The organism is Streptomyces sp. NPDC055254, from assembly GCF_053606025.1.
Genome location: NZ_JBSGQV010000038.1, coordinates 16,922 through 68,987, shown reverse-complemented (window position 1 = coordinate 68,987; position 52,066 = coordinate 16,922). Strand labels below are relative to the sequence as shown.

47 protein-coding genes and 1 pseudogene are annotated in these 52,066 nt (G+C 72.0%); 13 read left to right on the top strand and 35 right to left on the bottom strand.

Going from position 1 to position 52,066, the window contains the following annotated elements:
- Window positions 1–171: 171 nt before the first annotated feature.
- From ACWFQ8_RS27295 to sigE, 5 genes are all read right to left on the bottom strand, one after another.
- Entirely contained in the window at window positions 172–891 is a 720-nt protein-coding gene (locus tag ACWFQ8_RS27295) for a hypothetical protein (protein ID WP_453788929.1), read from the bottom strand.
- A 112-nt stretch (window positions 892–1,003) separates the two neighbouring features.
- Window positions 1,004–1,441: a sec-independent translocase gene (locus tag ACWFQ8_RS27290; protein ID WP_453788928.1), complete on the bottom strand. Its 438-nt coding sequence runs from the start codon at window positions 1,439–1,441 to the stop codon at window positions 1,004–1,006.
- Between the two features lie 117 nt (window positions 1,442–1,558).
- Window positions 1,559–2,974: a S1C family serine protease gene (locus ACWFQ8_RS27285; protein ID WP_453788927.1), complete on the bottom strand. Its 1,416-nt coding sequence runs from the start codon at window positions 2,972–2,974 to the stop codon at window positions 1,559–1,561.
- A 54-nt stretch (window positions 2,975–3,028) separates the two neighbouring features.
- Window positions 3,029–3,706, bottom strand: a complete 678-nt coding sequence (locus ACWFQ8_RS27280) for a zf-HC2 domain-containing protein (RefSeq protein ID WP_453788926.1) — start codon at window positions 3,704–3,706, stop codon at window positions 3,029–3,031.
- A complete protein-coding gene (gene sigE, locus ACWFQ8_RS27275) occupies window positions 3,703–4,482 on the bottom strand; it encodes an RNA polymerase sigma factor SigE (RefSeq protein WP_453788925.1) in 780 nt (259 codons plus the stop codon). Before sigE ends, ACWFQ8_RS27280 begins: the two co-directional genes overlap by 4 nt.
- A gap of 142 nt (window positions 4,483–4,624) precedes the next feature.
- Here sigE and ACWFQ8_RS27270 point away from each other — a divergent pair, with 142 nt between their 5' ends.
- Window positions 4,625–5,287, top strand: a complete 663-nt coding sequence (locus ACWFQ8_RS27270) for an O-methyltransferase (protein ID WP_453788924.1) — start codon at window positions 4,625–4,627, stop codon at window positions 5,285–5,287.
- 103 nt (window positions 5,288–5,390) lie between these two features.
- Here the strand turns inward: ACWFQ8_RS27270 and ACWFQ8_RS27265 are convergent, their stop codons facing one another.
- Window positions 5,391–5,558: a DUF3117 domain-containing protein gene (locus ACWFQ8_RS27265; protein ID WP_003966491.1), complete on the bottom strand. Its 168-nt coding sequence runs from the start codon at window positions 5,556–5,558 to the stop codon at window positions 5,391–5,393.
- Between the two features lie 331 nt (window positions 5,559–5,889).
- Here ACWFQ8_RS27265 and chcB point away from each other — a divergent pair, with 331 nt between their 5' ends.
- Window positions 5,890–6,693, top strand: coding sequence for a 2-cyclohexenylcarbonyl CoA isomerase (gene chcB / locus ACWFQ8_RS27260; RefSeq protein ID WP_453788923.1), 804 nt, complete (start codon window positions 5,890–5,892; stop codon window positions 6,691–6,693).
- 45 nt (window positions 6,694–6,738) lie between these two features.
- Here chcB and ACWFQ8_RS27255 read toward each other — a convergent pair whose 3' ends face one another.
- Both ACWFQ8_RS27255 and ACWFQ8_RS27250 read right to left on the bottom strand, forming a co-directional pair.
- Complete coding sequence (locus tag ACWFQ8_RS27255; RefSeq protein WP_453788922.1) at window positions 6,739–7,317, bottom strand: DNA-3-methyladenine glycosylase I; 579 nt, start codon at window positions 7,315–7,317, stop codon at window positions 6,739–6,741.
- Window positions 7,314–7,718 carry a DivIVA domain-containing protein gene (locus ACWFQ8_RS27250; RefSeq protein ID WP_453788921.1) on the bottom strand — a complete coding sequence of 135 codons (405 nt, stop codon included), beginning with the start codon at window positions 7,716–7,718 and terminating at the stop codon, window positions 7,314–7,316. Before ACWFQ8_RS27250 ends, ACWFQ8_RS27255 begins: the two co-directional genes overlap by 4 nt.
- Before the next feature lie 76 nt (window positions 7,719–7,794).
- Between ACWFQ8_RS27250 and folP the strand changes: the two genes are divergently transcribed.
- On the top strand, window positions 7,795–8,655 hold the full coding sequence (gene folP / locus ACWFQ8_RS27245) for a dihydropteroate synthase (RefSeq protein ID WP_453788920.1): 861 nt from the start codon (window positions 7,795–7,797) through the stop codon (window positions 8,653–8,655).
- A gap of 49 nt (window positions 8,656–8,704) precedes the next feature.
- On the opposite strand, the gene ACWFQ8_RS27240 is transcribed toward folP, so the two are convergent.
- A complete protein-coding gene (locus ACWFQ8_RS27240) occupies window positions 8,705–9,472 on the bottom strand; it encodes an LOG family protein (protein WP_453788919.1) in 768 nt (255 codons plus the stop codon).
- A gap of 64 nt (window positions 9,473–9,536) precedes the next feature.
- Window positions 9,537–10,616 (bottom strand): succinyl-diaminopimelate desuccinylase, encoded by a 1,080-nt coding sequence (gene dapE / locus ACWFQ8_RS27235; protein ID WP_453788918.1) that lies wholly within the window; start codon window positions 10,614–10,616, stop codon window positions 9,537–9,539.
- Window positions 10,617–10,703: 87 nt separating this feature from the next.
- On the opposite strand from dapE, the gene ACWFQ8_RS27230 reads away from it, so the two are divergent.
- Both ACWFQ8_RS27230 and ACWFQ8_RS27225 read left to right on the top strand, forming a co-directional pair.
- The gene (locus ACWFQ8_RS27230) at window positions 10,704–11,642 is read left to right on the top strand and encodes a hypothetical protein (protein WP_453788917.1); all 939 of its coding nucleotides are present in this window, start codon (window positions 10,704–10,706) and stop codon (window positions 11,640–11,642) included.
- 258 nt (window positions 11,643–11,900) lie between these two features.
- On the top strand, window positions 11,901–12,278 hold the full coding sequence (locus ACWFQ8_RS27225) for an ATP-binding protein (RefSeq protein ID WP_453788916.1): 378 nt from the start codon (window positions 11,901–11,903) through the stop codon (window positions 12,276–12,278).
- A gap of 85 nt (window positions 12,279–12,363) precedes the next feature.
- On the opposite strand, the gene dapC is transcribed toward ACWFQ8_RS27225, so the two are convergent.
- A complete protein-coding gene (dapC, locus tag ACWFQ8_RS27220) occupies window positions 12,364–13,458 on the bottom strand; it encodes a succinyldiaminopimelate transaminase (RefSeq protein WP_453788915.1) in 1,095 nt (364 codons plus the stop codon).
- Between the two features lie 97 nt (window positions 13,459–13,555).
- Entirely contained in the window at window positions 13,556–13,885 is a 330-nt protein-coding gene (gene fdxA, locus ACWFQ8_RS27215) for a ferredoxin (protein WP_030713714.1), read from the bottom strand.
- Between the two features lie 116 nt (window positions 13,886–14,001).
- Between fdxA and ACWFQ8_RS27210 the strand changes: the two genes are divergently transcribed.
- Window positions 14,002–14,988 carry a GNAT family N-acetyltransferase gene (locus ACWFQ8_RS27210; RefSeq protein ID WP_453788914.1) on the top strand — a complete coding sequence of 329 codons (987 nt, stop codon included), beginning with the start codon at window positions 14,002–14,004 and terminating at the stop codon, window positions 14,986–14,988.
- Window positions 14,985–15,779 carry a transglutaminase-like domain-containing protein gene (locus tag ACWFQ8_RS27205; protein WP_453788913.1) on the top strand — a complete coding sequence of 265 codons (795 nt, stop codon included), beginning with the start codon at window positions 14,985–14,987 and terminating at the stop codon, window positions 15,777–15,779. The genes ACWFQ8_RS27210 and ACWFQ8_RS27205 overlap by 4 nt, the downstream gene beginning before the upstream one ends.
- Window positions 15,780–15,901: 122 nt before the next feature.
- Here the strand turns inward: ACWFQ8_RS27205 and ACWFQ8_RS27200 are convergent, their stop codons facing one another.
- The 17 genes and pseudogenes from ACWFQ8_RS27200 to ACWFQ8_RS27120 form a co-directional block, all read right to left on the bottom strand.
- Window positions 15,902–18,121 carry a hypothetical protein gene (locus tag ACWFQ8_RS27200; RefSeq protein ID WP_453788912.1) on the bottom strand — a complete coding sequence of 740 codons (2,220 nt, stop codon included), beginning with the start codon at window positions 18,119–18,121 and terminating at the stop codon, window positions 15,902–15,904.
- Window positions 18,122–18,327: 206 nt separating this feature from the next.
- The gene (locus ACWFQ8_RS27195; RefSeq protein ID WP_453788911.1) at window positions 18,328–18,711 is read right to left on the bottom strand and encodes a DUF6113 family protein; all 384 of its coding nucleotides are present in this window, start codon (window positions 18,709–18,711) and stop codon (window positions 18,328–18,330) included.
- Window positions 18,708–19,601 (bottom strand): N-acetyl-1-D-myo-inositol-2-amino-2-deoxy-alpha-D-glucopyranoside deacetylase, encoded by an 894-nt coding sequence (gene mshB, locus ACWFQ8_RS27190; protein WP_453788910.1) that lies wholly within the window; start codon window positions 19,599–19,601, stop codon window positions 18,708–18,710. The genes ACWFQ8_RS27195 and mshB overlap by 4 nt, the downstream gene beginning before the upstream one ends.
- Before the next feature lie 24 nt (window positions 19,602–19,625).
- Window positions 19,626–19,820 carry a hypothetical protein gene (locus ACWFQ8_RS27185; RefSeq protein WP_267718192.1) on the bottom strand — a complete coding sequence of 65 codons (195 nt, stop codon included), beginning with the start codon at window positions 19,818–19,820 and terminating at the stop codon, window positions 19,626–19,628.
- Window positions 19,821–20,162: 342 nt separating this feature from the next.
- Complete coding sequence (locus ACWFQ8_RS27180; RefSeq protein WP_453788909.1) at window positions 20,163–21,206, bottom strand: ABC transporter ATP-binding protein; 1,044 nt, start codon at window positions 21,204–21,206, stop codon at window positions 20,163–20,165.
- Complete coding sequence (locus ACWFQ8_RS27175) at window positions 21,199–22,173, bottom strand: ABC transporter ATP-binding protein (RefSeq protein WP_453788908.1); 975 nt, start codon at window positions 22,171–22,173, stop codon at window positions 21,199–21,201. The genes ACWFQ8_RS27180 and ACWFQ8_RS27175 overlap by 8 nt, the downstream gene beginning before the upstream one ends.
- Before the next feature lie 12 nt (window positions 22,174–22,185).
- Window positions 22,186–23,221 (bottom strand): annotated as a pseudogene (locus tag ACWFQ8_RS27170) (ABC transporter permease).
- Window positions 23,214–24,137: an ABC transporter permease gene (locus ACWFQ8_RS27165; protein ID WP_453788907.1), complete on the bottom strand. Its 924-nt coding sequence runs from the start codon at window positions 24,135–24,137 to the stop codon at window positions 23,214–23,216. The pseudogene ACWFQ8_RS27170 and the gene ACWFQ8_RS27165 overlap by 8 nt, the downstream one beginning before the upstream one ends.
- A gap of 30 nt (window positions 24,138–24,167) precedes the next feature.
- A complete protein-coding gene (locus ACWFQ8_RS27160) occupies window positions 24,168–25,796 on the bottom strand; it encodes a peptide ABC transporter substrate-binding protein (RefSeq protein ID WP_453788906.1) in 1,629 nt (542 codons plus the stop codon).
- Between the two features lie 108 nt (window positions 25,797–25,904).
- Window positions 25,905–26,882: a GNAT family N-acetyltransferase gene (locus tag ACWFQ8_RS27155; RefSeq protein WP_453788905.1), complete on the bottom strand. Its 978-nt coding sequence runs from the start codon at window positions 26,880–26,882 to the stop codon at window positions 25,905–25,907.
- Between the two features lie 155 nt (window positions 26,883–27,037).
- Window positions 27,038–28,090: an ABC transporter ATP-binding protein gene (locus ACWFQ8_RS27150; protein ID WP_453788904.1), complete on the bottom strand. Its 1,053-nt coding sequence runs from the start codon at window positions 28,088–28,090 to the stop codon at window positions 27,038–27,040.
- A complete protein-coding gene (locus ACWFQ8_RS27145; protein ID WP_453788903.1) occupies window positions 28,083–29,138 on the bottom strand; it encodes an ABC transporter ATP-binding protein in 1,056 nt (351 codons plus the stop codon). Before ACWFQ8_RS27145 ends, ACWFQ8_RS27150 begins: the two co-directional genes overlap by 8 nt.
- A gap of 13 nt (window positions 29,139–29,151) precedes the next feature.
- Entirely contained in the window at window positions 29,152–30,108 is a 957-nt protein-coding gene (locus ACWFQ8_RS27140; RefSeq protein WP_453788902.1) for an ABC transporter permease, read from the bottom strand.
- The gene (locus ACWFQ8_RS27135) at window positions 30,101–31,048 is read right to left on the bottom strand and encodes an ABC transporter permease (RefSeq protein WP_453788901.1); all 948 of its coding nucleotides are present in this window, start codon (window positions 31,046–31,048) and stop codon (window positions 30,101–30,103) included. The genes ACWFQ8_RS27140 and ACWFQ8_RS27135 overlap by 8 nt, the downstream gene beginning before the upstream one ends.
- Window positions 31,049–31,144: 96 nt before the next feature.
- On the bottom strand, window positions 31,145–32,764 hold the full coding sequence (locus ACWFQ8_RS27130; protein ID WP_453788900.1) for a peptide ABC transporter substrate-binding protein: 1,620 nt from the start codon (window positions 32,762–32,764) through the stop codon (window positions 31,145–31,147).
- 462 nt (window positions 32,765–33,226) lie between these two features.
- On the bottom strand, window positions 33,227–35,131 hold the full coding sequence (gene typA / locus ACWFQ8_RS27125; RefSeq protein WP_453788899.1) for a translational GTPase TypA: 1,905 nt from the start codon (window positions 35,129–35,131) through the stop codon (window positions 33,227–33,229).
- 336 nt (window positions 35,132–35,467) lie between these two features.
- A complete protein-coding gene (locus ACWFQ8_RS27120) occupies window positions 35,468–37,903 on the bottom strand; it encodes an ABC transporter family substrate-binding protein (protein ID WP_453788898.1) in 2,436 nt (811 codons plus the stop codon).
- 345 nt (window positions 37,904–38,248) lie between these two features.
- Here ACWFQ8_RS27120 and ACWFQ8_RS27115 point away from each other — a divergent pair, with 345 nt between their 5' ends.
- From ACWFQ8_RS27115 to ACWFQ8_RS27090, 6 genes are all read left to right on the top strand, one after another.
- A complete protein-coding gene (locus ACWFQ8_RS27115) occupies window positions 38,249–38,476 on the top strand; it encodes a hypothetical protein (protein WP_453788897.1) in 228 nt (75 codons plus the stop codon).
- A gap of 105 nt (window positions 38,477–38,581) precedes the next feature.
- Window positions 38,582–39,406, top strand: coding sequence for a hypothetical protein (locus ACWFQ8_RS27110; protein WP_453788896.1), 825 nt, complete (start codon window positions 38,582–38,584; stop codon window positions 39,404–39,406).
- Between the two features lies 1 nt (window position 39,407).
- Window positions 39,408–41,333, top strand: coding sequence for a fumarate reductase/succinate dehydrogenase flavoprotein subunit (locus ACWFQ8_RS27105; protein ID WP_453788895.1), 1,926 nt, complete (start codon window positions 39,408–39,410; stop codon window positions 41,331–41,333).
- On the top strand, window positions 41,330–42,109 hold the full coding sequence (locus ACWFQ8_RS27100) for a succinate dehydrogenase/fumarate reductase iron-sulfur subunit (protein ID WP_453788894.1): 780 nt from the start codon (window positions 41,330–41,332) through the stop codon (window positions 42,107–42,109). The genes ACWFQ8_RS27105 and ACWFQ8_RS27100 overlap by 4 nt, the downstream gene beginning before the upstream one ends.
- 188 nt (window positions 42,110–42,297) lie before the next feature.
- On the top strand, window positions 42,298–44,358 hold the full coding sequence (locus ACWFQ8_RS27095) for a TPM domain-containing protein (protein WP_453788930.1): 2,061 nt from the start codon (window positions 42,298–42,300) through the stop codon (window positions 44,356–44,358).
- Between the two features lie 55 nt (window positions 44,359–44,413).
- Window positions 44,414–45,142, top strand: coding sequence for a PspA/IM30 family protein (locus ACWFQ8_RS27090; RefSeq protein WP_453788893.1), 729 nt, complete (start codon window positions 44,414–44,416; stop codon window positions 45,140–45,142).
- A 107-nt stretch (window positions 45,143–45,249) separates the two neighbouring features.
- Here ACWFQ8_RS27090 and ACWFQ8_RS27085 read toward each other — a convergent pair whose 3' ends face one another.
- The 6 genes from ACWFQ8_RS27085 to ACWFQ8_RS27060 form a co-directional block, all read right to left on the bottom strand.
- The gene (locus ACWFQ8_RS27085; RefSeq protein WP_453788892.1) at window positions 45,250–47,871 is read right to left on the bottom strand and encodes a SpoIIE family protein phosphatase; all 2,622 of its coding nucleotides are present in this window, start codon (window positions 47,869–47,871) and stop codon (window positions 45,250–45,252) included.
- A gap of 176 nt (window positions 47,872–48,047) precedes the next feature.
- On the bottom strand, window positions 48,048–48,476 hold the full coding sequence (locus tag ACWFQ8_RS27080; protein WP_453788891.1) for an ATP-binding protein: 429 nt from the start codon (window positions 48,474–48,476) through the stop codon (window positions 48,048–48,050).
- Window positions 48,477–48,629: 153 nt separating this feature from the next.
- On the bottom strand, window positions 48,630–49,034 hold the full coding sequence (locus tag ACWFQ8_RS27075; protein WP_453788890.1) for a (deoxy)nucleoside triphosphate pyrophosphohydrolase: 405 nt from the start codon (window positions 49,032–49,034) through the stop codon (window positions 48,630–48,632).
- 39 nt (window positions 49,035–49,073) lie between these two features.
- A complete protein-coding gene (locus ACWFQ8_RS27070; protein ID WP_453788889.1) occupies window positions 49,074–49,259 on the bottom strand; it encodes an SPOR domain-containing protein in 186 nt (61 codons plus the stop codon).
- Window positions 49,260–49,809: 550 nt separating this feature from the next.
- Window positions 49,810–50,562, bottom strand: a complete 753-nt coding sequence (locus tag ACWFQ8_RS27065) for a GntR family transcriptional regulator (protein ID WP_453788888.1) — start codon at window positions 50,560–50,562, stop codon at window positions 49,810–49,812.
- Window positions 50,563–50,699: 137 nt separating this feature from the next.
- Window positions 50,700–51,893 (bottom strand): DUF4190 domain-containing protein, encoded by a 1,194-nt coding sequence (locus tag ACWFQ8_RS27060; protein ID WP_453788887.1) that lies wholly within the window; start codon window positions 51,891–51,893, stop codon window positions 50,700–50,702.
- Window positions 51,894–52,066: the final 173 nt, after the last annotated feature.

Sequence of the window (52,066 nt, the reverse complement as noted above, 5' to 3'; positions counted from 1 at the left end):
CGTCGGGGGAGGTCGTCGGGGGAGGCACGCAGGAGCCTCACCCAGTCGTATCACCGGCCGCCCGGGCCCGGCGGGCGCCGCCCCCGCGGCGGGGGGGGCGGCCCCCGCGGGCGGGGGGGCCCCTTCCGCGTGTCCGGGCCGCGGCGCCGTCGCCGCCCCCGCCGCGGGGGTCTACTCGTACGCGGCGAAGTCCGCGATGGCCGAGAAGCCGAGCCCGTAGGCGCTCATCCCGCGCCCGTACGCGCCCAGGTGGACGCCGCTGCTCGTCGAGCCCGCCAGCACCCAGCCGAACTCCGACTCGCGGTAGTGGAAGGTGGTCGGCTCCCCGTCGACCGGCAGCGAGAGGGTGGACCAGTCCTCGCCGCCGAGGTCGTCGGCGAGCTCCCAGGCGGCCTCGGTCTGCTGGTCGAGCCAGTCGTCTCGCAGCGTGTGGTCCATCTGCCCCGGCCAGCTGTACGCCAGCAGCCCGGAGCCGGCCAGCCAGGCGGCCGAGGAGACCGAAGTGGCCTCCAGGACGCCGGTGCCGTCGCCGCTGCGGCGCAGCGGGTTGCTCGCGACGGTGACGACCACCGCGAAGCGCTCCTTCTCGCCGGTGGCGATCTCGCCGCGCGCCGAAGGCTCGTCGCCGTGGCCGGTGGAGCCGTGCTCCACCGTTCCGTCGGCGGCGGTAGCGACCTGCATGAGCCAGCGGGGGCCCGTGAAGGCCCCGTCCAGCCCGTACCAGGGGAAGTCGGCCCTCAGGTAGCCGTCAGCCGTGCGGCGGGCCGCCGGGACGGGCGCACCCGCCTCCGGTGGCTGCGCCTCGCCGACCTGGGGGTTCTGTTCGTCCTGAGCGGGTGCGGGTGCCTCGGCGGTCTGCGCACCTACCCGGCTGCTGCTCGTCGTCTCCATCTGGCGGCCTTTCGTTCCGTGGGGTCCGGAACGGCCGACCCCCCTCGGGCGTCCTGGGTCCGGACAGATGGAGGATAGCCATCCGACCCCGGATCGCCGGGCAGGCTGGGGCTCAGGTGGCGTCGGCGTCGAAGCGCGCCCGCTGGTCGGCGGCCGGGGCGGCGGGCTTCTTGAGCAGGTCCGCGCCGATGCCGGCGGGCGCGACGGCGTCGGCCGGGGCGGCGTCCGCCTCCTTGCTGTTGACGGCGTCGGTGACGTCGTTCAGCTCCTTGCGGAGATCGAAACCGGTGCGGATCTCCTTGAGGTCCTCGTTCTCGCTCAGCTGCTTGCGGATGAACGTCTTCGGATTCAGGTCCTCGAACTCGAAGTCCTTGAATTCGGGGCCGAGTTCGGAGCGGATGTCCTGCTTCGCACTGTCCGAGAACGCGCGGATCTTCCGGATGACGCCCGTGACGTCCTGAATGACCTTGGGGAGCTTCTCCGGGCCGAAGATGAGGATGGCGAGCACCACGATCGTGACCAGTTCGAGTGCGCCTATGTCGTTGAACACCTTGCCGCTCCTCGGCTCTCTTCACATCGGGCCCGGACACACGGTACCCGGCGATCCCCGGGCGGCCATACCCGCGTACCTGCCCCGGATCGGTTTCACCCGGACGTCATGCCCCGCTCACGAGCCGTTCGCCGATCCGAGGACCACCTCCAGGGTGCGTTCGCGGCCCGCGCGCAGCACCGTGAGGGTCAGCGGATCGCCCGGCCGGTGGGCCCGGATCTTGATGATCAGCTCGTCACTGCCCCGGACACGCTGCCCGTCCACCTTGGTGATCACGTCTCCGGCCTTGATCCCGGCGCGGGCGGCCGGCCCGTCGGCGACCACGGACGGCTTGCCGTCCGCGCTCTCGTCCCCGACCCGGGCCCCGTCGCCCGTGTACTGCATGTCGAGGGTGACGCCGATGACGGGGTGGGTGGCCCGGCCGGTGCGGATGAGCTCCTCGGCGACCCGTTTGCCCTGGTTGACGGGGATCGCGAAGCCGAGTCCGATCGAGCCGCCCTGCCGGGCGCCGTCGCCGCCGTCCTCGCCCTTGTCGGCGCCCTTGATCGCGCTGTTGATGCCGATCACGTGGCCCCGGGAGTCGAGGAGGGGGCCGCCGGAGTTGCCCGGGTTGATCGGGGCGTCGGTCTGGAGCGCGTCGACGTAGCTGATGTCGCTGCCGTCCCCCTTGTCGCCGCCCGCCGTGACGGGTCGGCCGGTGGCGCTGATGATGCCGGCGGTGACGGTGTTGGACAGGTCGAACGGGGCGCCGATGGCCACCACCGGGTCGCCCACGCGGACGTTCTCGGAGTTCCCGAGGGTGAGCGGGCGGAGCCCCCGCACCCCGCTGACCTTGACGACGGCGAGGTCGTAGCCGGAGTCGCGGCCCACCAGCTCGGCGGTGACGCTCTCGCCGGTACTGAACGTGACCGCTATCTCCTTCGCGTCGGCGACGACGTGGTGGTTGGTGAGGATGTGGCCCTGGGGGTCCAGTACGAAGCCCGTGCCCGTGCCGCTGCCGGAGGCGCCCCGCACGTGCAGGGTGACCACCCCGGGCAGCGCGGCGGCCGCGATCCCGGCCACGCTCCCGGGTGCCCGGCCCGGGTCGGCGACGCCGGCTTGGGGCAGCTCCAGCCGGGTGCCCGCCTCGCGCTCCGCGAGCACGCCGAGGTAGCCACCGGTCCCGCCGGCCAGCAGGGCGCTGCCCGCGCAGAGCGCGGCGGCCTGCCAGAGGCGGATGCCGGCCCGCCCGCGGCCCCGGTCGACGACCTGGAGCGGCTGCTCGCCCCACGGGTCGTACCGGACCCCGCCGGTCTGCGCGTACGGCTGCTCGGGCGCCTGCCCGGTGATCCGCCCGTACGCCTGCTCGTACGTCCGCTCGTGCTCGGGGCCGGGATCCGCCTCGTGGCGCGGCTCGCGGTCGGGGACCGGGTCCCGGGGCTCGCCGCCGCCGTCGGGCCGGGGGGACGGCACCCCGTCCCGGCGGGCGTCCGCCGGGCCCTGGGGCCGGCTCCACCACGACGGAGCCGGATCGGTCTGCTGCCTGTCGGCCATGGGCGCTCCCCGCCTGCGTGTGCGCGTGTGCCGCAGATTCAACCAGGTCCCGGCTCAGCGCAGCAGGGAGACCGGGCGGGCCGGGCCCGTCGGGGAGGGGTGAAGCGGGGGAAGCGGGTTCGACCGGGTCGACAGCAGGGAGGGGACCGCGGCGGGCGTGGGCAGCCGGTCGCGGCCGATCGCGTCGGCCGCGGGCACGGCCGAGCCCGGTCGGGAGGCGGGGGCCGGCGCGTACTCGCCCCGCGCGTTCGGCTCCACCGTCTCCAGCGGCAGCGCACCGCCCAGCGCGAGCGCGGCCAGCGACACCGCTCCGGCCGCGACGAAGGCGAAGCGGCGCCGGGGACGGCCCACCTCGTGGATCCGGAAGCCCTCCTGGCGCTGCCCGCCTGCGATGGGCAGGGCGTACCCGAACGACGCGAAGGGGTCGGCTCCCGCGCCGCCGTGCGGGCCCGTCGGGCCCTGCGGACCCGTGGAGCCGGGCGGGCCGTCGAGGCCGCCGCCGGGCAGCCCCTGGAGTCTCGCCAGGAGGCCGGCGGACAGCGGTGGCGGCGCGCTCTCCACGAACATGGTCTTCAGCCGGCGCTGCGCGTCGGCCTCGGCCTTGCACTTGGCGCAGGTGGCCAGGTGCGCCAGGACCCGCTCGCGCGCGTCGTGCTTCAACTCCCCGTCCACCAGGGCGGCGAGGCGGTCGCCCAGGTGCTGTTCCGCGGGGGACGGACTGACTCCGCTCACTCGGCTCCGCCCTCTCCCCCGACGCCGGGCGCGCCCACCGCCGCCCCCGCCAGCGCGCGCTGCTCCGCGCGGGCCTCGGGGGACCGGTGCTTGAGCGCCTTGCGCAGGTGCGAGCGGCCGCGGTGGATCCGGCTGCGCACGGTACCGAGCTTCACGCCGAGGGTGGCGGCGATCTCCTCGTAGGAGAGGCCCTCGATGTCGCACAGCACCACGGCCGCGCGGAACTCGGGCGCGAGGGTGTCCAGCGCCTGCTGGACGTCCGCGTCGAAGTGGGTGTCGTGCAGGACCTGCTGCGGGGACGGCTCACGGCTCGGCAGCCGCTCGGCGGCGTCGTCGGCGAGGGCGTCGAAGCGGATCCGCTGCTTGCGGCGGACCATGTCCAGGAAGAGGTTCGTGGTGATCCGGTGCAGCCAGCCCTCGAAGGTGCCGGGGGTGTACGTGGACAGGGAGCGGAAGACACGGACGAAGACTTCCTGGGTGAGGTCCTCGGCGTCGTGCTGGTTGCCCGTCAGGCGGTAGGCGAGGCGGTACACCCGCGCGCTGTGCGTGCTGACGATCTCCTCCCACGAGGGAGGGGTCCACGCCTGCGAGCCCGCATCGGCGGCGAAGGTCGCGGTGGTTGCGGTGTCGGCGGTGTGGAAGCGGTCAGCAGTGTCGGTCACGGATTTCGGCTCACCCGCCGACCAGAAGAGGCGTCTGAACACGCCCCCACGATCCACAGGCGCAGCCGCACCTCCCCTGTCGGCTCTGGTGGTGTCCAGTGGAGTCCCTACCATAGCCACCCCCTCCGTCAGCTCCGGATAAGCGTTTTTGCAGTAACTTTGCACGACCGGGTCCCCGACCGGGCACCGGACGCCCTTCCCCTCTCAACGCCCGGTCCCATCTGCGGGTTCCCGACGTCAACGGATACAGTCACCGTTGCGCCAACTATGGGGACAGGAGAGGGTCATTACCGGCAACCGGCAGACGAGCTGGGCGTTCGCCGACGCGTTTGTCGCCGAGGACGACGCTCTGCGATGGGCCCGCGACCGGTCCAGGGAAGCGGGCCTGCGCTCCGTCTCCCCCGGCACCGGGGCCGCGCTGCGCCTGCTGGCCGCCACCGCGGACGCCAAGGCGGTCGCCGAGATCGGTACCGGAACCGGCGTCTCCGGCATCCACCTCCTGCACGGGATGCGTCCCGACGGGGTCCTGACCACGGTCGATCCCGAACAGGACCGCCAGGCCTTCGCCCGCCAGGCCTTCCGCGCCGCGGGCTTCGCCGGCAACCGCGCCCGCTTCATCCCGGGCCGGGCGCTCGACGTGCTCCCCCGGCTCGCCGACGGCGGGTACGACCTCGTCTTCTGCGACGGGGACCCGTCCGAGTCCCTCGACTACCTCGCCGAATCGTTGCGCCTGCTGCGTCCCGGCGGGCTGGTGTGCTTCGAGGGCGTCTTCTCCGACGGCCGCACGGTCGACTCCGCGGCCCAGCCGGTCGAGGTGCTGCGGGTACGCGAGCTGCTGCGCAGCGTCCGGGAGAGCCCGGCCCTGGAGGCCGCGCTGCTCCCGGTGGGCGACGGCCTTCTCTGCGCCGTACGCCGCTGAGCGCCGAGCGGGCAGCGGACGGGCGGGCAGACAGCGCTGCCCCGACCGCTGAGAGCGGTCGGGGCAGCGCGGAGAACTCAGAAGGTGGAGTGCGATCAGCGGGTTAGCCGACAACCTTCTTCAGGGCGTCACCCAGGGCGTCCGCCTCGTCGGGGGTCAGCTCGACGACAAGCCGACCGCCGCCCTCGAGCGGTACGCGCATGACGATGCCCCGCCCCTCCTTGGTGACCTCGAGCGGGCCGTCGCCCGTCCGCGGCTTCATGGCCGCCATGCTCGTTCCCCTTCCTGAAACCAGCTCATCGTCAGCCGACGGCCCCGTTCAGGCGCCTAATACCCGGCATCGAACACATTGCTTCCCGGCCATTATCCCGCATGTCAGGACCCGATGACCAACATCGGCTGTGAACGCTTCGGCAACGCGCTCGACCAAAACCACTCATTTCGGGGACCCGCCTGCGATACTGCGCCGCTGCCCCGCCGGAACGGCTTCCGCTTTCTTTGACGCACATCACATGTGCGGGCCCCGTCCGGTCCGCCATGCTGACCTTGCACCGGGCGGTACCGACCGGTAGCCAAGCCCGCGACGAAGGGGGACCCCCGCCATGGCCGACAGTGTGCTCTACGAAGTGACCGACGGACTCGCGACCATCACGATCAACCGTCCGGACGCCATGAACGCCATGAACACCGAGGCGAAGGTCGCGCTCCGCGACGCCGTCCTGGCGGCCGCCGACGACACCTCCGTACGGGCCGTCCTGCTCACCGCGGCGGGCAACCGCGCCTTCTGCGTCGGGCAGGACCTCAAGGAGCACATCGGCAACCTCGCGGCCGACCGCGAGACCGGTTCCTCGCTGACGATGAGCACGGTGTCCGAGCACTACAACCCGATCGTCCGGGCCCTGACGGAGATGCCCAAGCCCGTCGTGGCCGGGGTGAACGGCGTCGCCGCCGGGGCCGGCTTCGGCTTCGCGCTGGCGGCGGACTTCCGGGTCGTCGCCGACACCGCGTCCTTCACCACCTCGTTCGCCGGGGTGGCGCTCACCGCCGACTCGGGGGTCTCGTGGACCCTCCCGCGCCTGATCGGCGCCTCGCGCGCCTCGGACCTGCTGCTCTTCCCGCGTTCGGTCAAGGCGCAGGAGGCGTACGACCTGGGCATCGCCAACCGCCTGGTCCCCTCCGACTCCCTGCACGCCGAGGCCGAGGCCGTCGCCCGCGCGCTGGCCGCCGGACCGACGGTCGCGTACGCCGCGCTCAAGGAGTCCCTCGCGTACGGGGCCTCCCACTCGCTCGCGCGGGCGCTGGAGCGCGAGGACGCCCTCCAGACCCGCGCCGGGGCCTCCGAGGACCACGGCATCGCCGTCCGCGCCTTCCTCGCGAAGGAGCCCCCGCGGTACCTGGGCCGCTGACCCGCGCCGGCGCGGTCCCCGCGCGGCGCCCGCGGCCCGGCCGGCTCAGTCCGGGTCGCGGGAGACGCAGGCGACGAGGTGGTCGTTGACCAGCCCGCAGGCCTGCATCAGGGCGTAGGCCGTGGTGGGGCCGACGAAGCGGATGCCCGCCTTCTTCAACGCCTTGGCGAGGGCCGCGGACTCTTCGGTCACCGCCGGGACCTGGTCGGTCGTGTGCGGCGCCCGGGCGGGCTCCTCAGGGGCGTGGGACCAGATCAGGGTGTCCAGCTCCCCCGGCTCCCATCCGGCCAGCACCCGGGCGTTGGCCAGGGTCGCCTCGATCTTGGCACGGTTGCGGATGATCCCCGCGTCGGCGAGCAGCCGCTCGACGTCGCGCTCGTCGAACTCCGCCACCTCCGCGATCCTGAACGCGGAGAACGCCGTACGGAAACCCTCCCGCCGGCGCAGGATCGTCAGCCAGGACAGCCCGGACTGGAAGGCCTCCAGGCACAGCCGCTCGTACAGGGCGTCGTCACCGTGGACCGGACGGCCCCATTCCGTGTCGTGGTAGGCGGTGTAGTCCTCCGTCGACAGGGCCCACGGGCAGCGCGGCAGCCCGTCCGCGCCCGCGACCGGGCCGGTCATCCCTCACCGCGCTTGACGAGGTCGACGTGGCCGTCCGCCGCGTCGCCGTCCCCGTCCGCCGGGGCCTGTGCGGGCGCGGCCTCCCGCGGGCCCGCCCCGGGGGCCGCGTCCGGGCCGGCCCCGGTCAGCTGCGCGATGCGGGCGTCCCGCTCGGCCAGCTCCGCCGCCAGCCGCTCCAGGACGTCGTCCACCTCGGCCATCCGGTAGCCGCGCGGCGCGACCGGCAGCCGCAGCGCGTCGATGTCCGCCCGTACGACGGGCCGGGTCTCCGGCAGCGCGTCGGCCACCCGGTCCGGCTCCGCTTCCGGCAGGACGGCCTCCGAGCCGCCGCCGACCACCGCGAGGGTGACCGCTGCCACGACCACGACCAGCGCGATCATCAAGAAGAAGAACACGATCAACTCCCCTGAGAGACTCCGGCCACCAGGTTAAGGTCGCAGGCGAGGCGCAAGGGCCGCCGAAGGAGGAAAGAGCAGGATGCTGCGACTGGGCAGGCGCGAGTTCGACACCCACGAGCCGGTGATCATGGCCATCGTGAACCGGACGCCGGACTCCTTCTACGACCAGGGCGCGACGTTCCGCGACGAGCCGGCGCTGGACCGGGTCGAGCAGGCGGTGGCCGAGGGCGCCGCGATCATCGACATCGGCGGGGTCAAGGCGGGGCCGGGCGAGCACGTGGACGCGGCCGAGGAGGCCCGCCGCACGGTCGGCTTCGTGGCCGAGGTCCGCCGGCGCCACCCCGACGTGGTGATCAGCGTGGACACCTGGCGGCACGAGGTCGGCGAGGCGGTCTGCGAGGCCGGCGCCGACGTCCTGAACGACGCCTGGGGCGGGGTGGACCCCAAGCTCGCGGAGGTCGCCGCACGCTACGGCGCGGGCCTGGTCTGCACCCACGCGGGCGGGGTCGAGCCGCGCACCCGGCCGCACCGGATCGCGTACGAGGACGTCATGGAGGACATCCTGCGGGTCACCGTCGGCCTGGCGGAGCGGGCGGCGGCCCTCGGCGTCCGCCGCGACGCGATCATGATCGACCCGGGCCACGACTTCGGGAAGAACACCCGCCACTCCCTGGAGGCCACCCGCCGGCTGCCGGAGATGGCCGCCACGGGCTGGCCGGTCCTGGTCTCGCTGTCCAACAAGGACTTCGTCGGCGAGACCCTCGACAAGCCGGTCAAGGAGCGGCTGCTGGGCACCCTCGCCACGACGGCCGTCTCGGCCTGGCTGGGCGCGCAGGTCTACCGCGTCCACGAGGTCGCGGAGACCCGGCAGATCCTGGACATGGTGGCCTCGATCCGGGGCCACCGGCCGCCCGCCGTCGCCCGGCGCGGCCTGGCCTGAGCCACCGGCCCCCGGCGGTCGGCCGCCGGGGGCCCGCGCTGCTACGCGCCTACTTGCCGACTTCCTTCGTCACCAGCGCGATGGCCTCGTCCACGCTGTCCGTGACGTGGAACAGGTACAGGTCCTTCTCCGAGGCCTTGCCCTGGGCGATCACCGTGTTCCGCAGCCATTCGATCAGCCCGCTCCAGTACTCCGTGCCGAACAGCACGATCGGGAAGCGGGTGATCTTCTGGGTCTGGACCAGGGTGAGGGCCTCGAAGAGCTCGTCCAGGGTGCCGAGGCCGCCCGGGAGGACGACGAAGCCCTGGCTGTACTTCACGAACATCGTCTTGCGGACGAAGAAGTACCGGAAGTTCAGGCCCAGGTCGACGTGCTGGTTGAGGCCCTGCTCGAAGGGGAGCTCGATGCCGAGGCCGACCGAGATGCCGTTGCCCTCGCGGGCTCCCTTGTTGGCCGCCTCCATCGCTCCCGGACCGCCGCCGGTGATCACGGCGAAGCCGGCGTCGACGAGCGCCCGTCCGATCCGTACGCCCGCCTCGTACTCCGGCGAGCCCGCCGGGGTGCGGGCCGAGCCGAAGACGCTGATCGCGGGCGGCAGCTCGGCGAGCGTGCCGAAGCCCTCGATGAACTCCGACTGGATGCGCAGGACCCGCCAGGGATCGGTGTGCACCCACTCGGAGGGCCCCGCCGAATCCAGCAGCCGCTGGTCCGTGGTACTGCCCGCCTGCACCTGGCTCCGCCTCCTCAGCACCGGCCCGAGCTGCTGCTCCTCGGGCCGACGACGAGCGTCCCCGTCGGGATTGGCGCGGTTGCCCATGATGTGCTCCCTCCTGCTGATCGTTGGATCAGGGTAGGCGCACGAAGGTGGCGAGAAGCGGAATTCAGGAGGTCAGCCAGGCGCGGAGTCGCTCCTCGCAGTGCAGGATCGCCTTCGTCTCGACGCGCTCGTCCACCTTGTGGGCCAGCAGGGCGTCACCCGGGCCGTAGTTGACCGCCGGGACGCCCAGGGCGCTGAACCGGGAGACGTCGGTCCAGCCGAACTTCGGCATGGCGCGCCCGCCGACCGCGGCCATGAACGCCGCGGCGGCCGGATGCGAGAGGCCGGGGAGGGCGCCGCCGGAGGAGTCGTCGACGACGAACTCGGCGATGTCGCAGTCCGCGAAGACCTCGCGGACGTGGGCCAGTGCCTCGTCCTCGCTGCGGTCGGGGGCGTAGCGGAAGTTGACCGTCACCGTGCATGCGTCGGGGATGACGTTGTTGGCGACGCCGCCCTCGATCCGGACCGCGTTGAGGCCCTCGCGGTATTCCAGGCCGTCGATGACGGGCCGGCGGGGCTCGTACGCGGCCAGCCTGGCCAGGATCGGGCCCGCGGTGTGGATGGCGTTGGAGCCCATCCAGCCGCGCGCGGAGTGGGCGCGCTCGCCGGCCGTGCGCAGCAGCACCCGCAGAGTGCCCTGGCAGCCGCCCTCGACCTCGGCGTTCGACGGTTCCAGCAGCACGGCGAAGTCGCCGGTGAGCCAGTCGGGGTGGGCCTCGGCGACCTTGCCCAGGCCGTTGCGGTCGGAGGCGACCTCCTCCTGGTCGTAGAAGACGAAGGTGAGGTCGCGGTTGGGTTCGGGCACGGTCGCCGCGATGCGCAGTTGTACGGCGACTCCGGACTTCATGTCGGTCGTGCCGCAACCCCACAGGACGTCGTTCTCGTCGAGACGGGACGGGACGTTGTCGGCGATCGGCACGGTGTCGAGGTGGCCGGCGAGGACGACGCGCTCGGCCCGGCCCAGGTGCGTACGGGCCACGACGTTGTTGCCGAAGCGGTCCACGCTGAGGTGCGGCAGGGCGCGCAGCGCGTCTTCCACGAGGTCGGCGAGGACCTTCTCGTCGCCGCTCACGGACGGGATGTCGACGAGCCGGGCGGTCAGCTCGGCGGCGTCCAGGGTGAGGTCCAGCTCGGATTCGGACATGCTCCTGACCCTAACGCCCCGGGCCGGGAGGGGGCCCGGTACGTCCGGCCGCTGGACGCGCCATATGCCTCAAGTACGGTGGGCCGCGTGTCCGAGACCCGTCATCCCCGTTCCCGTCGCCGCAGGCCGCTGCGCGCGGCCGTCGGCCTGCTCGTCCTGATGGCGGTGGCCGGCTATTTCGTCGTCCAACGCGCCTCGAACGGCGGCGGTGCCCCGTACTGCACGGCGAGCGCGGCCGTCGGGGCGGGGGCCGGGTCCGACGGCGCCCGGCAGTCCTACGAGATGACCACGGAGCAGGCGGCGAACGCGGCGACGATAGCGGCCGTCGGGATCGCCAAGGGGCTGCCGGACCGCGCGGTGACCATCGCGCTGGCGACGGCCATGCAGGAGTCCTCGCTGCGCAACATCGACCACGGCGACCGGGACTCGCTGGGCCTGTTCCAGCAGCGGCCCTCGCAGGGCTGGGGCACCCCGGAGCAGATCATGGACCCGGTCTACTCGGCCGGGATCTTCTACGACCACCTCGTCGACGTCCCGGGGTACTCGCGGCTCCCGCTGACCGTGGCCGCCCAGAAGGTGCAGCGCAGCGGCTATCCGCAGGCGTACGCGAAGCACGAGCCGGACGCGTCGGTCCTGACGGCGGCCTTCGGCGAGAGCGGGTCGCTCTCCTGCTCCGGCCCGGCCCCGGCGCCCGGCGACCCGGCGAAGGTGCGCACGGAGCTGGCGCGAGCCTTCGGCAAGGACGCCCTGGCCGGCGAACCGGACGGGGAGTCCGGCGCGGCCGAGGTCAGTGTCCGGCCGAAGCAGGGAGAGGGGCCGGGCGCGGCCCGGCGCGGCCGGGCCATGGCGCACTGGGCGGTGGCCCGGGCGCAGGAGCTTGGCATCGCCCGGGTCTCGTACGGGGGTCAGGGCTGGATCGGCGGGCAGGCCAGGGGGCAGTGGCGGCCCGGGGCCGCCGGCGGCGGGACGACCGCCGGCGCGGCCGAGGCGCCCGGGAACGAGATCCGGATCGTCATAGCCCGCTGATCCCGCCCGGCCGGGCGGGGGCGCTCGGCGGGTGGTTCGACCGCACGTACGGGACGTCACTCCTGCGGGGGTCGCCCGGTTGGCCGCTCGCGGGGGTCGCTCCGGGACGGAAGGCCTGGTGGGCGGGGGTGCCGTGGACTTGTCGCGGAAGCCGATTAAACGATGCGTTACCGATCCTTTACCTACTGCCTCCGCAACTCCTCCCACCCCGTGAGCGGTTGTACACGGCGTACTCAGCCGCTACCGCTTAGGAGCAACATGTCCCTCCCCCTGACCCGTCGGATCGCCCGTGCCGCGCTGCTCCTGGCAGCCGGGACAGCGCCCGTGGTCGGTGCGGCCGGCGTGGCCGGCGCCGCGGGCCTGGACGCCCCCGACACCACGGCCGCGACCGCCGTGGCGACGGACGCCGCGGCCACCGCCGTCGAGGCCGTTCCGGCCTCCGACCTGGCCGGCACCGCGGGTGGCCTGCTCGGCGGGCTGCCCGCCACGCAGGACCTGCCCGCCACGCAGGACCTGCCCGCCACGCAGGACCTGCCCGCCACGCAGGACCTGCCCGCCGCCGGGAACCTGCCGACCGGCGGTCTGCCGCTGGCCGGGGGCCTGCCGGGCGGCCTGCCCGGCGGCCTGGCGGGCTGACGGCCGCCGCGACGAAACCGAAGGGGCCGGGAGCACGAACTCCCGGCCCCTTCGGGCTGTTCGAAGCCGCACCCGAGGAGACGGCCTAGCCGAGGCGCTTGACCGCCGCTTCGACGCGCTCGTCGGTGGCGGTGAAGGCGACGCGCACGAACCGGGCCCCCGCCTCGCCGTAGAAGTCGCCCGGCGCGACCAGGATGCCCAGGCCCGCCAGGTGGCCGACCGTGTCCCAGCAGGGCTCGTCCCGGGTCACCCACAGGTACAGGCTCGCCTCGCTGTGCTCGACCCGGAAGCCGTGCGCCTCCAGCGCCGTGCGCAGCGCCGCACGGCGGGCGGCGTAGCGGACCCGCTGCTCCTCGACGTGCCGGTCGTCGCCGAGGGCGGCCGCGGTGGCCGCCTGGACGGGAGCGGGGGTCATCATGCCGCCGTGCTTGCGGATCTCCAGCAGCTCGCGCAGCACGTCCGCGTCACCGGCGACGAACGCCGCCCGGTAGCCCGCCAGATTGGACCGCTTGGAGAGGGAGTGGACGGCGACGACGCCCTCGTACGAGCCCCCGCACACCTCGTCGTCGAGGACCGAGACGGGTTCCGCCTCCCAGCCGAGCTCCAGGTAGCACTCGTCGCTGAAGAGCAGGATGCCGTGCTCGCGCGCCCAGGCCACGATCCGGATCAGCTCCTCCTTGGGGAGGACCTTCCCGGTCGGGTTGGACGGGGAGTTGAGCCACAGCAGCTTGACGCCCGCCGGGTCGAGCTCGGTGGGGTCGTCGTAGACCACGGCCTGCGCCCCGCACAGCCGCGCGCCGACCTCGTACGTCGGGTAGGCGAGCCGGGGGTAGGCGACCTTGTCGCCCGCGCCGAGGCCCAGCTGGGTCGGCAGCCACGCCACCAGCTCCTTGGAACCGACGACGGGCAGGACGTTGCGGTGCCCGGCGGCGCTCGCGCCCAGCCGTCCGCGCACCCAGCCCGTGATCGCGTCCCGCAGGGCGGCCGTACCCCACACCGTCGGGTAGCCCGGGGAGTCCGCGGCGCCGACCAGAGCCCGCTGGATCAGCTCCGGCACCGGGTCCACGGGGGTGCCGACCGACAGGTCGACGATGCCGTCCTCGTGGGCCGCCGCCGTCGCCCTGTACGGCTCCAGCTTGTCCCAGGGAAAGGCGGGAAGACGGTCGGATACTGCGGCCACGGGGTCTCTGCTCTCTCTGGATCGGGGTCGGTAAACGCCTCGGTCCCGTGCGGCGGACAGGCCGTACGGGACCGAGGGGCGCGTCTGCCGGGAAAGGTCAGTGCTCGCCGTTGATACCGGCGGGCAGCGCCGCGATGAAGGGGTGGTCGCGCTCGATCAGGCCGAGCTTGGAGGCACCACCGGGCGAACCGAGCTCGTCGAAGAACTCGACGTTCGCCTTGTAGTAGTCCTTCCACTCCTCCGGAGTGTCGTCCTCGTAGAAGATGGCCTCGACCGGGCAGACCGGCTCACACGCACCACAGTCGACGCACTCGTCCGGGTGGATGTACAAGGACCGCTGGCCCTCGTAGATGCAGTCGACGGGGCACTCTTCGATGCATGCCTTGTCCTTGACGTCGACACAAGGCTCCGCGATGACGTAGGTCACGCTCTCGTTCCTCCTCGGTAGGGCTGTCCATTCGCGCGGGAGCGCGGCGTCGTCGATGCCCGCACCTAGTATCTCCGTTCCCGGGCACGATCCGAACAGGAGGGGCGGACAGAGCTGTGGAAATCATTGCCGGAGGACTGCTGGAGATCAGGATTACACCGGCTGACGTGGGCGAACGGGTCTCCGTACGACGGGTGGAGCACGGGCCGGGCGGATCACCCGCGTTCACGGACACCCTCGGTGTTCTCACATCCTGGAACGAGGGTGTGCTGCTGATCACAAGAAGGGACGGCCAGGCCGTCCGCATCGCGGAATCGTCGCTGGTCGCGGGCAAGGTCGTGCCCCCGGCGCCGGCCCGCAGACGGGGGCCGGCAGCCTCCTTCGAGGAGCTGACGAGGGTCGCCGCACGGTCCTGGCAGCCCCTGGAGAGCGAACCCCTGGGCGAGTGGGTGCTGCGGGCTTCCGGCGGGTTCACCCGGCGCGCCAACTCCGTTCTGCCCCTCGGCGCACCGGGCATACCGCTCGACGACGCACTCGCGCGAGTGACCGACTGGTACGCGGAACGAGACCTTCCGGCCTACGTGCAGGCCGCCACGGGAGCCGCCGGCACCCAGGAGATGCTCTGCGCGGAGCTGGAACGGCGCGGTTGGGCGGCCGAGGTGTCCGCGGAGGTGCGGATCGGCGCGCTGGCGCCGGTGGGCGACGTGGACGCGCCGGCCGCCGGAGCCGTACGTCTGACCCGTGCCCCGGACGAGGAGTGGCTGGCGCGCTACGGCAAGGTCACCGACCCGGACCTGGCCCGGCGGATGCTGGTGGAGGGGCCGTCGGTGTGGTTCGCGGCGCTGCCCGGCGGCCGGGCCGTCGGCCGGTGCGTGGTGGACGGCCGGTGGGCCGGGTTCGCGGCCGTGACGGTGGATCCCGCGCACCGCCGGGAAGGTCTGGCGACGGCGGTCATGGCGGCGCTGGCGCGGCGCGCCCTGGACGAGGGCGCGTCGGCGGCCTGGCTCCAGGTGGAGACGGACAACACGGGGGCGCACGCCCTCTACGACGGGCTCGGTTTCGCCACGCACCACACCTACCACCACTACCGGGCGGCGAAGTGAGTACGGCGGACCGGCGCGGGCAGTTCGCCGCGGAGGCCCGGTCGGAGCGCCCGGACCTGGCGCTGCTGTGCCTGCTGATGGCGGCGGAGGCGGACCCGGAACTGGACGAGCAGGTCATGGATCGGGCCCAGATCGAGCTGGACCGGCTGGCGGGGATGCTGCCGTACGGGCTGCGCGGCGGCCGGGCCTGGGCCTCGGCGGTGACGGAGCTGCTGGGCGGGCGGCTCGGTTTCCACGGCACCCCGGCGGACTACGACCGGCTGTCGTCCTCGCTGCTGCACGAGGTGCTGCGGCGGCGGCGGGGACTGCCGATCCTGCTGTCGGTGGTGTGGCTGGAGGTCGCCCGGCGGGCGGGAGCGCCGGTGTACGGGCTGGGCCTGCCGGGGCACTTCGTGGTGGGCTTCGGAGATCCGGAGGAAGGCGTCGTGGTGGACCCCTTCGCGGGCGGCGCGTCCCTCGGCGCCGGACTCGCGGAGCCGGCGTCGGGGCCCCGCACCCCGGCGAGGACGCTGGACATCGTGCTGCGGATCCTGACCAACGTCCGGGCCTGGGCGTCGTCGCGACCCGAGCAGTCCTCGGTGGCCCTGTGGGCGCTGGACCTGTCGCTGCTGCTGCCCTCGCACCCCGCGTCGCTGCGGTACGAGCGGGCGCGGCTGCTGATCGAGCGGGGCGCCTTCCGGGAGGGCGCGACGGAGCTGGAGGCGTACGCGACGGTCGTGGACGCGGTGGACGCCGACTCCGCGGCCCGCATCCGAGGCGAGGCCGTCTCCGCCCGCGCCCTGCTCAACTGACGGGGTCCGCGCCCGCGGATACACCTACGGGCACGGCCCCCGCCCGGACTCGGAGTCCGGACGGGGGCCGCGCGCCGTGCGGGAGCCTCCGCGGCTCCGGGGGGGGCGGCGATCGGCGCCGGTCAGCCGGCGTCGGTGTCGACCACCACGGTGCGCTCGGCGGTCGTCTTGCCGCGCAGGGCCTTGGTGAGGGCGCCCGCGATGTCCTGCGGGGTGACCGCCGTCCTGGCACCCGTGCCCCGGGTGATCAGGATGCCGTCGAAGTGGTTCCCGTAGGTCTGCTTGAGCGCCTCCAGGTCGTACTTCTCGACGAGGTGGCCGTCGACGACCTGCATGCTGAGGATCTTGGGCAGGGACTTGGCCCCGAAGGCCATGGACTTCCCGCCCACCTTGACGACCGCGTTCGCGGACATCGCCGGTTCGGCGAACTCCTTCATCGCCCGGTCGAGTTCGGCCTGGTCGACGACCGGCGCCTTGGTGGTCACGGGCAGTTCGGTGACGGCGGCGGTTCCGGTGGCGACCGTGTCGCGGAAGGCCTGGATCACCTTGGCGACGGAGCCGTCCACGTCGAGCGTGGTACCCGGAGTGCCGGGGACGGCCACGGCCTTGCCGGTGTCGAACGTGATCGTGCCCTCGGTGACCGAGCCGGCCGTGCCCGCCAGTTCCTGGAGCGCGACCGCGAGCTTCTCCTCGTCGACCGGCATCACCGGGTCGGCCGCGCGCTCGTTGCCCAGCAGCGAGCCGATGACGGTCACCGGGTTGTAGTCGCTCCCGGTCGCGTTGCGGACGGTCGTCTGGCCGTCCAGGGTCAGACCGGCCTTCTCGGGCTTCAACTCGACCTGCTTGCCGCCGACGCTGAGCTGGAGCGGGGCGGTCGCGCGGGTGCCGAAGGCCGTCTGGAGCTTGGCCACGGCGTCGTCACGGCTGCCGCTGATGTCCACGCCGAGCACGGTGGTGCCCTTGGGTACGTCGGAGTGGTTCAGCAGCAGGCCGGCTCCGTAAGCCACGCCGATCAGCGCCACGAGCGCGCCGCCGAGCAGGGCCGCCTTGGAGCGGCCCTTCTTCTTGGCCGGGCGGGCCGGCTGGGCGGACTGCGCGGAGCGCGCCGCGGGCGCCGGTGCGGACTCCTGCCGCGGGGGCGCGGGGTGCCCGGCGCCCGGCGCGGGGACGCGCCCGGTCGCCGGCCCGGGACCCGCGGGACCGGGCCGGGCACCCGGGCGGGGGGCGGCCGGGACCGAGGGGTCCACGGCCGGGCCGGGCCAGCCGGGCGGCTCCGCGGAGCGGACGCCTGCGACGGGGCCCGCACCCGGACCCACCACGGGACCGGGGCCGAAGCCGGGGCCGGCCGTCGGACCGGAGGGGCCGCCGGCGTTCGGGTCCGGCAGGACGCCGAACGCCGTGGTGTCGGGGTCGGCGCCGCCCGGGGCGGGGAACGCCCCGGTGGTGGCGGGGTCGCCGGCGCCCTGGGCGCCGGCGTGGGCGGAGAAGCCCGGCGGCGGCCAACCGAGGCCGGGGCCGGTGGGGGCGGGAGCCATGGCGTCCTGGACCGGTCCCGGACCAGCCGGAGGCATCGGGCCGCGCGGCGGCGCGGAACCCGCACCGGGAGCCCCGGGCGCACCGCCGGGGCCGCCGGGGAAGGACCCGGCGGGCGCACCCGGACCACCGGGGAACGGACCGGCCTGCGGCGCAGTGGGCGCGCCCGGCATCCCGGCCGCACCGCCGGGGCCGCCGGGGAACGGCCCGGCCTGCGGTGAGGCGGGCGCACCCGGACCTCCGGGCGCACCGCCGGGGCCCCCCGGGAAGGGCCCGGCCTGCGGCGGGGTGGGCGCGCCGGGGAACGGCGCGATCGGCGGCGCGGGGTCCGGAGCCTGCGGCGGGGCGGCCGCCTTGCGGGGGGCGAACCAGTTGCTGGCCGACTCCTCGCCCTCGCCCTGGCCCGGGGCACGGGCCGGCTCGGGCTCGGCCTCGATCCGGGTCGGCCGGGGCCGCGGGGCGAGCGGGGGCTCGGGCGCCGGCTGCGGGGCCGGACCGGGTCGCGCCTGCGGACCGGCGGTCGTCGCCGTGCCGGAGGTGTCCCCCATGGCCTTGCGGACGACTACCGGCGGGATCGGCCGCGAACCCGGGATGTTGATCCGGATCCGCGTCGTCAGGGTGGTCTCGGTCTTGGGCCCGTCGGATTCGGGCGTGGACGGCTTCGAGGTCACAGAGTTCTCCTCCGGGGCGGTCGCCGCGGCGTCCGTGGACGGAGACCGGCCGATTCCGTACGGCGGCGTACCCGAGGGGTAAGCGGCTCCACCGTGCCCCTGGGGCCCGGAGGACGAACTGTCAGTTTCACGACTCAAGGCAGGTTCTCCCGGTTGGCTCCGCCGCCCGTCATACCGTGCGCGGGCAGCTCGGCGGCCCGTCCACCATACTGGCCGCCGCCCGCGCGCAACTGACCGCGGGGAATCCGCGGTTCCCCGGACCCCCCGCCGAGCCCCCGCCGCGCGCCCTCGCGCCCCCGCCGGAACGCCCGGGGCAGACCCCCGCTACGGAGTCCGACGCCACGTCACTTGGCGGGCCGCGCGGCCGAAACCGGCCGTTCCTGCGGGCCGCGCAGCGTGGCACACATCACAGCCAGCACGGTTCCACCCAAAAGGTATGCGTACATGCCGATTCCGGACGAACCGAGGAGGAAGTCCCCCTCGGGGCGCGGAACGCTGAGCATCACGTAGGCGAGGAACCAGCCCGCCGCGGCCGCGCCCACCCCGAGCCCGGTGCCCAGCGCGATCCGACCCCCCAGGAAGAGCCCGAGGAGCGCCGGCAGCGCGAGCAGCAGCCCGGCCGGGAACCACAGGTCCACCACCAGCCAGCCGGCCGCTCCGGTGAGGGCGCCGAGCACCAACAGGCCCAGGCAGGCGGCGATCCGGGCCGGGGTCGCCGTCCCGCTCACGCGTCCACCCCCGCGAAGAGGTCGTGCTCGCGCTCGCCCGCCGGGACGCCGGGACGGCCCTCGGCGAGCTCGTAGTACTCGCGGGCGAACAGCGGTTGGGCCAGGTCGTTGGAGAGGGCGAAGAAGGGCCCGTCCACGGCGATCTGGGTGGCGTGTGCGCGCATCGCGGCGGCCTTGGCCGCCACGAAGGGCTCCGCGTCGATCTCGGCCGTGATCCGCTCGTCGGCGACGACTCCCGGTACGTCCTCGGGCGAGGCGAGCCCCGGGAACGGTGGCTTCCCCCCGGCGGTGCGCAGCGCGGCGAAGCCGTCCTCGACCACCGAGCGGGGGACGCGGTTCCAGTAGATCTTCCCGATCGTGTGCGGGGCGCCGAGGTCGCGCCGGTAGGCGCCCTCGGAGGCCAGTTCCGCGGCGCGCATGGCGACGCGGTGCGCCTGGATGTGGTCCGGGTGACCGTACCCGCCGTTCGGGTCGTAGGTGACGAGCACCTGGGGGCGCACCTCGCGGATCACGTCCACCAGGTACGCGGCCGCCTCGTCCACGTCGGCCGCCCAGAAGGCCTCCGGGCGGTCGTTCTGCGGGGCGCCCATCATCCCGGAGTCCCGGAAGCGGCCGGGGCCGCCGAGGAACCGGTGGTCGGTGACGCCCAGTTCACCCATGGCGGCCGCGAGCTCGCCGACCCGGTACGCGCCCAGGCCGTCGTCGCGGTCGGCCGCCAGGTGGGCGAGGGCGGCCGGGATGACCTCGCCCTCCTCGCCGAGGGTGCAGGTCACCAGGGTGACGTGGGCGCCCTCGGCCGCGTACTTGGCCATGGTGACGCCGTTGTTGATCGACTCGTCGTCCGGGTGCGCGTGCACGAGGAGCAGTCGGCGGGCGGGGAGACCGTTCATGGGGCCAAGCCTACGAGGCGGCGCCTAGAACTTGAGGCCACTGATCATGCTGGCGACGTTCGACGTCAACTGATTGAGCGTCGGCGCGATGGTGGAACTCGCTAGGTAGAAACCGAGGAGCACGCAGACCACCGCGTGTCCCGCCTTCAGCCCCGACCTTCGGACCAGCAGGAAGACGACGATCGCCAGCAGCACCACGGCCGAGATCGAGAGTGCCACGGCGTTTCACCTCCACGTCGAGCGGAATCGGTACGCGCGTTCGCGCCCGGCGGGAGTCATACCCACCGTCCGCTACGGATCATAACTATCCGTGCCAGCGCATCGATCGAATTCCGGCAGCACACGGGGCGCACGCCGCGCATGAGCAGGGTCACACGGGAGGCCGACCGGACAGGCTCTACGCCTCCCCGACCGGCCGTCGGCACCCGCACGGCCGCTCGGCCTTCAGGCCGCACGCCGTAGATCTCGGGGCAGAAACGGGCAAGTTGCGCCCCTGTAAACCGAGTTCGGACAGGCCGGCCACATCCGGACCCGTCCCACGGGGTGGCCGGAAAAAGCCGGTCAGAGGGCGGCCGGCGGCGGCGCGGTCTGTGGCACCACCTGCTTCTCGGCCGCGAAGTGACAGGCCGACGGATGGGCCGCCGGGCCCGAGGGGAAGACCGCCGGCACCGCGAGCAGCGGTACCTGCTCCGCGCACCGCGCCTCGGCCTTCCAGCAGCGGGTGCGGAAGCGGCAGCCCGACGGCGGGTCGGCCGGGGACGGGACGTCACCGGTGAGGATGATCCGCTCGCGGCCCTCCCGGGCGGACGGGTCGGGGACGGGCACGGCCGACAGCAGCGCCTGCGTGTACGGGTGGGTCGGGTGGTCGTAGATCTGGGTGTCCGTGCCGATCTCGACGATCCGGCCCAGGTACATCACGCCGACCCGGTCGGAGATGTGGCGGACGATCGACAGGTCGTGGGCGATGAAGACGTAGGACAGGTCGAACTCGTCCTGGAGCTTCTCCATCAGGTTGATGACCTGGGCCTGCACCGACACGTCGAGCGCCGAGACCGGCTCGTCCGCGACGATGACCTCGGGGCGCAGGGCCAGGCCGCGGGCGATGCCGATGCGCTGGCGCTGGCCGCCGGAGAACTGGTGCGGGTACCGGTTGATGTACTCCGGGTTGAGGCCGACCACGTCCAGCAGCTCCTGGACCTTGCGCCGGCGGTCGCCCTTGGGAGCCACCTCGGGGTGGATCTCGTACGGCTCGCCGATGATGTCGCCGACCGTCATGCGCGGGTTCAGCGAGGTGTACGGGTCCTGGAACACCATCTGGATGTTGCGGCGAACGGCCTTGAGGGCCCTGGCCGACAGTTTGGCGAGGTCCTCGCCCTTGTAGCGGATCGCGCCCGCCGTCGGCCGCTCCAGGTTGACCAGCAACTTGGCCACGGTGGACTTCCCGCAGCCGGACTCGCCGACGATGCCCAGCGTCTCCCCGGCACCCAGGCCGAAGGAGACGCCGTCGACGGCCTTGACCGCGCCGATCTGCTTGCGCAGGACGACTCCCCGGGTCAACGGGTAGTGCTTGACGAGGTCCTGCACTTCGAGAAGGGACTCAGGCATGGAGGCACTCCTTCCAGAAGAAGCAGGCGCTGGTGCGGGCCTCGGCGACCCGCTCCAGGGGTGGGACCTCGGCGCGGCAGGCGGCGCCCGCCATCGGGCAGCGCGGGTTGAAGGCGCAGCCGGGCGGGATGGCGAGCAGGTTGGGCGGCAGACCCTTGATCGCGTACAGCTCCTGGCCCTTCTGGTCCAGCCGCGGGATGGAGTCCAGCAGGCCGCGCGTGTACGGGTGCGCGGGCGCCCGGTAGATCGCGTCGACGGGGGCCGCCTCGACGATCCGGCCCGCGTACATCACGGCGATCTTGTCGGCCACGTCGGCGACGACGCCGAGGTCGTGGGTGATCAGGATCAGCCCCATGTTCAGCTCGCGCCGGAGCTCGGCCAGCAGGTCCATCACCTGGGCCTGGACGGTGACGTCCAGGGCCGTCGTCGGCTCGTCGGCGATGATCAGCGAAGGCTCCAGGGCCAGCGCCATCGCGATCATGATGCGCTGGCGCATACCGCCCGAGAACTGGTGCGGGTAGTCTCCCACCCGCTCCTTGGCCGCCGGGATCTTCACCCGGTCCATCAGCTCGACCGCCTTGCGCCTGGCGTCCTTGCGGGACATGCCGCGGTGGACCTCGTACATCTCGCCGAGCTGCGCGCCGACGCTCAGTACGGGGTTCAGCGAGGAGAGCGCGTCCTGGAAGATCATGGCCATCTCGGCCCCGCGGATCTTCCGACGCTCCTCCTCCTTCATCCTCAGCAGGTCCCGGCCCTTGAACAGGATCTCCCCGCCCGCGATCCGGCCGGGCGGCATGTCCAGGATGCCCATCACGGCCTGCGCGGTCACCGACTTGCCCGAGCCCGACTCGCCGAGGACGGCGAGGGTCTCCCCCGCGTCCACCGAGTAGTCGACGCCGTTGACCGCCTTCGCGACTCCGTCGCGCGTCTTGAACTCCACGTGCAGGTCGCGGACTTCGAGCAGCATGTGCGGGACTCCTCAGCGCAGCTTGGGATCGAGGGCGTCGCGCACCGCGTCGCCGAGCATGATGAAGGCGAGCACGGTCAGGCTGAGCGCGCCCGCCGGGTAGAGCAGCATGTGCGGGGCGTTGCGGATCTGGGTGGCCGCGTGGGAGATGTCGATGCCCCAGGAGACGGTGGGCGGGCGCAGGCCCACGCCCAGGAAGGACAGGGTGGCCTCCAGCGCGATGTACGTGCCGAGCGCGATGGTGGCGACGACGATCACGGGGGCCACGGCGTTGGGCGCCACGTGCCGCAGCAGCATCCGGCCGTTTCCGGCGCCCAGTGCGCGGGCGGCCTGCACGTAGTCGTTCTGTTTGGCGGTGATCACCGAGCCGCGGGCGATGCGCGCGATCTGCGGCCAGCCGAGCAGCACGATGAAGCCGACCACGGGCCAGACGGTGGTGCTGGTGACGACGGACAGGAAGACCAGGCCGCCCAGGATGACCGGGATGCCGAAGAAGACGTCGGCGACCCGGGAGAGCAGGGCGTCGCTCCAGCCGCCGAAGAAGCCGGCGAGCCCGCCGAGCGCGGAGCCGAGGAGGGCGGCGCCGAGGGTGGCGCAGACGCCCACGGTGATGGAGGCGCGGGCTCCGTGGACGGTACGGGTGTACACGTCGCAGCCCTGGGTGTCGTAGCCGAAGGGGTGGCCGGGGGCGGAGCCCTGCTGCGACTTGGACAGGTCGCACTGGAGCGGGTCCCCGTCAGCGATGAGCTGGGGCCAGACCGCGATGAGGACGAGGAAAAGGATCATCAGCGAGGAGACGACGAAGACGGGGTTGCGGCGCAGTTGGTGCCAGGCGTCGGACCACAGGGAGCGCGCCCGTGCGCCGGAGCCGGCCGAGGGGCGCGACTCGCCGGGGGCGCCCGTTCCGGGGCCCTTCTCCACGCTCTCGGCTTCTTCCAGCGCCAGATCCATGGCTCCGCTCCTGTCCGGTGGGTGAGATCGCCTCGCGTGGGCCGGGGCCCACCGGCTCGTAGCCGCCCGGGCCCCCGGGACGCTCGGGCTCAGGCATAACGGATCCTCGGGTCCAGGACCGCGTAGAGCAGGTCGACGAGCAGGTTCGCCACCAGGAAGACGATGACGAGGATGGTCACGAAGCCGACCACCGTGGGCGCGTTGTTGCGCACGATGCCCTGGTAGAGCTGGAAGCCGACGCCGTGGATGTTGAAGATCCGCTCCGTGACGATGGCGCCGCCCATCAGGGCGCCGATGTCGGTGCCGATGAAGGTGACCACCGGGATCAGGGAGTTGCGCAGCAGGTGCCGGGTGACGACACGGCGGCGCGGCAGGCCCTTGGCCACGGCCGTACGCACGTAGTCGGCCTTGACGTTCTCGGCGATCGAGGTGCGGGACAGCCGGGTGACGTACGCCAGGGAGACGAGGGCGAGCACGATCCCGGGCAGGATCAGCTCGTCGAAGGGGGCGTCCGGGGAGACGGTGGGCCGGACCCAGCCCCATTGGACGCCGAAGAGGAATTGCAGCAGGTAGCCCGTCACGAAGGTGGGCACGGAGATGACGACGAGGGTGAGCACGAGCACGGAGGTGTCGACGGACCTGCCCCGGCGCAGTCCGCTGACCACCCCGAGGGTGATGCCGACGACGATCTCGATGACGATCGCGACGACGGTCAGGCGCAGGGTGACGGGGAAGGCCGAGGTCATCAGAGAGGTGACGCTCTGCCCGTTGAAGGCCGTGCCGAAGTCGCCCTGGAAGATCTGCCCCATGTAGTGGAGGTACTGCTTCCACAGGGGCTGGTCGAGGTAGAGGTCCTTGCGGATGCGGGCGGCGGTGGCGGGGTCGGGGGCCTTGTCGCCGAAAAGGGCGGCGACCGGGTCACCGAGCGCGTACACCATGAAGAAGATCAGGAACGTGCTGCCGATGAACACCGGGATCATCTGGAGCAGCCGCCGGATCACATAACGTCCCATGGACTGCTCCGGGCTCGATCCGTGCGGGGGTCAGCCGACCTTGATCTGGTCGTACACCGGAACGCTGAACTGGTTGAGGCTCACGTCCGAGATCCGCTCGGAGTAGCCGGCGCTGCCGTTCTGGTACCAGAGCGGGATGGACGGCATCTGCTCGGCGAGGATCTTCTCGGCGTCCTGGAAGATCGTGGTGGCCTTGGCCGCGTCGCTCTCCTGGTTGGCATCGTCGATGAGTCGGTCGAAGTCCTTGTTGCTGAACTTCCCGTAGTTGGAGGAGGCGCCGGTGTAGTAGAGCGGCTCCAGGAAGTTCTGGATCAGCGGGTAGTCGGCCTGCCAGCCGGAGCGGAAGGAGCCGGTCAGCTTGGAGCCGCTCTGCTGGTTGCGGAAGTCGGCGAAGGTGCCGACCGGATTGACCGTGCAGACCGGGCCCTCGCCCAGGGCGTTGTTGATGCTGTTGCAGACGGCGTCCATCCAGTCGCGGTGCGAGCCGGTGTCCACGTTGGAGGTCAGCGTGACCTTGCCGCCGGGGAGCCCGCCGCCCTCCTGGATGAGCTTCTTGGCCTCGGCCGGGTCGTAGACGCAGGCGTCGCCGCAGGCCTCGGCGGAGAAGCCGCCCTTCTCACCGAGGGCCGGTGAGGTCCAGTCCTTGGCGGGGGTGCGGGTCTCCCGGAAGATCTGCTTGGTGATCTCGTCCCGGTTGATCGCCCGCGAGATGCCCCGGCGGACCTTCTCCATGCCGTCCTTGCCCCACCGGGGGTCGTACAGCGGGAAGGTCAGGGTCTGGATGATGAGGGCCGACTGGTTGATGTAGCGGTCACCCAGGTCGTTCTTGACGTTCTTGAGCTGCTGCGCCGGAACGTCGTCGACGAGGTCGAGGTTGCCGGAGATGAGGTCCGTGTAGGCCGTGTTGTTGTCGGTGTAGACCTTGAGGTCGACGCCGCCGTTCTGCGCCTTGTCCTCGCCGGGGTAGCCGTCCCACGCGCGCAACTTCATGCCGGTGCCCTTGGTGTACGAGTCCACCGTGTAGGGGCCGTTGCCGACGGGCTTGTCCAACCAGGCCGCACGGTCGGTGAAGAAGGACTTGGGCAGCGGGGAGAAGGCCTGGTAGCCGAGGGTCTCGGGCCAGGTGGAGAACTTCTCCTTGAGGGCGACGGTGAAGGTCTTGGGGTCCTTGACGACCAGTCCGGACATCGTCTTCGCCTTGGGGTCGCCCGACGCCGGGTGCAGGTCCTCGTAGCCCACGATGTCGGAGAAGAAGGGCGCGTTGTTCTGCTTGTTGCGCACGTCGGCCGCGTAGTTCCAGGCGTCCACGAAGGACTGCGCGGTGACGGGCTCGTCGTTGCTGAACTTCCAGCCGTCCTTGAGGGTGATGGTGAAGTTCTGGCTGTCCGTCGTCTCGATCTTCTCGGCGAGCATGTCCTTGGCCTCGCCGGTCTTCGCGTCGTACCTCTTGAGTCCCCGGAAGAGCATGTCGAGGACCTTGCCGCCCTGCACCTCGTTGGTGTTGGCCGGCTCCAGCGGGTTCTGCGGGTCACCCCACGAGGAACTGATGATCCCCGCGTCGCCGCCCCCACCGCTGTCGCTCCCGCCGCCGCAGGCCGTCGCCGCGAGGGCGACGGCCATCGCACCTGCGGCCCACTTGGCGTGGGTGGCTCCGCGCATGGAGTGCCTCCTATGGGATCCCAAGACTCACGTAGGGGCCAATGTCACCCCTTGAGGGGTTCCGCACACTCCCGGTTGGACCGATTGCACCCCCGCGTCCCGCCCCTGTCACCCCTGCGGGTGCAAAGGCAGCTCCCAGGTGTCGACCGCGTAGTGCAGGGCCATTCCGTGCGCCTCGTAGAGCGCCAGCGCGCCGGTCTCGTTGTGCGTGTCCACGCCGAGGCCCACGGTGTCCCGGCCGCGTGCCGCGTAGGCGGCGAAGCCGTGGCGCAGCAGGTGCCCGCCGATGCCGCGGCCCCGCAGGTCCTCCCGTACGCCGAGGTGGCTGATCCAGCCCATGCTCGTACGGTCGTCGCGGGTGAGCAGCACGCCCACGTCGCCGTGGGCGGGCGCGCTCGCGATCCACACCAGGGACCAGTCCAGGGAGCGGGCGTCGAGGTGGTCCAGCCACGGCTCGTACGCGCGGTCCACATGGCCGAAGTGCGCGGCGAAGGTCCGCTCCACCAGGGCGTGGGCCCGGCGGCGGTCGGCCTCGTCGGCGGCGCAGTGGCGCAGGACCAGGCCGCCCGGTGCGGCCGGGGGGAGGCCGGCCGGGGGGAGGTCCGCCGCCGGGGACAGGGCGCGGGTCATGACCTGGTAGCGGCGGATGCGCCGGTAGCCGCGCCCGGTGAGGAGGGAAAGGTCGAGGGTGGGCCTCACGTTGAGCTGGATCCGCAGTGCCCCGGCCGGCGCCCCGGCGGCGAGTTCGCGGGCCCGGGCCTCCATCAGCTCCAGCAGCCGCAGGGCGGGGCCCGGGCGGCCGGGCAGCACGTAGTGGTCCCCGTCGACGCGGCCCGGGCCGGAGTCGGCCCAGACGAGGGCGTAGGCGACGAGCCGGCTTCCCTCGAAGGCGAGCCAGGAGTCGGTGGCCAGATCGACGTCGGGATGGTTGAGGTCGGCCTCCACGGTGCCCAGATCGGTCTCGGGGCGGCCGATCTCGGCAACGTCCACGGCGTTGAGCAGGGCGCAGATGTCGGCCGCGTCCCCCGGTCCGGCGGGACGTACGGTCAGTACGGGGCCTCGGCGGTCGTACGGTGCTTCGGTCATCGGGCCACTGTCCCCGGGCGCGCGGGACGGGTGCAACAGCCTTTTGCGGTACGGGGGCCGCGTACGGGAGCCGGGGGCGGGCACGCCGAAGCCCGGGGCTCCCGGGCCGGAGGATTCCGGCCGCGGGCGCCCCGGGCTTCACGTGTCTCGCGGGATCAGACGGCCAGGATGGCCTTCTCCTCCGCGAAGTGGCACGCCGACTCGTGCGCGGCGAAGGTGTCCTGGCCCTTGAAGCGCTCCGGGATCGCCAGCAGCGGCTCCTCGGTGGCGCACTTGTCCTGGACCTTCCAGCAGCGGGTGCGGAAGCGGCAGCCCGACGGCGGGTTGGCCGGGGACGGGACGTCACCGGTGAGGATGATCCGCTCGCGGCCCTCCCGGGCGGACGGGTCGGGGACGGGCACGGCGGACAGCAGCGCCTGGGTGTAGGGGTGCGTCGGGTGGTCGTAGATCTGGGTGTCCGTACCGATCTCGGCCATCTTGCCGAGGTACATGACGCCCACGCGGTCCGAGATGTGCCGGACGATCGACAGGTCGTGGGCGATGAAGAGGTAGGACAGGTTGAACTCGTCCTGGAGCTTCTCCATCAGGTTGATGACCTGGGCCTGCACCGACACGTCGAGCGCGGAGACCGGCTCGTCGCAGATGATGATCTCCGGGTTGAGCGCGAGGCCGCGGGCGATGCCGATGCGCTGGCGCTGGCCGCCGGAGAACTGGTGCGGGTACCGGTTGATGTACTCCGGGTTGAGGCCGACCACGTCCAGGAGCTCCTGGACCTTGCGCCGGCGGTCGCCCTTGGGAGCCACCTCGGGGTGGATCTCGTACGGCTCGCCGATGATGTCGCCGACCGTCATGCGCGGGTTCAGCGAGGTGTACGGGTCCTGGAACACCATCTGGATGTTGCGGCGAACGGCCTTGAGGGCTTGACCGGACAGCTTGGTGATGTCCTGGCCCTTGTAGAAGACCTCGCCCGCGGTGGCCTTCTCCAGGCTCATCAGCAGCTTGGCGACGGTGGACTTGCCGCAGCCGGACTCGCCGACGATGCCGAGGGTCTCGCCCTGGTACAGGTCGAAGGAGATGCCGTCGACCGCCTTGACCGCGCCGACCTGCTTCTTGAACAGGATGCCCTGGGTCAGCGGGAAGTGCTTGACCAGGTTGCGGACCTGGAGGATCGGCTCGCGCTCGGTGGTGTTCTTGGTGAGCTCAGCCATGGATCTGCTCCTTCCAGAAGTGGCACGCGCTGCCGCGGCCGGGCAGCTCGGTGCCGTCCCGCTCGGTCACCGGGTGCAGGACCGGCACGTCGGTGCGGCAGATGTCCTGCGCCTTGGGGCAGCGCGGGTTGAAGGCGCAGCCCGAGGGGATGTTGAGCAGGTTGGGCGGCAGGCCCTTGATCGCGTAGAGCTCCTGGCCCTTCTGGTCCAGGCGGGGGATCGAGTCCAGCAGACCGCGGGTGTACGGGTGCGCCGGGCGCTTGTAGATCTCGTGGACCGGGGCGTTCTCGACGATCCGGCCGCCGTACATGACGGCGATCTTGTCCGCGACGTCGGCGACGACGCCGAGGTCGTGGGTGATCAGGATCAGGCCCATGTTCATCTCGCGCTGGAGCTCCGCGAGCAGGTCCATGACCTGGGCCTGGACCGTCACGTCGAGAGCCGTGGTGGGCTCGTCGGCGATGATCAGGTCGGGCTCCAGGGCCATCGCCATGGCGATCATGATGCGCTGGCGCATACCGCCGGAGAACTGGTGCGGGTAGTCACCCACGCGCGCCTTGGCGGCGGGGATCTTCACGCGGTCCATGAGCTCGACGGCCTTGGCCGTGGCGTCCTTCTTGGACATGCCGCGGTGCACCCGGAACATCTCGCCGAGCTGGGCGCCGACGGTGTGCACCGGGTTCAGCGAGGAGAGCGCGTCCTGGAAGATCATGGCGATCTTCTGGCCACGGACCTTGCGGAACTCCTCGGCGGGCAGCTTGAGCAGGTCGGTGCCCTGGAAGAGGATCTCGCCGTGCGGGATCCTGCCCGGGGGCATGTCGAGGATGCCCATGATGGCCTGCGCCGTCACGGACTTGCCCGAGCCGGACTCGCCGAGGACGGCGAGGGTCTCGCCGGCGTTCACGGAGTACGAGACCCCGTTGACGGCCTTGGCGACTCCGTCGCGGGTGTGGAACTCGACGTGCAGGTCGCGCACTTCGAGCAGGGGGATCCCCTCCGGCGCCGAACGGGGCGCGGGGACGTTCGAGGTCTTGTCGATGATGGTCAACGTACGCCCTTCCTCAGCGCAGCTTCGGGTCGAGGGCGTCGCGTACCGCGTCGCCGACCATGATGAACGCGAGCACGGTGATGCTCAGCGCGGCCGACGGGAACAGCAGCACGTGCGGTGCCTGGAGCCAGCGGACGGAGGCGTCGCTGACCATCAGGCCCCACGAGATCTCCGGGGGCTGGACCCCGATGCCGAGGTACGACAGGGCCGCCTCGGCGGAGATGTACACACCCAGGCTGATCGCGCCGACCACGATGACGGGGGCGACGGCGTTCGGCAGGATGTGGCGGATCGTGATGCGCAGAGTGCCGGCACCGAGGGCGCGGGCGGCCATCACGTAGTCGTTGTTCTTGTTCTGCAGCACCGAGGACCGCATGATGCGGAAGATCTGCGGCCAGCCGAGGATGGCCAGCACCAGCGATACCGTCCAGGCGTTGCCCGGCAGGGCGGACATGATGAGCATGCCGCCGAGCAGCAGCGGAATCGCGAAGAAGATCTCGGTGAAACGGGACAGAACGCTGTCGATGACGCCGCCGGTCCAGCCGGCCAGCAGACCGAGGGAACCACCGACGAGGACCACCAGCGAGGTGGTGACGATTCCGACGATCACGGAGTTGCGGGCGGCCCACACCGTACGGGTGTAGACGTCGCAGCCCTGGATGTCGAAGCCGAACCAGTGGTCGGCGCTCGGCGTCTTGAGGGAGTCCTCCAGCTTGCAGGCCGCCGCTTCGAAGGGGCTGGCGCTGGTGAACCACTGCGGGAACGCCGAAATGATGAGCATGCACAGAACCAGGAAGGCGCCGATCAGGAAGACCGGGTTGCGACGCAGGTCGCTCAGGGCGTCGGACCAGAGACTGGCCTCGCGGTTCTTCTTCTTCGGGTCGGACTGGTCCGCAGGTGCGCCGGCGGAGGGGGCTCCGGCTATCTGGGTGTCGGTCATCGAGTCCCCCACCGTAGTCGTGTCACGCATAGCGGATCCTCGGGTCGAGCACGGCGTAGAGAAGGTCCACAAGCAGGTTCGCGAGGAGGTACACGAGGACCAGGATGGTCACACCGCCCACCACTACGGCACCGTCCTTGAGGTACACGGACTTGGCGAGCAGACCGCCGACTCCGTGAATGTTGAAGATCCGCTCGGTGATGACCGCACCGCCCATCAGCGCGCCGAGATCGGCACCCAGGAACGTGATGATCGGGATGAGCGCGTTGCGCAGCGCGTGGGACACGACGACGCGGCGGCGCGGAAGCCCCTTGGCGGTCGCGGTGCGCACGTAGTCCGCGCGCATCGTCTCCATCAGGCTGGTACGGGTCAGTCGGGCCACGTACGCCAGGGAGGTGGAAGCGAGGACGAGGGCCGGGAGGAGGTACCCGATCATGCCGTCGTTCTCGTTGAACGAGGGCGTGAAGAACTCGATGCCCCACTCGTTCTTCAGGTGCACGCCGAGCGTCAGCTGCAGCACGAAGCCGGTGACGAAGACGGGGATCGAGATGACCATCAGCGTCGAGAGCAGGACCAGCTGGTCGAGGAACTTGCCCCGGCGCAGGGCTGCCATGATGCCGGCCAGCACACCGACGACGGCCTCGATGGCGAAGGCCATGAGAGCCAGGTTCACCGTGTACGGGAAGGCCTCGGCGAACTGGTCGAGGACCTTGCGTCCGTTCAGGGACTCACCGAGGTCGCCCTGGAACACGCCGGTGATGTAGTTCCAGTACTGCAGCAGGAACGGGTCGTCGAGGTGGTACTTCTCGCGCAGCATCGCCGCGACGAGCGGGTCTGCCTTCTTCTCACCTGCCAGGAGCTGGATCGGGTCAGCACCCGGCATGGCGAAGGTCAGCAGATAGATCAGGAAAGTGGCGCCGAGCAGAACAGGGATCGCCTGTATGAGTCGGCGGATGAGGTAGCGGCCCATCAGACCTCCAGCGGAAGAACAGGGGGAAGGGGCAGGTGGGCGGAAACCTGATTCCGCCCACCCGCCCCCGGTGTCCCCTTGACGTGAAGAGGGGTGTTAGTTGAGCTCGACCTTGGCCAGGTCCATGCGGCCCTGGGCGTCGATCTCGACGTTCTTCACGGACTTGGAGTAGGCCGAAGAAGACATGTAGGTGAAGACCGGGATGTACGGAAGGTCCTTGATGATGACGTCATCGGCCTTCTGGTACAGCTTGATGGCCTCGCCCGCGTCGGCGGTCTTGTCGGCCTGGTCCATCAGCGTCTCGAACTCTTCGTTGATGTAACCGCCGTAGTTGGAACCGTGGTCGATCGCGGTCTTCGAGAAGATCGGGCGGAGGTAGTTCTCGGCCGCCGGGTAGTCCATGGACCACGCCATGCGGAAGCCGCCCTTGTACTTCTGGTCGCCCAGCTCGGTCAGCATGTCACCGAACTTGGTGAACGGCTTGGCGGTGACCTCGACGCCGAGGTTCGCCTTAAGCTGGTTGGCGACGGCCTCGATCCACTCCTTGTGGCCGCCGTCGGCGTTGTAGCCGAGCTCGATCTTGTTGCCCGGAACGCCGCCCGCCTGGGTGAAGAGCTCCTTGGCCTTGGTCGGGTTGTAGGTACCGACCTCGCCGAGGGCGCCCTTGCGGTAACCCGGGATGATGGGGCTGATGAAGTCGTCGGCCGGCTTGCGGGTGCCGTTGAAGATGGTCTTCGTGATGGCGTCCCGGTCGATGGCCATGGAGATGGCCTTGCGGATCTCCACCTTGCCGAACGCCTCGGGGTTCGTCTTCAGCGGGAGACCGATGTAACCGACGCCCGACTCCGGCTTGTACAGGTAGCGGTCGCCGAACTCCTGGGAGACGGAGGCCAGCGCCGAGACGGGGAGCTTGTCGACGATCTGGAGGTTGTCGGCGCGGAGGTCGTTGTACGCCGTGTCCAGGTTGTCGTAGATCTTGAAGGTGACGCCCTCGAGCTTCGCCTTCTCGCCCGCGTACTTGTCGTAGCGCTTGATCTTGATCTGCTTGTTGTGCTCCCAGGCGCCGTCCATCTGGAAGGCGCCGTTGCCGATCGGGGCCTCGCCGAACTTCTTCGGGTCGGCCTCGAACGCCTTCGGCAGCGGGTAGAACGCGTTGTAGCCCAGCATGGTCTTGAACTGCGAGAAGGGAGCCTTCAGCGTGACGGTGAAGGTCTTCTCGTCAACGACCTTGAGGCCCTTGAGTTCAGTGGCCGTGGGCTGCTTGTCCTTGCCCGGCGCCAGCTCCTCGGAGCCCTCGATCTTGTCGAAGAAGGGCAGCGACTCGGCGGCGTTGGCCTGGTTGGCACCCCAGTTCCAGGCGCGGACGAACGACTGCGCGTCGACCTTCTCGCCGTTGTGGAAGGTGTAGCCGTCCTTGAGCTTGATCGTCCAGACCTTCGAGTCCGTGGTCTCGATGGACTCGGCGACCGCGAGCTGCGGCTCGTTGGTCTTGTTGTCGTACTGGACCAGGCCGGTGAAGAGGGCGTTGAGAACCTCGGCACCCTCGGACTCGGCGGTGTTCTGACCCACCAGGCCGTGCTGCGGCTCGCCGAGCACCACCGTGATGCTTCCGCCGGCCTTGCTGCCGCTGTCGTCCTTGCCGGTACCACAAGCCGTGGCTGCCATCGCCACGATGACGGCACCCGCGACCCACTTGGCGCTCGTTGCTCCGCGCATGGGTAATTGCCTCCTCAGGAGTCACTGTTGATACGTGAGGGGTCCGGTGATCGCTGACACCCCTGACAGCGAATTCCGGCCCCGTCGTGTGTGCTCGTGAGTCGGCGCTCCCCACAGCGCGTGACCCATTGACCCGAGCTCAATGGAGCCATCCTCAGGGACGCCCAGACCGTAAACCACACTTAAGTGGTCTCGTTTTCACAACATCACCGCACGGCGAAAACCCGATATCCGGACAAACAGATAGGAGACAGACACGTGCGAAACGGACGGTTAGCTCAACTTCCGGAGTGTCACGGTCGGTATGCGGACACCTGAACGCAATAATCCGCTTGACAGAAGCGAACAACCCCTGCCCGCCACGGAGTACGTGACGGGAGGGGCTGCTGTGTTCCACGGTGTTTCAGCCAACGCGCCGGGCGTCGGCCACCGCCCAAGCGGGGCTTGAGCGGGCCGGGTTCGCTACTTGCCGGACTTGGCGCGCGACGCGGTGCGCGAGCGCTCCTTCTGGTCCAGGACGACCTTGCGGATGCGGACGGCCTCCGGGGTCACCTCGACGCACTCGTCGTCGCGGCAGAACTCCAGGGACTGCTCCAGGGAGAGCTTGCGCGGCGGAATCACGTTCTCCGTGTTGTCCGCCGAAGCCGCACGCATGTTGGTGAGCTTCTTCTCCTTGGTGATGTTCACGTCCATGTCGTCGGAGCGCGAGTTCTCGCCGACGATCATGCCCTCGTACACCTCGGTGCCGGGGTCGGTGAACAGGACACCGCGCTCCTGCAGGTTGATCATCGCGAACGGCGTCACCGAACCCGCGCGGTCCGCGACCAGCGAACCGTTGTTGCGGGTCACCAGCGGGCCGAACCACGGCTCGTGGCCCTCGTGGATCGAGTGGGCGATACCGGTACCGCGCGTGCCCGTCAGGAACTCCGTACGGAAGCCGATCAGGCCGCGGGACGGGACGACGAACTCCATGCGCACCCAGCCGGAGCCGTGGTTCGACATGTTGTCCATGCGGCCCTTGCGGACGCCCATGAGCTGCGTGACGGCGCCCATGTGCTCCTCGGGCACGTCGATCGTCATGCGCTCGACCGGCTCGTGCACCTTGCCGTCGATCTCCTGCGTGACCACCTGCGGCTTGCCGATGGTCAGCTCGAAGCCCTCGCGGCGCATCTGCTCGACCAGGATGGCGAGCGCGAGCTCACCGCGGCCCTGGACCTCCCAGGCGTCGGGACGCTCGGTGTCGAGGACGCGGAGCGAGACGTTGCCGACCAGCTCGCGGTCCAGACGGTCCTTGACCTGGCGGGCGGTGACCTTGCGGTCCTTGACCGCGGACTTGGCGTCCGCGCCCTTGCCGCTGCCGCCGCGGCCGACCATCGGGGAGGTGTTGGTGCCGATCGTCATGGAGATCGCCGGCTCGTCCACCGAGATCAGCGGGAGCGCGATCGGGTTCTCCGGGTCGGCCAGGGTCTCGCCGATCATGATCTCGGGGAAACCGGCCACCGCGCAGATGTCGCCCGGGCCCGCCACCTCGGCCGGCTTGCGGGTGAGCGCCTCGGTCATCATCAGCTCGGTGATGCGGACGTTGGAGATGCTGCCGTCGCGCTTGATCCACGCGACGGTCTGGCCCTTGCGCAGCTCGCCCTGCTCGACGCGGACGAGCGCGATGCGGCCGAGGAAGTTGTCGGCGTCCAGGTTGGTGACGTGGGCCTGGAGGGGCGCCTCTTCGTCGTACACCGGGGCGGGGACGTGCTCCAGGATGGTGGAGAAGAACGGCTCCAGGCTGTCGCTGTCCGCGGGGACGGTGCCGTCCTCCGGCTTGGTCAGCGAGGCCACGCCGTCACGGCCGCAGGCGTAGACGATCGGGAATTCGATCTGGTCCTCGTCCGCGTCCAGGTCCAGGAACAGGTCGTACGTCTCGTTGACGACCTCGTCGATCCGGGAGTCCGGGCGGTCGGTCTTGTTGATGCAGAGGATGACCGGCATCTTCGCCTGCAGGGCCTTGCGCAGGACGAAACGGGTCTGGGGCAGCGGACCCTCGGAGGCGTCCACCAGCAGGACGACCGCGTCCACCATCGACAGACCGCGCTCGACCTCACCACCGAAGTCGGCGTGGCCGGGGGTGTCGATGATGTTGATCGTGATCGGGGCCCCGCCGTCCTTGGGGTGGTACTTCACCGCCGTGTTCTTGGCGAGGATCGTGATGCCCTTCTCACGCTCCAGGTCGTTCGAGTCCATCATGCGGTCGTCGAGGTGCTGGTGGGCGGCGAAGGCACCGGCCTGCTTGAGCATGGCATCGACGATGGTCGTCTTGCCATGGTCGACGTGGGCGACGATGGCGACGTTACGGATGTCGTGGCGCGTGGGCACTTCGGCGCTTCTCCCGGGATCGTGGATGGCGTCGCGTACGGTCCGGCACGCGCGCCTCGACCGGGCGGAAAACCTGCCACGGCCTTACCCCATGGTACGTCGCGCAGCGGGAACCGCCTGCCGGGGGGTCTGTCAAGGGGCCGGACGACTGAGGAGGAGCGAGCGCGGGGTGGGGTGCGCGAGCCCTCGGTCCGACCAGTGTTCACACGGGTCAATGGGTATGCACGACCTTGCCCGCCGGGGTCCCCGGCGGGCAAGGAACTTGAGTCACTTCTGAGGTTGTGACCCGCGGGTCAACCTGACAGTCCCCGCTTTGTCACCACTTCTTCTCCCGGTCTACTTCTTCTTGCCCTTGGCGGCCGGTGCCTTCTTCCAGCCGATGTCCTGGTAGCGGGGGGCGCCCAGACCGAAGGCTCCGGCGTTGGCCAGGGCCGGTTTGACGGCCACCAGCTCCGGCCGCTGGTAGAGCGGGATCGACCCGGCGGCGGCCCAGATCCGGGCGTCCGCCTTGCGGACCAGCTCGCGCGACTGCTCCTCGTCCAGCTCGCCGACGGCCTGGTCGAAGAGCTGGTCGATGTGGTCGGTGCCGACCCGGGTGTAGTTCTGTTCGACGAGGAGCGAGCCGTCGGCGGCGGGCTCCGGCTTGGCGAAGATGGGCCGGGCGTCGGTGGCGGGGTAGGCGCTCGCCGGCCAGGAGTAGAGCGCCAGGTCGTACTGGCCCGACGCGATGTGGTCCTTGAAGAAGCTGTCGTCGGCCACCTTGGTGATCTCGGTCCGCACGCCGACCTTCTGGAGCATCCGGCCGATGCGCTCGCCGACCGCGCGCAGCGATTCCGAGCCGGGGCCCGCCGGGAGGACGAAGCGGAGGTTCAGCGCCTTGCCGTCCTTGGCCAGCATGGCACCGGAGGTACGAGCGGCCTGCTCGGCCGGGGCCGGTGAGCCCTTCGGCGGCTCCGAGGCCTCCCCGTCGCGGGCCGGGGCGCGCTTGCCGTCGGCGCCGTCGGCCGCGTCGGCCTGGGCGAGGAGTGCGGCCTCCTGCTCGGCCGCGAAGGGGGCCGGGGCCAGGACCGGTGAGGTCTGCTCCGGCCGGGCGCCCGGGGCGAAGGCGTCGGCGTCGACGATCTCGCCGTCGAGGCCGTCCGCCGGGTCGCCGAGACCGTCCGCCGGGCCGCCCGGGAGGTGCGCCCCGGCGGGGTCCTCGGCGCGGGCGCCCCGTACGCCGGCCGCCGCGCCGGCGCGGACCGCCGGGGACAGGTTCACGGTCGTCGAGCGCAGGTCGCCGTTGCGCTCGTCGTCCTGGCCGACGATGTAGAGGCCGTCATCGCCGGTGCCCGGGCCGGACGGGGTCTTCCCGTCGTCCTGCGTCCCGCTCTCGGCCTCCGCGCCCGCCTTGGCGCCGGCGGGCTCGGTGAGCTTGCCACCCGGGCGCCAGCCCGCGTCGGCGAGCAGTGCCCGGGCCGCCTGGGTGTCCTGCCCGCCGAGGGCGTTGCTGTTGTCGGAGTACGCCTGCTGCCCGGCGAGCGCCACGTGGCTGCCGACCGGCTTGGCGGGCAGGCCGAGCGGCTTGAGCACGATCTCGGCCAGCGCCTTGCGGTCCAGGGCGCGGGCCACGGCCCGGCGCACGCGCTCGTCCGCGAGCGGTCCGGAGGCCCCGTTCAGGGCGAGCTGGGTGTAGGCCCCTTCCAGGGACTTGCGGACCGTGAAGGTGCGCAGGGCGGCCTGCTCGTCGGCGTAGCGCTTCACCGACTCGATGTGCTTGCGGCGGCTCTCCCTCTCCGCCTCGGCCTTGTCCTCGTCCGCGCCGAAGGCGATGGCCCAGGACAGGGTGGCCTGCGCCGGGGTCAGCGCGGCGCCCGGACCGTGGGCGGGGGCGCCGTTCGCGCCGGCGGCGCCCCGCTTCGCTGCTTCGCGCCGGGCCAGCGCGATCCGGTCGGCGCCGCCGCGGTCGATCTCCGCCAGGTCGACACGGCCCGCGGCCAGCGCCGACGGCCGCTCGGCCCGCGGCACCGCCGTCAGTACCAGGGTGTCGAGCTTCGCGGGCTGTCCCCACCAGCGGGGGTTGCGGGTCAGGGCCGCGGTGCCGGTCTTCTTGTCGATCGCCCCGAGCGCGAAGGGTCCGGCGGTGACCTTGAGGGCGCCCCGGGCGCCCTCGTTGAAGGCGTCCGGGGTGCCGGTGACCTGCTTGGGGTAGAGCGGGCTGAAGAGGGAGCGCCAGTCGGCGTAGGGCTTGGCGAAGGTGACCTTGACCTCCAGGTCCGTCTTGCCCCGCTCGATCTTCTCGATCCGCTCGTACCCCGCGTTGCGCGCGGTCCAGTACGCCGAGTCCTTGCCGCTCAGCGCCCGCCACTGCGCGACGAAGTCGGCGGCGCCGATCTCGCGGCCGTCGCTCCACACCGCCTGCTGGTTCAGCTTGTACAGGACGACCTGCTTGGGCTCCCGCTCGACGATCCGGGCCTTCTCCAGGTAGTGCGGATCGGCCACGGGGCGCCCCTTGGCGTCCAGGACGAAGAGGTGCGGCAGCACGGCCCCGGCGATCCGCGCCGTGGTGGCGTCGGCGTCGGCCTGGAAGGTGTTCAGCGTCGGGGGGAGGGTGTCCACCGCCCAGCGCAGCACGCCCCCGTCGGCGACCTTGTCGCGGGCGGTCGTCGCGATGTCCGGTCCGGCCGCGGCCGGGCCGCCCTCGTCGTCACCCGCGCCGCAGCCCGTGAGCAGTGGCAGCGCGAGGACTCCCGAGGTCAGGAGCGCCAAGGACCTGCGCCTTCTCTGGGACATGGGTGGTACCTCCGGGGCGGGGCGTGGGGGAAGCATGATCACGTCCGGCGGTATATGGAGCTGATCACACCGGTTGCCGGAAACCCACTGAAAGCGAAGCCCCGCCGGACCCCCCGCAGCCGGTTCGCGCCACGCCGCGAACCCCACCCGTGCGGACCAATCCCGCTTGCGTGGCGATGGCAGTTCCCCCGGGGGAGGGATGAGAATGGGGCGGGGAGGGGCGCACGATTCGCGCCTGCGCGCTCGCAATAGCCGCACATCCCTTCACAACCGGGGACGTGAGGCGCGACACTCGCAGGCGCACATGAGCGCTGCCACCGCACCCTGCGGAAGTGAGGGCAAATCATGTCCCTGCAAGACGATCTGAACGCCGTACGGCGCAACCTGGACGAGCTGACGCGCAAGGTCGAACAGCTGGAGCGGCAGGCCGGAGGAAGACCGGCGGGCGCGGCACCGGGGTCCGCGCCGGAGCCGTCCCGGATGGTGACCGTCCCGGACACGCCGTACGACAGCACGCTGTGGACCGACTCCGACGACGAGGGCCTGGGCGCCCGCGACCGTCGCGCCCCCTGACGGGCCGGTACCGGCCCCCGACGTCCACGCTCCACCCATCGGGCCCGGCCGCCCACGCGGCCGGGCCTCCTGGGCCACCCCTCATCACTCCACCCGGAGTCCCCTTTGGCCACAGGTACGGAACGACCCCAGCAGCGGCCCGGCGGCGTCCACGACGCCTCCCGGGCCGCGATCACTGCCGGGCACCTGCGCACCGACCGGTGGTGGCTGGCCCCCGCCGGCACCGCGGCCGGGCTGCTCGCCTTCATCGTGTACTCGACCTGGCGGGCCTTCGCGAACGCCGACTACTACGCGGCCCCGTACGTCTCCCCGTTCTACTCCCCGTGCCTCGCCGAGAACTGCCAGGAGATGCGCGGCGGCCCCAACTGGGACCTCGTCGGCAGCTGGTGGGGCCTGTCCCCCGCACTGCTGATCCTGGTCTTCCCGCTCGGCTTCCGGCTGACCTGCTACTACTACCGCAAGGCCTACTACCGGGGCTTCTGGGCCTCGCCGCCCGCCTGCGCGGTCGCCGAGCCGCACACGAAGTACACCGGCGAGACCCGCTTCCCGCTGATCTTCCAGAACATGCACCGGTACTTCTTCTACGCGGCGGTGCCGGTCGCGGGCATCCTCACCTACGACACGGTGCTGACCTTCCGCGACGAGCACTACGCGTGGGGCCACATGGGCCTCGGGACCCTGCTGTTCCTGGTCAACATCGCGCTGATCTGGGCCTACACGCTGTCCTGCCACTCCTGCCGGCACATCATGGGCGGCCGGCTCAAGCACTTCTCGAAGCACCCGGTGCGCTACCGGCTGTGGGGCTGGGTCAGCCGGCTCAACACCCGCCACATGCAACTGGCGTGGGCCTCGCTGATCAGCGTGGCCGCGTGCGACTTCTACGTCTACCTGCTGGCCAGCGGCGCCTTCACCGACCCGAGGATCTTCTGACATGGCTCAAGTCGACCGGCAGCAGTGGGACGTGGTCGTGGTCGGCGCGGGCGGCGCCGGACTGCGGGCCGCGATCGAGGCCCGGGAGCGGGGTGCCCGTACCGCCGTGATCTGCAAATCCCTCTTCGGCAAGGCCCACACGGTGATGGCGGAGGGCGGGATCGCGGCCTCCATGGGCAACGTCAACGAGGGCGACAACTGGCAGGTGCACTTCCGGGACACCATGCGCGGGGGCAAGTTCCTCAACCAGTGGCGGATGGCCGAGCTGCACGCCAAGGAGGCACCCGACCGGGTCTGGGAGCTGGAGACCTGGGGCGCCCTCTTCGACCGCACGCCCGACGGGAGGATCTCGCAGCGCAATTTCGGCGGGCACGAGTACCCGCGTCTGGCGCACGTCGGCGACCGCACCGGCCTGGAGCTGATCCGCACCCTCCAGCAGAAGATCGTCGCCCTCCAGCAGGCGGACTTCGCGCAGTACGGGGACCACGAGGCCCGGCTCAAGGTCTTCCAGGAGTGCACCGTCACCAGGGTCCTCAAGACCGGGCCCGACGGCGGCTCCGACGCGGACTCCCGCGTCGCGGGCGCGTTCTGCTACGAGCGCGAGTCCGGCCGCTTCTTCGTCCTGGAGGCCCCGGCGGTCGTGCTGGCCACGGGCGGGATCGGCAAGTCCTTCAAGACGACCTCCAACTCCTGGGAGTACACGGGCGACGGGCACGGACTGGCCCTGCTCGCCGGCGCGCCGCTGCTGAACATGGAGTTCGTGCAGTTCCACCCCACCGGCATGGTCTGGCCGCCCTCCGTGAAGGGCATCCTCGTCACCGAATCGGTGCGCGGCGACGGCGGGGTGCTGCGCAACAGCGAGGGCGCGCGGTTCATGTTCGACTACGTTCCCGACGTCTTCAAGGAGAAGTACGCCGAGTCGGAGGAGGAGGGCGACCGCTGGTACGAGGACCCGGACCACAACCGGCGCCCGCCCGAGCTGCTGCCGCGCGACGAGGTGGCGCGGGCCATCAACGCCGAGGTGAAGGCGGGCCGGGGCTCCCCGCACGGCGGGGTGTTCCTGGACGTGTCCACGCGGATGCCGGCCGAGCGGATCAAGCGGCGGCTCCCGTCCATGTACCACCAGTTCAAGGAGCTGGCGGACGTGGACATCACGGCGGAGCCGATGGAGGTCGGCCCGACCTGCCACTACGTGATGGGCGGGATCGCCGTCGACTCCGACACCGCCGCCACCGTCGGGGTGCCCGGGCTCTTCGCGGCCGGCGAGGTCGCGGGCGGTATGCACGGCTCCAACCGGCTCGGCGGGAACTCCCTCTCCGACCTGCTGGTCTTCGGCCGGCGGGCCGGGCTGCACGCGGCCCGGTACGCGGCCTCGCCGGCCGCCCGCCCGGCCGTGCCCCAGGCGCAGATCGACGCGGCGGCCGCGGAGGCGCTGGCTCCGTTCCACGCGGCCGAAGGCGCGGAGAACCCGTACACGCTGCACCAGGAGCTCCAGACGACCATGAACGACCTGGTGGGCATCATCCGCCGCGAGGGCGAGATGGCCGAGGCCCTGCAGAAGCTCGCGGGCCTGCGCGAACGGGCCTCACGGGCCGGTGTCGAGGGGCACCGCCAGTTCAATCCGGGCTGGCACCTGGCGCTGGACCTGCGGAACATGCTGCTGGTCAGCGAGTGCGTGGCGCGCGCCGCCCTGGAGCGCACCGAGAGCCGCGGCGGGCACACCCGCGAGGACTGCCCGTCGATGGAGCGGAGCTGGCGCCCGGTGAACCTGCTGTGCCGGCCGGTGGACCCGGCGCCGTCCGACCCGGCGGCCGACCGGATCGTCCTGGTCCGGACCCGCACCGATCCCATCCGCCCCGACCTGCTCGCGCTGTTCGAGAAGGAAGAGCTGGTCAAGTACCTCGCCGAAGAGGAGCTCTACGAGTGACTACCTACGACGCACGCTTCCGGATCTGGCGGGGCGACGCGGAGGGCGGGGAGCTGCGGGACTTCACCGTCGAGGTGCACGACGGGGAGGTGGTCCTGGACATCGTCCACCGGCTCCAGGCGACACAGGCCTCGGACCTCGCGGTGCGCTGGAACTGCAAGGCCGGCAAGTGCGGCTCGTGCAGCGCGGAGGTCAACGGCCGGCCCCGGCTGATGTGCATGACCCGGATGTCCACCTTCGAGCGGGCCGAGACGATCACGATCACCCCGCTGCGCGCCTTCCCCATCGTCCGCGACCTGGTCACGGACGTGTCCTTCAACTACCGCAAGGCGCGCGAGGTGCCGGCCTTCGTGCCGCCGGAGGGGGTGGCGCCGGGCGCGTACCGGATGCAGCAGGTGGACGTGGAGCGCTCGCAGGAGTTCCGCAAGTGCATCGAGTGCTTCCTGTGCCAGGACACCTGCCACGTGGTGCGTGACCACGAGGAGAACAAGAGCGCCTTCGCGGGGCCGCGCTTCCTGATGCGGGTGGCCGAGCTCGACATGCATCCCCTGGACGCGGCGGCGGAGGCGGGCCTGGACCGCAAGCGCACGGCCCAGGAGGAGCACGGACTGGGCTACTGCAACATCACCAAGTGCTGCACGGAGGTCTGCCCCGAGGGCATCAAGATCACCGACAACGCGCTGATCCCGCTGAAGGAGCGGGCGGTGGACCGCACGTACGACCCGCTGGTCTGGCTGGGCAGCAAGATCGGCCGCCGGTCGGACTCACAGCGCTAGGGCCCTTCTCTCGCCCTGCGGGGCCCGTGGTCCCGGCGCACTGCCGGGCGCGGGCCCCGGCGGCGGGCGCCGGGTCGCTCCGGGTGCGAGGGGATGAATGCACCCATAACCTCCGAGATGTGATTCCGCCGAGAAGCAGGACGCAACGGCGCACCGCCGCCGGCGTATCCGTACGGGCCGCGCTCGCCCTGGCCGCCGGGCTGCTGGCGCTCGGCGGTCAGGCGGTGGCCGGGGCGCCGACCGCGCGGGCCGACGATCCGGTCGCCCTCGCGCGGCAGGGGCAGATCACCGACCGGGTCGGCGCGCTCGGCGACCGCGAGGGCGCCGTCACCGACGCGCTCGGCGCGTTGTACGCCGACCGGCGGATCCAGCTCTTCGTGGCGTACGTGCGCGATTTCTCCGGGCGCTCCGCCCAGAGCTGGGCCGACGCCACCGCGGAGAAGAACGGCCTGGGCCAGAACGACGTCCTGCTGGCCGTGGCGACCGGCGACCGGCAGTACGCCTACTCGGCCGCCGTCGACTCCGGACTCACCGAACAGCAGCTCGCGGACGTCGCCCGGACCGCGGTCGAGCCGGCGTTGCGGCAGAACGACTGGGCGGGCGCGGCGATCGGCGCCGCGAACGGCTACTCCGCCGTGCTCGCAGGGCAGCCCGTACCCGTGCCCGCCATCACCCCCGGCCCGGCCGACCCGGGCGGCGGGGCGAGCGGCCGGAGCGGGGCGGGGGACTTCGTGCTCCCGGTGGTCGTGGTCGGGGCCGCCGGCGCCCTCGCGGCGTACGCGTACACCCGCCGCAAGCGCAAGGGCGGCGATGGGCGCGGTACGACGACCGGGCAGGGCTGGGGCGGCGACGGGGCGCCGACGACCCGGCTCCCGCTGCCGGAGCTCGACGGCCGGGCCAAGGAGCTGCTGGTGCGGACCGACGACGCGGTGCGCACCAGCACCGAGGAACTCGGTTTCGCCTCGGCGCAGTTCGGCGAGGACACGGTCGGTCCGTTCACCCGGGCCCTTGAGTTCGCCAAGGACGAGCTGACCCATGCCTTCCGGTTGCGCCAGCAGCTCGACGACGCCTACCCGGAGGACGACGCCACCCGGCGCCGGATGCTCGACGAGATCGTCGCCCGCTGCGCCGAAGCCAACCGGCGGCTCGACTCCGAGTCGGCCGCCTTCGACCGGCTGCGGGACCTGGAGAAGAACGCCCCGCAGGCCCTGGCGACCGTCGAGGAGCACGTCCGGGCCCTGACCGGGCGCACCACCACGGCGGAGGCGACCCTGACGGCGCTGACGGGCCGGTACGCGGACTCGGCTTCCGCGCCCGTCGCTTCCAACGCCGAGCAGGCCGAGGACCGGCTGCTCTTCGCGACGACCAACCTCGGGCAGGCCCGCACGGCCCTGGACGGCGCTGACAACGGCCGGGCGGCCGTGCACGTACGGGCCGCCGAGAGCGCGGTGGACCAGGCCGCGACGCTGGTCGACGCCGTCGAGCGGCGGGCCCAGGAGCTGGCGGAGGCGGCCGGCAGGCTGCCGGGCGCGCTGAACGAGACGGAGACCGACCTCGCGGACGCGAGCGGGCTGCTCAGCGGCACCGCGGACGGCACCTCGACGGCGGACCTGCGCGGCCGGATCGGCCGGGCCGAGGCGGTACTGGCCGACGTACGGCAGGAGCAGGCGGCGGGCCGGTACGACCCGATCGACGCCCTGCGGCGCGTCGAGGAGGCCGACGCGGCCCTCGACGCGGCGCTGGCCGGGGCGCGCGAGCGGGAATCGGGCCGGCAGCGGGCCGCGGCCCTGCTCGACCAGGCCATGCTGTCGGCCCGCAGCGCCATCGGGGCGGCCACCGACTACATCACCACCAGCCGGGGCGCGGTCGGCAGCCAGGCCCGCACCCGGCTGGCCGAGGCCGGCCGGCGGCTGGAGCGGGCGGTGGCCCTGGCGGGCACCGACCCGGCGGGCGCCCTAACGGAGGCCCAGCAGGCGGACTCCCTGGGGCGGCAGGCCCAGCAGCTGGCGGAACAGGACGTACGGGGGTTCCAGGACCCCTACGGCGGCCGGAGCGCCGGCGGCGGCCGGGGCGGCGCCGTACTCGGCGGGATCATCCTCGGCGAGATCCTGCGGGGCGCCGGCGGGGGCGGCTTCGGCGGTTTCGGGGGCGGCGGGGGCTTCGGGGGAGGCTTCGGCGGAGGCGGCGGGCCCGGCTCCTTCGGCGGCGGCGGGACGCGCGGCCGGATGGGCGGCGGCGGCCGCTTCTGAACCGCGCCACCCGTGACAGACCCACCCCTCCATCCCTCACCAGGAGACGACCGTCATGAGCAAGCAGACCGTCCTCGGCCGCGTCACCCAGCTCGCCAAGGCCAACATCAACGCGCTGCTGGACCAGGCGGAGGACCCGCAGAAGATGCTGGACCAGCTGATCCGCGACTACACGAACAACATCTCGGAGGCGGAGCAGGCCGTCGCGACGACGATCGGCAACCTGCGGATGCTGGAGGCGGACCACGAGGAGGACGTGGAGGCGGCTGCCGAGTGGGGCGCGAAGGCCCTCGCGGCGAGCAGGAAGGCGGACGAGCTGCGGGCGTCGGGGGCGGCCGGGGACGCCGGGAGCGCCGACACGTTCGACAACCTCGCGAAGGTGGCGCTGGGCCGGCAGATCCAATCGGAGAAGGAGGCGAAGACGGCGGAGCCGACGATCGCCGCCCAGACAGAGGTCGTCGACAGGCTCAAGTCGGGCCTCGACTCGATGAAGGACAAGCTGACGGAACTCCGGGCGAAGCGGGACGAGCTGGTGGCCCGTGCCAGGACGGCGCAGGCGCAGAACACGATGACCGACGCGGTGAAGAGCATCGACCTGATGGACCCGACGAGCGACCTGAACCGCTTCGAGGAGAAGGTCCGCCGCGAGGAGGCCATGGCCCTGGGCAAGCAGGAGCTGGCCGCGTCCTCGCTGGACGCGCAGTTCGAGTCCCTGGAGGACCTGGGCAAGACCTCGGAGATCGAGGCCAGGCTCGCGGCCCTCAAGCAGGGCCGCGCGGCCTGAGCGCGCCTGCGGCCCCGGCGGGCGTTCGAGGCGCAGGGGCCGGGGCGCCGCCCGGGTCCCGCGCGGGACCCGGCTCCTCGGCGCCGCCCGTCCGAGGGGGCGGGCGGTCAGCCGTACATGCTCAAGAGCTGCTCCGCCGACAGCTCGGCCACCGCCTCCGCCGCCGCGCCGGGCAGCGGCAGTTCGAACCACACCGTCTTCCCCCGGTGGGTCCGCCGCGTGCCCCAGCCCGCCGACAGCAGGCCCACCAGCTGGAGCCCCCGCCCGCCCTCGTCGGTGTCACGGGCCCGCCGCCGGCGCGGCTGCGCCAGGTTGGCGTCCCACACCTCGCACACGAGCGTCCGGTCCAGCAGCAGCCGCAGCCTGATCTCGCCCTCCCCGTACCGCAGCGCGTTCGTCACCAGCTCGCTGACCAGCAGCTCGGTGGTGTCCAGCAGCCCGTCCAGGCCCCAGGCCGGCAGCTTGGTCCGCGCCAGCTCCCGTGCCCGCCCCACGGAGCGGGCCTCGCGCGGCAGTTGCCAGTCGCCCACCGCGTCCTGCGGCAGCCCCTGCACCCGTGCCATCAGCAGCGCGATGTCGTCCTCCCCGTGCCGGGTGTCCAGCGTGTTCAGCACGTGGTCGCACACGTCCTCCAGCGGCCGGACCGGATCGGTCAGCGCCTCCCGCAGTCCGCGCAGCCCCTCCTCCAGGGGGTGGTCGCGGGACTCCACCAGCCCGTCCGTGTACAGGGCCAGCAGCGCGCCCTCGGGCAGGTCCACCTCGACCTCCTCGAAGGGCTCCCCGCCCACCCCGAGCGGCATCCCGGGCGGCACCTCCAGCAGCAGCGCGGGCCGCGGCTCACCGCTCTCGTCCGGCGGTTCCACCAGTACGGGCGGCATGTGGCCCGCGTTGGCGATCGTGCAGCGCCGCGTGACCGGGTCGTAGACCGCGTACACGCAGGTGGCGAGGTACACCTCCGAGCGGTCCGCGTCGCGGGAGTGCAGGGCCGCGCGCGACGCCTGCTGGGATCCGCCGGGGGCGCCGAGCCCGCGGGCGATCTCGTCCAGCGCGGTCAGCACCTCCGCCGGTTCGAGGTCCAGCAGCGCCAGGGTCCGTACGGCGGTCCGCAGTTCACCCATCGCCACGGCGGCCCGCAGCCCGCGGCCCATCACATCGCCGACGACCAGCGCCGTACGGTGGCCGGGCAGCTCGATGACGTCGAACCAGTCCCCGCCGACCTCCGTCGCGGCGTTCCCCGGCAGGTAGCGGCAGGCGATGTCCAGCCCCGCCGCCTCCGGGTCGCCCGGAGGCAGCAGGCTGCGTTGCAGTATCAGCGCCCGCTCGTGCTCGCGGCGGTACAGCCGCGCGTTGTCGATGCAGACGGCGGCCCGCGCGGCCAGCTCCACGGCAACGGCACGGTCCCGTTCGCCGAAGGGCTCGCTGCCCTTGGTACGGGAGAACTGCGCGAGGCCGACCACCGTGTCGTGGGCGACCATCGGCACCACCAGGGTGGACTGCACGAGGTCCTCCGGTCCGCCGCCCTCGATCAGGCGGGGCCGCGCGGTGCGCAGCGCGAGCGCGCCGGGGGACGCCGCCGGGTAGCGGTGGACCTCCCCCACGCAGACCAGGGCGCCCGGCCCCGACAGGGGGGCGTCGGAGACGGCCGAGGAGAAGGCGACCCGGCGCAGCGGCGCCGAGGGCCGGCGTCCGGAGCCCAGTCCGGGCGGCAGCGACGGCACCCCGGGGCCCTGCGGCCGGGCGGGGCGGTCGTCGTCGCCGAGCAGCAGCCCCTGGTACAGGTCGACGGCGGCCAGGTCGCAGAAGCCGGGCACGGTCACGTCGAGGAGTTCCCGGGCCGTGGTCTCCAGGTCGAGGGAGTTCCCTATGCGGTGCCCGGCCTCGTTGAGCAGGGCGAGGTTGCGCCGGACCCCGGCGGCCTCCCGGGCGGCGAGGTGGCGGCGGGTGACGTCGGTGCCGATGCCGGCGACCCCGATGGGTCGGCCGGTGCCGCCGTGCACGCGGTAGAGGTTGATCGACCAGTGGCGGTCGTCCCGGCTGCGCGGGGTGGCACCGGTGATCCGCAGGTCGGTGACCGACTCCCCGGTCTCCAGCACCCGGCGCAGCGCGTCGGCCATCCGGTCGGCCTCGTGCGCGGGCAGGTAGTCGTGCACGGTGCGGCCCCGGTGCTCCTCCGCGGCGCCGCCGAAGACGGCGGCGAAACGGCGGTTGGCCCGCTGCACGGTGAGGTCGGTGCCGAAAAGCAGGAACCCGAAGGGTGATTGACCGAATATGGCCTGTGAGGCCGCCAGATCGGATTCGATGCGCCGCAGCGCGCGGACGTCCACGACGACGCAGAGCGCGGCCCGCTCGGCGGCTTCGGTCTGGGTGGGCATCACATAGATCTCGGCCACTCCGTGCGCGCCGCCCCCGCCCGGGATACGGAAGGGGATCAGGCCCGTCCATTCCTTGCCGTCGAGGATCTCGGCGACCCGGCGGTGCCCGTCGGCCCGCAGCTCGGGCGGCATGAAGGCGTCGACCGGGTCCCGGCCCACGGCCTGGGCCGAGGTCAGGCCGAAGAGTTCCTCGGCGCGCAGGCTCCACTGGTCGATGAGGCCGTCCGGCCCGATCGAGAAGGATGCGACCTTTATGTAGTCATATATCGAGCCAGGTGGACTGCTGTGCCACAGGGACTCGTGCCATGTCTCCCCAGGCACGTCGTCCCGATGTGCCTGCGCAGGTATCTCGCTCACGCGACCGTCCCCTCCAGCTCACCGCAACCGGACCGGCCATGACCGAAGTATTCAGCACCACGGCCCCGGACGGCACGGCGTTCACGATCACAGCACGGTCTCGTTCGTTTCGAGCCATGTCGTGCGATCTCCCCCGGACTCCGCCCGAGGGGTCCTCCCCGCCACCCTTCCTCTTGTTACTCACCAGGAAGAGCCAACTCGAACCACACAGTCTTGCCCGACTTCCCGTGCCGGGTCCCCCAGCGTTGCGAGGAGACGGAGACGAGATGGAGGCCCCGGCCTCCCTCGTCGTCGGGTTGCGCGACGCGTTCGCGGGGCGGATCCGGAAGCGGATCCGAAACCTCCACGCGGAGGGCGGCGGCGCCGGGGGTACCGTTGGCGGCCGGATTGGGCCGCACCAGGCGGACGCCGATGGGGCCCGAGGCGTACCGCAGGGAGTTCGTGACGAGCTCGCTGACCAGCAGGACGGTCACATCGCCGACGGCTTCGAGGCCCCAGGCGAGCAAGGTGCCGCGGACGGCCTGGCGGGCGGTGCGGACGGCACCGGGCTCGGCGGGGAAGGCCCACTCGGCGGATTCGCCGTCTGTGTCGATCACGCCGATCACTTCCCGGGCCAGCAGTGACCCCAGTCCGGTTCGTCGGGGACGAAATAAGGACGAGATAGGGATTAATGGGGGCATACCCGATATTCGGGGCGTCGTACCACCCCGTCCCCCACCACCGGCGCACTGTGGCACAAACGGCCTACAGCGTGCGCGTCATGCGCCCCCGTGCGACCGGAGGCGCCGGCCTGCTTCGGCGACCGCGGGCCGGTCCTGGTCGAGCCAGTCCACCGACTCCAGCTCCTCCGGCGCGAGCCAGCGCAGCTCGTCGTGGTCCTCCAGCGGGGCCGGCTCACCCGAGAGCAGCCGAGCCGTCCACACGTGCAGGACGAGACCGGGTTTCAGCGGCCATTCGCCCGGGATCCGCTCCAGGGGCTCGGTCTCCACGCCGAGCTCCTCGCGCAGCTCGCGCACCAGCGCGTCGGGTACGGACTCGCCCGGCTCGGCCTTCCCTCCGGGCAGCTCCCAGCGCCCGGCGAGCTCCGGGGGCGCACTGCGGCGGGCCGCCAGCAGGCGACCGTCATGACAAAGGGCTCCGCCCACGACCACGCGTACAGTCATGGGCGGAGCCTATGCCCGCGCCGCCGGAAGCCGCGGCGCTCAGTTGGTAGTGGCGGTCTGACCGATCCGCTCGACCCAGTAGAGCTGCTTGTGTCCCCTGTCCTCAAGGCTGTCGGCGACCTTCTGGGCCTCGGCCCGGGTGGGGTACCGGCCCACCCGGTAGCGGTTGCCGTTGTCGTCCTGACGTATGACCAGCCACGAGAGCAGGGCACCGCTTTCGTTCATCGCGCTTCACCCTCCGCCGACGTACCTGCCCGGGAAACCGCAGTGCGCATATGCCCGACCTTACGCCCGAGATTTACTGAGCGGATACGGTTTTTCACGAAGAGGTACCGCACGGCGTACGCATCAGGCCATGCGTACGAGCACGAGCGCGCGCCGGTTCGGCCCGGGCGCACGAGGGCACCGGCAGGACGAGCGCGCCGCCCTCCTCCCCCGCGCGGCAGGGGTCCCCGCAGGTCGCGTCGAGGCCCGGGGCGCCCAACGGGCCCGGGAGGGGGGCGATTCCGGCCGTGGGACACGGGGAGAGGGCCGGGGTGCACGTGCCGAAAGCCCCGGAGGAGGCGGGGAGCGGGACGGCGGAAGCGATCACCATCGCGCCGAAACCTGCCGGGTCGACGGCGTCGGGCAGGCGCGCCCGCATGCGGCGCGGGTCCACCGCGGGACCGCGGGCTCCGTCCATGACGACCCGTCACTGCGCGGCGCAGCAGGGCGGTTGCGCCTCCGCCGCCCCGACCTCGGCGCCGCACCCGCTGCCCGGGTGCGCGACCGCCGGCTACCGCACCGGGAGGTGGTACGCCAGGCGGTAGCGGTCCGCCGGGACCACCACATCGGCCGTCTCCACGGCCCGACCGGAGGCGAAGTAGGTCCGCCCGATCACCAGCACCACATGGCCCGGGACACCGCCGAGGAGCATGATCTCCTCCGCCAGGCCGGGCCGCGCGCCCACCTCCTCCACCACGTTGTCGACGACCACGTCGATCGCGGCCATCCGGTCGACGACCCCGGAGCCGCCCAGGGGCCCCTCCTCCGGGAGCATCACGGGGGTCCGGCCGGTCACGGCCAGCGGCTCCCAGGAGGTCGACAGCATCATCGCCTCCCCCGCGTCGCGGAAGACGTACCGCGTCCGCATCACCCGCTCGCCCGGCTCGATGCCGAGCCGTGCGGCGATCTCCGCCGACGCGCACGCCTGCTCGCTGTTCGACTCCCAGGTGCCGCGCGCGCCCGAGTCCGCCTGCTCCTGCCGGAAGGGTGTGGAGCTGCCCCCCGTGCGGTACCCGGCGCGCGCGACCCGGCGCGGCACGGGCTGCTCCCGTACGTAGGTACCGGACCCCGACCGGCCCTCGACCAGCCCCTCCGCCATGAGGACCTTGCGCGCCTCCAGGGCCACGGTGTCGGAGACCCCGTACTCCTCCCGGATCCGGGCCTGCGAGGGGAGCCGCGCATGCGGGGGCAGAGAACCGTCGACGATCTTCCGTCGCAGATCCCCGGCCACTCTCAGGTAGGCCGGCTGCTCACCGAAAGTCACTGGCTACTCCCATCAGGTTGACAGACAGCTACACCCTGGCAACCGACGGTTGTACATCGCAAGCAAGGGCCAAAGTTTCACCCGAAGTGATGAAGCCAGGTCACTCAAACCCGTTACCGCGCGTTACCCCGACGACGTCACACGGCCTCGGTCGAGGGACCCCGGCCGGGCCCTCCGCTCCGCCCGCCGCCCGGGCTCCCGGGCTCCACCGGGCCCCCGGGCCCGTCCGGGGACGGCTCCATCCACGGCGGCACCGTCGTCGACAGCCCGTACGCGCCGCGCAGGTCCCGCTCCGTCTCCAGTGGCATCGCATCCAGCGCCCGCTCCCACCTCTCCTCGAACTCGGCGGCCGTGGTGGCCCGGGCGGCCCGCTGCCAGTCCGCGAGGGCCGCCTCCAGCGCCTTGAGCCGTGCCTGCACCGCCTTCTCCAGCCCGGGCCGCGTCCGGTCCCGCTCCAGCGTCCGCGCCTCCTCGCGCAGCGCCGCGTGGACCTCGCGCGCCCAGCCTCGGTGCTCGTCCAGCGTGTCGTCCACATCGCCCCCGGGGGGCCGCCCGAGGACGAACTCAGCGGCGTTCGCCGCCCGCAGGTAAGCCACCTGTTCCGGCTTCAGCAGGCCCGCGTCCCGCCGCAGGCTGCCGCGCTGCTCCTCCCGCGTGGTGCCGATCACGCACAGCAGGTGCCGGTCCCCGTGGCGCCAGGAGTCGCGCGAGGGCGCGTAGTAGAACATCTCGGCGTGCGCGGGCAGCGCCCAGGTGTCCATCGCGTACTCGTCCTGCGCCTGCCAGCAGAGGTCCTCCGCCCCGCGGTCCGCCCCCGCGGGCCCGGGCCCGTGCTCGGGACCCAGCCGCTCCGCGCGGGTGACCTCGGCGTGGTGCGGCGAGGCGCAGTCGACCTCGTACATCAGGGGCCGGTCCTCCAGCAGGTCCGCGCCCGGGACGTTGAAGCAGTCGCCGGCGCCCAACTCGTCGACGTCCACGAGGACGCCCTCGACATCGGTGTACTCGCCCATCCGGTCGAGCCGGTCGCCGACCGCCGTCACCACCCGCCCGGCGGTCAGGGCCAGCACGCCCGTCATCACCACGGACACCGCCAGGCCGGTGACCGCGAGCGCCCTTCCCCGCTCCCGCTTCCGCGCGATCTGCACCAGGGCCACGACGGCGAGGACGACCCCGAGCGGCGGCAGGCAGAGCAGACCCACGAGGAGCGAGGCGAGCGCGAACCCGTTGAGCGCCGGCTGCTGGTACCCGGGCGGCGGGCCCCACACCGGCCGCGGGGACGGCGGGGGCCAGGAGGGGCCCGGGCCGGGGGGCGGACTCGGCGGGGTGCTCACGGGTTTGGGCTCCATCACGGGGAGTGCGAACGAATGCGCGAATGGTACGCAGCGGGGGCGACCGACATGTCGGTCGCCCCCCCCAGTTCACCGCGCCGGACGCCGTGCCCGGCGCGGGCCCCTTAGCGTGGGCGGGCCCCCGGGCGTGTCCGGGCCGGAGCGGTCCGGGCGGA

Excerpts from the sequence above, each read along its gene's own strand:
- chcB (WP_453788923.1), top strand. The coding sequence starts at position 5,890 with ATGGCCGACAGTGTGCTCTACGAAGTGACCGACGGACTCGCGACCATC.
- ACWFQ8_RS27160 (WP_453788906.1), bottom strand. The coding sequence starts at position 25,796 with ATGCGCGGAGCCACCCACGCCAAGTGGGCCGCAGGTGCGATGGCCGTC.
- ACWFQ8_RS27150 (WP_453788904.1), bottom strand. The coding sequence starts at position 28,090 with ATGGCTGAGCTCACCAAGAACACCACCGAGCGCGAGCCGATCCTCCAG.
- dapE (WP_453788918.1), bottom strand. The coding sequence starts at position 10,616 with ATGTCCGAATCCGAGCTGGACCTCACCCTGGACGCCGCCGAGCTGACC.
- ACWFQ8_RS27175 (WP_453788908.1), bottom strand. The coding sequence starts at position 22,173 with ATGCTGCTCGAAGTCCGCGACCTGCACGTGGAGTTCAAGACGCGCGAC.
- ACWFQ8_RS27180 (WP_453788909.1), bottom strand. The coding sequence starts at position 21,206 with ATGCCTGAGTCCCTTCTCGAAGTGCAGGACCTCGTCAAGCACTACCCG.
- ACWFQ8_RS27140 (WP_453788902.1), bottom strand. The coding sequence starts at position 30,108 with ATGCGTGACACGACTACGGTGGGGGACTCGATGACCGACACCCAGATA.
- mshB (WP_453788910.1), bottom strand. The coding sequence starts at position 19,601 with ATGAACGGTCTCCCCGCCCGCCGACTGCTCCTCGTGCACGCGCACCCG.
- ACWFQ8_RS27255 (WP_453788922.1), bottom strand. The coding sequence starts at position 7,317 with ATGACCGGCCCGGTCGCGGGCGCGGACGGGCTGCCGCGCTGCCCGTGG.
- ACWFQ8_RS27090 (WP_453788893.1), top strand. The coding sequence starts at position 44,414 with ATGAGCAAGCAGACCGTCCTCGGCCGCGTCACCCAGCTCGCCAAGGCC.
- sigE (WP_453788925.1), bottom strand. The coding sequence starts at position 4,482 with ATGGTAGGGACTCCACTGGACACCACCAGAGCCGACAGGGGAGGTGCG.
- ACWFQ8_RS27295 (WP_453788929.1), bottom strand. The coding sequence starts at position 891 with ATGGAGACGACGAGCAGCAGCCGGGTAGGTGCGCAGACCGCCGAGGCA.
- ACWFQ8_RS27135 (WP_453788901.1), bottom strand. The coding sequence starts at position 31,048 with ATGGGCCGCTACCTCATCCGCCGACTCATACAGGCGATCCCTGTTCTG.
- ACWFQ8_RS27075 (WP_453788890.1), bottom strand. The coding sequence starts at position 49,034 with ATGACTGTACGCGTGGTCGTGGGCGGAGCCCTTTGTCATGACGGTCGC.
- ACWFQ8_RS27155 (WP_453788905.1), bottom strand. The coding sequence starts at position 26,882 with ATGACCGAAGCACCGTACGACCGCCGAGGCCCCGTACTGACCGTACGT.
- ACWFQ8_RS27240 (WP_453788919.1), bottom strand. The coding sequence starts at position 9,472 with ATGGGCAACCGCGCCAATCCCGACGGGGACGCTCGTCGTCGGCCCGAG.
- ACWFQ8_RS27265 (WP_003966491.1), bottom strand. The coding sequence starts at position 5,558 with ATGGCGGCCATGAAGCCGCGGACGGGCGACGGCCCGCTCGAGGTCACC.
- ACWFQ8_RS27070 (WP_453788889.1), bottom strand. The coding sequence starts at position 49,259 with ATGAACGAAAGCGGTGCCCTGCTCTCGTGGCTGGTCATACGTCAGGAC.
- ACWFQ8_RS27225 (WP_453788916.1), top strand. The coding sequence starts at position 11,901 with ATGTCCCTCCCCCTGACCCGTCGGATCGCCCGTGCCGCGCTGCTCCTG.
- folP (WP_453788920.1), top strand. The coding sequence starts at position 7,795 with ATGCTGCGACTGGGCAGGCGCGAGTTCGACACCCACGAGCCGGTGATC.
- ACWFQ8_RS27120 (WP_453788898.1), bottom strand. The coding sequence starts at position 37,903 with ATGTCCCAGAGAAGGCGCAGGTCCTTGGCGCTCCTGACCTCGGGAGTC.
- ACWFQ8_RS27165 (WP_453788907.1), bottom strand. The coding sequence starts at position 24,137 with ATGGGACGTTATGTGATCCGGCGGCTGCTCCAGATGATCCCGGTGTTC.
- ACWFQ8_RS27285 (WP_453788927.1), bottom strand. The coding sequence starts at position 2,974 with ATGGCCGACAGGCAGCAGACCGATCCGGCTCCGTCGTGGTGGAGCCGG.
- ACWFQ8_RS27115 (WP_453788897.1), top strand. The coding sequence starts at position 38,249 with ATGTCCCTGCAAGACGATCTGAACGCCGTACGGCGCAACCTGGACGAG.
- ACWFQ8_RS27130 (WP_453788900.1), bottom strand. The coding sequence starts at position 32,764 with ATGCGCGGAGCAACGAGCGCCAAGTGGGTCGCGGGTGCCGTCATCGTG.
- ACWFQ8_RS27105 (WP_453788895.1), top strand. The coding sequence starts at position 39,408 with ATGGCTCAAGTCGACCGGCAGCAGTGGGACGTGGTCGTGGTCGGCGCG.